The 57442-nt window shown below is 60.6% G+C and carries 49 protein-coding genes and 6 pseudogenes (2 of these 55 running past the window's edge); 36 read left to right on the forward strand and 19 right to left on the reverse strand.

Annotated features, from left to right (window positions below):
• The 6 genes from RI103_RS38895 to RI103_RS38920 all read left to right on the forward strand — a co-directional run.
• Nucleotides 1-316, forward strand: the 3' portion of a protein-coding gene (locus tag RI103_RS38895; RefSeq protein WP_097389471.1) for a plasmid mobilization protein. Its footprint begins 50 nt before the window's first position; the window shows 316 of its 366 coding nt (coding positions 51-366); the start codon falls outside the window, past its left edge; the stop codon is at nucleotides 314-316.
• An 11-nt stretch (nucleotides 317-327) separates the two neighbouring features.
• Complete coding sequence (locus tag RI103_RS38900; RefSeq protein WP_310819505.1) at nucleotides 328-555, forward strand: hypothetical protein; 228 nt, start codon at nucleotides 328-330, stop codon at nucleotides 553-555.
• A 4-nt stretch (nucleotides 556-559) separates the two neighbouring features.
• Nucleotides 560-3814, forward strand: a complete 3255-nt coding sequence (locus RI103_RS38905) for an LPD7 domain-containing protein (RefSeq protein WP_310819787.1) — start codon at nucleotides 560-562, stop codon at nucleotides 3812-3814.
• A gap of 22 nt (nucleotides 3815-3836) precedes the next feature.
• Complete coding sequence (locus RI103_RS38910) at nucleotides 3837-4373, forward strand: PH domain-containing protein (RefSeq protein WP_310819506.1); 537 nt, start codon at nucleotides 3837-3839, stop codon at nucleotides 4371-4373.
• Nucleotides 4374-4895: 522 nt separating this feature from the next.
• Nucleotides 4896-5957 carry a tyrosine-type recombinase/integrase gene (locus RI103_RS38915; RefSeq protein ID WP_310819507.1) on the forward strand — a complete coding sequence of 354 codons (1062 nt, stop codon included), beginning with the start codon at nucleotides 4896-4898 and terminating at the stop codon, nucleotides 5955-5957.
• A 189-nt stretch (nucleotides 5958-6146) separates the two neighbouring features.
• On the forward strand, nucleotides 6147-8252 hold the full coding sequence (locus RI103_RS38920; protein WP_310819508.1) for a tyrosine-type recombinase/integrase: 2106 nt from the start codon (nucleotides 6147-6149) through the stop codon (nucleotides 8250-8252).
• A 1046-nt stretch (nucleotides 8253-9298) separates the two neighbouring features.
• On the opposite strand, the gene scpA is transcribed toward RI103_RS38920, so the two are convergent.
• From scpA to RI103_RS38970, 10 genes are all read right to left on the reverse strand, one after another.
• Nucleotides 9299-11434, reverse strand: a complete 2136-nt coding sequence (gene scpA, locus RI103_RS38925; protein WP_310819509.1) for a methylmalonyl-CoA mutase — start codon at nucleotides 11432-11434, stop codon at nucleotides 9299-9301.
• A complete protein-coding gene (locus tag RI103_RS38930; protein ID WP_310819510.1) occupies nucleotides 11431-12264 on the reverse strand; it encodes a Pnap_2097 family protein in 834 nt (277 codons plus the stop codon). Before RI103_RS38930 ends, scpA begins: the two co-directional genes overlap by 4 nt.
• Before the next feature lie 5 nt (nucleotides 12265-12269).
• Entirely contained in the window at nucleotides 12270-13571 is a 1302-nt protein-coding gene (locus tag RI103_RS38935) for an MSMEG_0569 family flavin-dependent oxidoreductase (protein WP_310819511.1), read from the reverse strand.
• Nucleotides 13572-13653: 82 nt separating this feature from the next.
• Nucleotides 13654-13938 carry an MSMEG_0570 family nitrogen starvation response protein gene (locus RI103_RS38940; RefSeq protein WP_310819512.1) on the reverse strand — a complete coding sequence of 95 codons (285 nt, stop codon included), beginning with the start codon at nucleotides 13936-13938 and terminating at the stop codon, nucleotides 13654-13656.
• Nucleotides 13939-13961: 23 nt separating this feature from the next.
• On the reverse strand, nucleotides 13962-15140 hold the full coding sequence (locus RI103_RS38945) for an MSMEG_0565 family glycosyltransferase (RefSeq protein ID WP_310819513.1): 1179 nt from the start codon (nucleotides 15138-15140) through the stop codon (nucleotides 13962-13964).
• Nucleotides 15137-16123, reverse strand: coding sequence for a sll0787 family AIR synthase-like protein (locus RI103_RS38950; protein WP_310819514.1), 987 nt, complete (start codon nucleotides 16121-16123; stop codon nucleotides 15137-15139). Before RI103_RS38950 ends, RI103_RS38945 begins: the two co-directional genes overlap by 4 nt.
• The gene (locus RI103_RS38955; RefSeq protein WP_310819515.1) at nucleotides 16120-16704 is read right to left on the reverse strand and encodes an MSMEG_0567/Sll0786 family nitrogen starvation N-acetyltransferase; all 585 of its coding nucleotides are present in this window, start codon (nucleotides 16702-16704) and stop codon (nucleotides 16120-16122) included. Before RI103_RS38955 ends, RI103_RS38950 begins: the two co-directional genes overlap by 4 nt.
• A 2-nt stretch (nucleotides 16705-16706) precedes the next feature.
• The gene (locus RI103_RS38960) at nucleotides 16707-17777 is read right to left on the reverse strand and encodes an MSMEG_0568 family radical SAM protein (protein ID WP_409077101.1); all 1071 of its coding nucleotides are present in this window, start codon (nucleotides 17775-17777) and stop codon (nucleotides 16707-16709) included.
• The gene (locus RI103_RS38965; RefSeq protein ID WP_310819517.1) at nucleotides 17770-18816 is read right to left on the reverse strand and encodes a Nit6803 family nitrilase; all 1047 of its coding nucleotides are present in this window, start codon (nucleotides 18814-18816) and stop codon (nucleotides 17770-17772) included. Before RI103_RS38965 ends, RI103_RS38960 begins: the two co-directional genes overlap by 8 nt.
• Before the next feature lie 18 nt (nucleotides 18817-18834).
• Nucleotides 18835-19317, reverse strand: a complete 483-nt coding sequence (locus tag RI103_RS38970; protein ID WP_310819518.1) for an MSMEG_0572/Sll0783 family nitrogen starvation response protein — start codon at nucleotides 19315-19317, stop codon at nucleotides 18835-18837.
• 404 nt (nucleotides 19318-19721) lie between these two features.
• Between RI103_RS38970 and RI103_RS38975 the strand changes: the two genes are divergently transcribed.
• The 4 genes and pseudogenes from RI103_RS38975 (at nucleotide 19722) to RI103_RS38990 (ending at nucleotide 25025) form a co-directional block, all read left to right on the forward strand.
• Nucleotides 19722-21113, forward strand: a complete 1392-nt coding sequence (locus tag RI103_RS38975; protein WP_310819519.1) for a PLP-dependent aminotransferase family protein — start codon at nucleotides 19722-19724, stop codon at nucleotides 21111-21113.
• Between the two features lie 932 nt (nucleotides 21114-22045).
• Nucleotides 22046-23248 (forward strand): cytochrome P450, encoded by a 1203-nt coding sequence (locus RI103_RS38980; RefSeq protein ID WP_310819520.1) that lies wholly within the window; start codon nucleotides 22046-22048, stop codon nucleotides 23246-23248.
• Between the two features lie 505 nt (nucleotides 23249-23753).
• Nucleotides 23754-23913 (forward strand): annotated as a pseudogene (locus RI103_RS38985) (histidine kinase dimerization/phospho-acceptor domain-containing protein); the annotation flags it as partial.
• Nucleotides 23914-24254: 341 nt separating this feature from the next.
• A complete protein-coding gene (locus RI103_RS38990) occupies nucleotides 24255-25025 on the forward strand; it encodes an SDR family NAD(P)-dependent oxidoreductase (protein WP_310819521.1) in 771 nt (256 codons plus the stop codon).
• 89 nt (nucleotides 25026-25114) lie between these two features.
• Here RI103_RS38990 and RI103_RS39910 read toward each other — a convergent pair.
• A pseudogene (locus tag RI103_RS39910) lies at nucleotides 25115-25159 on the reverse strand (hypothetical protein); the annotation flags it as partial.
• Between the two features lie 829 nt (nucleotides 25160-25988).
• Between RI103_RS39910 and RI103_RS38995 the strand changes: the two are divergent.
• Entirely contained in the window at nucleotides 25989-26321 is a 333-nt protein-coding gene (locus tag RI103_RS38995) for a hypothetical protein (RefSeq protein ID WP_310819522.1), read from the forward strand.
• Nucleotides 26322-26554: 233 nt separating this feature from the next.
• On the opposite strand, the gene RI103_RS39000 is transcribed toward RI103_RS38995, so the two are convergent.
• Both RI103_RS39000 and RI103_RS39005 read right to left on the reverse strand, forming a co-directional pair.
• The gene (locus RI103_RS39000; protein WP_310819523.1) at nucleotides 26555-26689 is read right to left on the reverse strand and encodes a DUF3563 family protein; all 135 of its coding nucleotides are present in this window, start codon (nucleotides 26687-26689) and stop codon (nucleotides 26555-26557) included.
• An 84-nt stretch (nucleotides 26690-26773) separates the two neighbouring features.
• A complete protein-coding gene (locus RI103_RS39005) occupies nucleotides 26774-27547 on the reverse strand; it encodes a 3-oxoacyl-ACP reductase family protein (RefSeq protein WP_310819524.1) in 774 nt (257 codons plus the stop codon).
• 232 nt (nucleotides 27548-27779) lie between these two features.
• Here RI103_RS39005 and RI103_RS39010 point away from each other — a divergent pair, with 232 nt between their 5' ends.
• The 3 genes and pseudogenes from RI103_RS39010 to RI103_RS39020 all read left to right on the forward strand — a co-directional run.
• A complete protein-coding gene (locus RI103_RS39010; protein WP_310819525.1) occupies nucleotides 27780-28250 on the forward strand; it encodes an Lrp/AsnC family transcriptional regulator in 471 nt (156 codons plus the stop codon).
• Between the two features lie 871 nt (nucleotides 28251-29121).
• Complete coding sequence (locus RI103_RS39015; protein ID WP_310819526.1) at nucleotides 29122-29400, forward strand: HU family DNA-binding protein; 279 nt, start codon at nucleotides 29122-29124, stop codon at nucleotides 29398-29400.
• Nucleotides 29401-29796: 396 nt separating this feature from the next.
• A pseudogene (locus tag RI103_RS39020) lies at nucleotides 29797-29970 on the forward strand (transposase); the annotation flags it as partial.
• A 427-nt stretch (nucleotides 29971-30397) separates the two neighbouring features.
• On the opposite strand, the gene RI103_RS39025 reads toward RI103_RS39020, so the two are convergent.
• The 3 genes from RI103_RS39025 to RI103_RS39035 form a co-directional block, all read right to left on the reverse strand.
• On the reverse strand, nucleotides 30398-31549 hold the full coding sequence (locus tag RI103_RS39025) for an IS110 family transposase (RefSeq protein WP_310815546.1): 1152 nt from the start codon (nucleotides 31547-31549) through the stop codon (nucleotides 30398-30400).
• A gap of 233 nt (nucleotides 31550-31782) precedes the next feature.
• Nucleotides 31783-31923, reverse strand: a complete 141-nt coding sequence (locus RI103_RS39030; protein WP_310819527.1) for a hypothetical protein — start codon at nucleotides 31921-31923, stop codon at nucleotides 31783-31785.
• A gap of 37 nt (nucleotides 31924-31960) precedes the next feature.
• Nucleotides 31961-32878, reverse strand: a complete 918-nt coding sequence (locus RI103_RS39035) for a LysR family transcriptional regulator (protein ID WP_310819528.1) — start codon at nucleotides 32876-32878, stop codon at nucleotides 31961-31963.
• A gap of 207 nt (nucleotides 32879-33085) precedes the next feature.
• On the opposite strand from RI103_RS39035, the gene RI103_RS39040 reads away from it, so the two are divergent.
• The 13 genes and pseudogenes from RI103_RS39040 (at nucleotide 33086) to RI103_RS39100 (ending at nucleotide 45358) form a co-directional block, all read left to right on the forward strand.
• Entirely contained in the window at nucleotides 33086-33934 is an 849-nt protein-coding gene (locus RI103_RS39040) for a transporter substrate-binding domain-containing protein (RefSeq protein ID WP_310819529.1), read from the forward strand.
• Nucleotides 33935-33940: 6 nt separating this feature from the next.
• Complete coding sequence (locus RI103_RS39045; RefSeq protein WP_310819530.1) at nucleotides 33941-34588, forward strand: amino acid ABC transporter permease; 648 nt, start codon at nucleotides 33941-33943, stop codon at nucleotides 34586-34588.
• A complete protein-coding gene (locus RI103_RS39050) occupies nucleotides 34585-35241 on the forward strand; it encodes an amino acid ABC transporter permease (protein ID WP_310819531.1) in 657 nt (218 codons plus the stop codon). The genes RI103_RS39045 and RI103_RS39050 overlap by 4 nt, the downstream gene beginning before the upstream one ends.
• A complete protein-coding gene (locus RI103_RS39055) occupies nucleotides 35238-36056 on the forward strand; it encodes an amino acid ABC transporter ATP-binding protein (RefSeq protein WP_310819532.1) in 819 nt (272 codons plus the stop codon). The genes RI103_RS39050 and RI103_RS39055 overlap by 4 nt, the downstream gene beginning before the upstream one ends.
• A gap of 63 nt (nucleotides 36057-36119) precedes the next feature.
• On the forward strand, nucleotides 36120-36956 hold the full coding sequence (locus RI103_RS39060; RefSeq protein ID WP_310819533.1) for an urea amidolyase associated protein UAAP1: 837 nt from the start codon (nucleotides 36120-36122) through the stop codon (nucleotides 36954-36956).
• On the forward strand, nucleotides 36953-37594 hold the full coding sequence (locus RI103_RS39065; protein ID WP_409077079.1) for an urea amidolyase associated protein UAAP2: 642 nt from the start codon (nucleotides 36953-36955) through the stop codon (nucleotides 37592-37594). Before RI103_RS39060 ends, RI103_RS39065 begins: the two co-directional genes overlap by 4 nt.
• A gap of 208 nt (nucleotides 37595-37802) precedes the next feature.
• Nucleotides 37803-39092, forward strand: coding sequence for an amidase (locus tag RI103_RS39070; protein ID WP_310819534.1), 1290 nt, complete (start codon nucleotides 37803-37805; stop codon nucleotides 39090-39092).
• Between the two features lie 95 nt (nucleotides 39093-39187).
• Entirely contained in the window at nucleotides 39188-40189 is a 1002-nt protein-coding gene (locus tag RI103_RS39075) for a D-2-hydroxyacid dehydrogenase (RefSeq protein ID WP_310819535.1), read from the forward strand.
• Nucleotides 40190-40631: 442 nt separating this feature from the next.
• Nucleotides 40632-40970, forward strand: a pseudogene (locus RI103_RS39080) (IS110 family transposase); the annotation flags it as partial.
• 1 nt (nucleotide 40971) lies between these two features.
• A pseudogene (locus RI103_RS39085) lies at nucleotides 40972-41325 on the forward strand (alpha/beta fold hydrolase); the annotation flags it as partial.
• Between the two features lie 293 nt (nucleotides 41326-41618).
• The gene (locus RI103_RS39090) at nucleotides 41619-42332 is read left to right on the forward strand and encodes a FadR/GntR family transcriptional regulator (RefSeq protein WP_310819536.1); all 714 of its coding nucleotides are present in this window, start codon (nucleotides 41619-41621) and stop codon (nucleotides 42330-42332) included.
• A 77-nt stretch (nucleotides 42333-42409) separates the two neighbouring features.
• Nucleotides 42410-43693 carry a CynX/NimT family MFS transporter gene (locus RI103_RS39095; protein WP_409077102.1) on the forward strand — a complete coding sequence of 428 codons (1284 nt, stop codon included), beginning with the start codon at nucleotides 42410-42412 and terminating at the stop codon, nucleotides 43691-43693.
• Nucleotides 43694-43912: 219 nt separating this feature from the next.
• Nucleotides 43913-45358 (forward strand): IS1182 family transposase, encoded by a 1446-nt coding sequence (locus RI103_RS39100; RefSeq protein ID WP_310819789.1) that lies wholly within the window; start codon nucleotides 43913-43915, stop codon nucleotides 45356-45358.
• A 429-nt stretch (nucleotides 45359-45787) separates the two neighbouring features.
• Here RI103_RS39100 and RI103_RS39105 read toward each other — a convergent pair whose 3' ends face one another.
• Nucleotides 45788-46282 (reverse strand): nuclear transport factor 2 family protein, encoded by a 495-nt coding sequence (locus RI103_RS39105; protein WP_310819538.1) that lies wholly within the window; start codon nucleotides 46280-46282, stop codon nucleotides 45788-45790.
• A 622-nt stretch (nucleotides 46283-46904) separates the two neighbouring features.
• Between RI103_RS39105 and RI103_RS39110 the strand changes: the two genes are divergently transcribed.
• The 6 genes and pseudogenes from RI103_RS39110 to RI103_RS39135 all read left to right on the forward strand — a co-directional run bounded on the left by RI103_RS39110 (nucleotide 46905) and on the right by RI103_RS39135 (nucleotide 53243).
• Nucleotides 46905-48062 (forward strand): MFS transporter, encoded by a 1158-nt coding sequence (locus RI103_RS39110; protein ID WP_310819539.1) that lies wholly within the window; start codon nucleotides 46905-46907, stop codon nucleotides 48060-48062.
• Nucleotides 48063-48083: 21 nt separating this feature from the next.
• Nucleotides 48084-48836: pseudogene (locus RI103_RS39115) on the forward strand (chloride channel protein); the annotation flags it as partial.
• Nucleotides 48837-48951: 115 nt separating this feature from the next.
• Nucleotides 48952-49587: a hypothetical protein gene (locus RI103_RS39120; RefSeq protein ID WP_310819540.1), complete on the forward strand. Its 636-nt coding sequence runs from the start codon at nucleotides 48952-48954 to the stop codon at nucleotides 49585-49587.
• On the forward strand, nucleotides 49584-51569 hold the full coding sequence (locus RI103_RS39125) for an integrase (protein WP_310819541.1): 1986 nt from the start codon (nucleotides 49584-49586) through the stop codon (nucleotides 51567-51569). The genes RI103_RS39120 and RI103_RS39125 overlap by 4 nt, the downstream gene beginning before the upstream one ends.
• A gap of 38 nt (nucleotides 51570-51607) precedes the next feature.
• Nucleotides 51608-52585 carry an ATP-binding protein gene (locus RI103_RS39130; RefSeq protein ID WP_310819542.1) on the forward strand — a complete coding sequence of 326 codons (978 nt, stop codon included), beginning with the start codon at nucleotides 51608-51610 and terminating at the stop codon, nucleotides 52583-52585.
• Nucleotides 52554-53243, forward strand: coding sequence for a hypothetical protein (locus RI103_RS39135; RefSeq protein ID WP_310819543.1), 690 nt, complete (start codon nucleotides 52554-52556; stop codon nucleotides 53241-53243). The genes RI103_RS39130 and RI103_RS39135 overlap by 32 nt, the downstream gene beginning before the upstream one ends.
• Nucleotides 53244-53915: 672 nt before the next feature.
• Here the strand turns inward: RI103_RS39135 and RI103_RS39140 are convergent.
• Entirely contained in the window at nucleotides 53916-54365 is a 450-nt protein-coding gene (locus RI103_RS39140; RefSeq protein ID WP_310819544.1) for an ester cyclase, read from the reverse strand.
• 390 nt (nucleotides 54366-54755) lie between these two features.
• On the opposite strand from RI103_RS39140, the gene RI103_RS39145 reads away from it, so the two are divergent.
• Both RI103_RS39145 and RI103_RS39150 read left to right on the forward strand, forming a co-directional pair.
• Nucleotides 54756-54941, forward strand: coding sequence for a hypothetical protein (locus RI103_RS39145; protein WP_310819545.1), 186 nt, complete (start codon nucleotides 54756-54758; stop codon nucleotides 54939-54941).
• 70 nt (nucleotides 54942-55011) lie between these two features.
• Complete coding sequence (locus RI103_RS39150) at nucleotides 55012-55560, forward strand: alpha-ketoglutarate-dependent dioxygenase AlkB (protein ID WP_310819546.1); 549 nt, start codon at nucleotides 55012-55014, stop codon at nucleotides 55558-55560.
• Nucleotides 55561-55913: 353 nt separating this feature from the next.
• Here RI103_RS39150 and RI103_RS39155 read toward each other — a convergent pair whose 3' ends face one another.
• The gene (locus tag RI103_RS39155; protein ID WP_310819547.1) at nucleotides 55914-57056 is read right to left on the reverse strand and encodes an ISAs1 family transposase; all 1143 of its coding nucleotides are present in this window, start codon (nucleotides 57054-57056) and stop codon (nucleotides 55914-55916) included.
• Between the two features lie 223 nt (nucleotides 57057-57279).
• Here RI103_RS39155 and RI103_RS39160 point away from each other — a divergent pair, with 223 nt between their 5' ends.
• Nucleotides 57280-57442, forward strand: partial view of a LysR substrate-binding domain-containing protein gene (locus tag RI103_RS39160; RefSeq protein ID WP_310819790.1) — the start only. Its footprint extends 728 nt past the window's final position; the window shows 163 of its 891 coding nt (coding positions 1-163); the start codon lies at nucleotides 57280-57282; its stop codon lies beyond the right edge, outside the window.

The following is a 57442-nucleotide window of genomic DNA, read 5'->3' on the forward strand; positions in this document are numbered from 1 at the left end:
GTTCCGTCTGTCGGATGCGGATCGCGCAGCGTACCTTGCCAAGGTGGCGCAAAGCGGGATGACGCAATCAGAGTTTTTCCGGCAGGCGGTGCTGACCAACCGTACGCAGGTGATTGCGCGCCCGGTGGCGAGCGGAGACCGCAAGCGGTTGCTGTACATCTTCAACAAGACCAGCAACAACCTGAACCAGATTGCCCACCGCGCGAACTCGGAGCACGTTCGCGGGAAGCTTTCGGAGGCGACCTACGAGCAACTGCTCACGCAATTGCAGCTCATCGGGCAGTACCTCAAGGCAACCCTGAACAAGGTCGACTGATATCGATGGGAATGGATCAAAAGCAGGCCGCCATCATGGCGGTCATCGAGCTGGAGACGAAGCTGCACTTCGATCGCGACCATGACGGTGCGCATACGCTGACGCAGCCGGATTGCTACAGCGCCCGGGCGTCCGTCGATGCCGCTGGCCATCTGCTGCTGTCGATCGTACACAGCACGCTGCTTTTGCGCATCGAAGGGGCTGAGCGCTGGCTCACCGAGCGCGGAACGCTGGAGTAGGACGATGCTCATACGCGTACGCGGCTATCACGACGGGATCAAGGCATACCTGGAGAAGGGCCAGAAGCAGGGTCGCGAGATGGAGCGCGACGAGATGGACGAGCGCGTGATCCTCGCCGGGGATCTCGATCTGACGAACGACATCATCCAGTCGATCGACACGGACGCCGAACGCTACCTGAATGTCACGCTGTCTTTCAAGGAAGACGAGGTCGACCGCGAACTGCTGGGTGAGATCGTGCGCGAGTTCGAGGCGTTTGCGTTTGCCGCGTACCGTCGGGACGAATACAACTTCTACGCCGAAGCGCATGTGCCGCGTATAAAGAGCTATGCGGACCGCAAGACGGGCGAGGCTGTCGAGCGCAAGGTTCACGTGCATGTCGTGATCCCGGAAATGAATCTGATAACGGGCCGACGGCTTGATCCGTTCGGGAAGGTTGACCATAACGAGCGGTATCTGGAGGCCTTTCAGGAGCACATCAACGCGAAGTACGGACTCGCGAGCCCAAAGGACAACCGGCGTGTGCAGTTCACGGACGCGTCCGAAATGATCAGCCGGTACAAGGGCGATGTGTTCGAGGGCGCTAACAGCGCGCTGAAGGCCTCGATTCTTGAGGCAGTGATGACGCGTGATGTGACCCGGTATGACGACTTCAGGGCCTTGATCACGGAGTACGGCGAGACGCGCACACGCAATGCAGGCAGGGAGTCGGAGTACGAGAACGTCAAACCGGCCGGGGCCGCGAAGGGTGTGAACCTGAAGGAGTTCGTGTTTTCGCGCGAGTTCATCGAACTCGATGCTACGGCCAAGCGTGAGGCGCTCGAGTCGAATGTGCATGCGCAGTACGTCGAGCCAGGCGTATCGCGCGATACGCCGCGGATCTATCTCGATTCGCTCGAGACGTGGCACGACACGCGCGCGCGAGAGATCAAGTATCTGAACAGCGGCAGCAGCTTCTACAGGACGTATCTGGCCGCGTCGCCAGCGGAGCAGCGACGCATTCTCGAACACCGCGAACAGCGGTTCTACGATGCAACAGGAGGGCTCAATGAGCGCACACGAGAGCGAACACAACAGCGCCACGATCGATCCGGACACTGGCGAGATTGGAAGCGGATGGGAGCCGCCGGAGCAGGAGGGCGGGCGCGAGAGCGCGGCGCCGGGCGGGAACCGGAAGGGACAGGGCAGTCGCAGCAATGGTGGAACGAGCTCGAACGCGCGCATCGCGAAATCACGGGGCGATGGAGAGCCGGAGCGGATCACGACCTTGACGCTCGCTTCGATCGATCCGGCGCGCCGTCCCAATCCATCCACCGTGTGCATGGCCTGCCCGGCCGCGGTGTGGATGGCGACGCCGCGCGACGTCAAGTGCTTCTGCCGGCTGATGCATTACTGGAGCTGGGAAACCAGCAAGCCGAACGAATTGACACACTGCGATGGTCTGGCGATCGCGAGCGAGCGGGAAGAGAACAGCTAGACATTTCGGTGCCACGGCCGCGATGGCGCGAAGGCGCCGACGGCGGCTTCGACGTGGGCCGCAACTACGGCGAGCTCGCGGATCGGCGGCAATGGTCGGGCGAACCCGATGCCATTGACAGTTCCGACGGCGAGCCTGAATGGAAAGCGATCGTAGATCGCATGTTTGTCGCGTGGGACCAGGCGGACGAGGCAGGGCGGACGCGTCTCACGCGCACCGCCGCCGGGAAGTTCATGCGGGCCGGAGGACCGTTCGGCTCACGCGAGCCTTTTGGTCTGAGCGATGCGTCTGGCGGTGGCCGCCTTCCCGCAGGGTTCGGGCCACGTGAGGAGATCCGCAACCTCGCGGATGTGCAATCGTTCGATGCGATCGAATCGCTGCCCTTCGAGATCCGGCCAACCGATGCTCCGTTTCCGACGGACGGCGCGTCGGGCGATTTCAATGCCCGTGCGCGCGCGTCGACCGGGCGCGCGGCGGATACCGTTCGCGACCAGTTTGCACGTGACCTGTCCGAGACTCGCACGGCACGACGGGCCCGGGAGCGGGAGGAGTTCACCGAGATCCGCGCGACGCTCGACGCGGGCCGGCTGCTGGCCGCGCTCGCGCACTCGCACGGACTGATCGTCGAAAAGTATTCGATCGGTAAAGGCGCGGACGGCGGTGACAGAATCCAGGCCGGCTCGCGCAATCTGAATGTGTCTGACTTCCTCACCAAAGAGATGAACCTGTCATGGGAGGAGGCGGCGCAGCTGCTGCGCGAGACCTATCGCGCACAGACAGGACGTAATCCGGAGCATGCACCGAGGCGTACGCCTGAACGGGACCGATGGGGCGAGTTTCAGCAATGGCGATCGGCATACCGGAACGAGCTACGTCGCGCGTGGGATGCGCAGGTCGATCATGAGAGTAAGCGGCGAAAGGCGGTCAAATCTGCGTTCTACAGTGCCCGCAGCGCGCTCATTGAACGCCCGGGCATGGACCTGTCAAGCGTGCAGCGCCGCGAGCAGCTGTCCGCAGCACGTGTCGCGCGCCTTGAGGCAGAGGCCGCGCTGCGTGTGCAGATCGCGAAAGAGCGGGATGCGCTGAAGGGCGCCGCAAGCCGGCCGTTGACCGAGCAGTATCGTGACTTCCTGCAGGAGCGCGCTCAGGAAGGCGACGAACGGGCGCTGCGTGAGTTGCGCCGGATGCAGCAGATCCGCCTGCGGACGAAACGTGCAGACGACGAACGCGCGGTCATTTTCAGTGCGCCGTCTCATGCGGTGAAGCGACCGGCGGCCCACGATCGCAACGAGATCATCTACGCGGGCCCGGCGATCACGTACGAGGTGCGGGCCAGCGGCGAGGTCGACTACCGGAAGGACGGTGTGGCGTTCCTCGTCGACGAGGGCCGCACGTTGCGCCTGTGGGATAGCGAGCGCGAGGCGATCGAGATTGCGCTGCGTTTCGCGCAGCAGAAGTTCGGCAGCACGCTGTCGCTGTCCGGACCTGATGACTTCCGGGCAGCCGCGGCGCGTGTGGCGGCCGACACGCGCATGCGCATCGTGTTCGAGCAACCAGAGCTGGAGAGCATCCGGCAGGTCCGGCTTGCGCAGCTCGATTCCGAAGCGCTGGAACGTCGGGCAGCGCAGCGTGAGCGCGAGGCATGGGAGCGTGACGAGCTGCGCGATGCTGTGCGCAATCCGCCGCCACCCACCTCGGAAGATCCGTCCAATACCGACTTGGATGTAGCACCGCCCGCTGATCCGGATGCACCGGACAGCGGGCCGGATATTGACCGATGAACCATCAACCTGCGCGAAGAAAATGAACGAGCTTGCACACATCGATCGCGGCGGCCCGATTGCGGTCGCGCCCGGCCTGATCTTCAGCGGCACGCCGTCGCAAATCGTGAATCTGCCGATCTACATTAAGGGCGGCGTCGGCGCGATCGTTGTTTTTGCGGCCTACCTGTGTGCGCAGACGCGCTGGCCAGTGCCCTGGTTTGCACCGGTCGTTGCGCTGCTGGCGATCGTGGCGGGCGTCCTCGTCGTGTACCTGCGTACGGCGTACACCGAAATCGTCATCGACACGACCCGCATCACCCGCAGACAGGGCATTCTCAGCCGGCGGATGCGCAGCCTCGAACCCTTCCGCATCCAGGACGTGACGTCGTTGCACCCCTGGTGGCAACGACCTTTGGTTATTGGCACGGTGCTCGTGCTGACCAGCGACTCAAGCAATCCGCAGTGGCGTCTTCCCGGGATGCGGGGTGCCGAGCAGCTGAGAGGCGAACTGAACCTGGCCGCGATCACGTTGCGCGACGCGAAGGGCATACGCGAGGTCAACATGGGCCGAGTATAAGCGCTCGTCTCCTGACGCCGGCAGCCCGCGCCGGCGATACCGATAAAACAGGGTATGAGTCGTGCGTATTCGTACGATCATTAGCGGAGGATCGCGCAAACTGTTGTCCTCTCTCGGGTTCGGTATGGCCCTCCGAATAGCCGAATCTGAGCCAGCCAGCGACCAGCGAAGGTCGCTGCTTTTTTATTCGTAAAAGCAACTAACGGACCGCGCCTACATCCGCCGACATCAAACCTGTAAAAGCCGCTACGAACGTAGCCGGTTGCATGAGAAAACTGAAGGGGTAGATAGTTTAAGTTAATTGGAATTGATTCCGTGCTACGGTGGAGCGGCTTTTCCATCGGCGTCGCATTCCGTGCCTCTTGAAACAAGAAAGGGCAGGGTTATCCACGGGGCCGCCGCCCGCTTCTTCAATAGCGAGAGGCGAGCGGCCCGGTGCATAACCCGTGTCGAACGCGATGTCGTTTTGCCTGTTGGTTCGTTACCAGTTGACGAGGCAGCATTGCTCGCAGGGAGCAACTTATGGGTGCAAGCAACGCTTTCGTCGAACCGGTCTGGGAACGATTCCCGCTAATCGCTTCGAACTGTTACGCCCGCCGCTGGATACAAAGTTGTACATCGCTCGGCTTGGCGAGAAACACAGTCGCGGCTTACATGTACGCGATGGAAGGCTTCCTTGGCTTTGCGCAGGATCATTCCATTGATCTGCGCTGCACATCGCAAGAAGCTATAGCACGGTATGTCGGTGATCTGCGCACCCAGCCGAGTCGATCGGGTGCCAGTGTGACTCGCATCGACTCGGGCGGCTTCTTATCGAACGCAACACTGCAGCAGCGTCTCACTGCAGTCCGGTTGTTCTTTGAGTTTCTTGTCGATGAGGGGCTTGTCAGAAACAACCCTGTGAGCCGCGGCCGACATACGTTATCCAGCCGTTTCGGCGCGCGTGGTGAGCGAAGCCTCGTCCAGAAATTTCATAAGCTACCCTGGATTCCTACGGAGGCGCAGTGGATGTCACTGCTTGCTGTGGTCCGCGACGAACCGCAGCGAAACAGGTGCATGCTGGCATTTGCCTATGATGCAGCGCTTCGCCGAGAGGAACTGTGCGAGCTTCGAAGCAGTGATCTCGATCCAGCGCACCGGTTGCTGCGTATCCGCGCAGAGACAACCAAGGGCCGACGGGAGCGTGTCGTGCCGTATTCCGACACGTCGGGGCAACTGCTACGTGACTACCTTCTGCATCGGCGATATGTTGCCAGCGATCGGCAAGCCTTATTTCTGTCTGAGTCACCCCGCAACCGGGGAGCGCCGATCACGTTATGGACGTGGTCCAAGGTTGTCCGCTCCATCGCGCTCCGTGCCAACGTTCCGTCGTTCTCCACCCATACGCTGCGTCATCTTTGCCTGACAGATCTCGCACGGTCAGGCTGGCAACTCCACGAGATCGCCCGCTTTGCTGGCCATCAGAGTCTGGAGACGACGCGGCAATACATACATCTGTCCGGACAGGATCTGGCGGAGCGGTTGGCAAAGACAATGCGTCAAATCCATTCGTGGCGCGTTGACGCCCTGGCTGGTGCTGACTGACGAGTGGAGACGATGATGAAGGCATCTCATACCACGCGCACTCTGACCTCAGCCTCCGGCGCCCGTACCTGGCTCTGGCCAATACGAATAGCGGACTATGATCGCAGCAGCAGCCTGACAGCTGCAGAACACGAGCTACTTACATGCAAGCTCTCCGGGGACCTGTGGACCGAGCGCGGAGTGAGGACTATGCTCGGCCAGTTGGCTGGTCTGGAACGGCTGCTGACGCCGATCAATGATGCGCTTGCCGTGATCGATGGCAGACGCGACTGTGGCGACCGCGTCAGGCTGATACTTCTTCAAGGCTGTGCAGAGCGAAGGACAACTTTCTGGGCATGGGACGAGACCATTTGGCGCAATGTTCTAGGCACCAACCAACAGGTCTTCGTTTCGGCGCACGATGTGAAGCCGCGCGCCGCTGGTGAGCGCCTGGCATTAATCGCCGTTGCCTATTTGCTTCGCTGTTTTCGCGACATTTCCAGTCTGGGAGAGGTAAAGCGGGTTGCTCTGGCAGAGAAGATCTTCGGCAAGGATCAGGTCTCTACAACTTTGACGCGCGTAACGGACGTTGTGACGGCGTGGGGTTATCGCAGCCCGAACAAACCGCTGATCAGCATGGTCGCTGAGCTCCTGCTTATAAATCAGCGGCCGGAGCTTGAATCGCTGACAGCCGACTTCATCGGAGCGGTTCGTGCCCGATGGCGCGACTCCAACCATCGCAGCTCCCTGTACTTCCAGTTGGCGCGCGTCCTTGCGACATTGGGGATAGTTTCAGATGAACCCAAAGTGCGCGATACCGTGGACAGGGAATTCATAGCTGCGGGGAGAATCGCAGGCATCGCTGCCGACTGGGTCGCGATGGTGGAGCGATGGGAAGCGACCAGCACACTGACGGCAGTTAGCCGCCGCCAATTTCGAAACATGATTCTGAAGGCCGGTCGCTGGTTGAAAGACCGGCATCCCGAGGTTACCGGTGCCGATCAGTGGACCCGCGAACTGGCGGCAGAGTACGTTGGCGCGGTGGACAGGATGCGTATCGGAGATTATGTTTGGCACACCGCAGGTATATGCAATGGACTCGGTAAACCGATAACAGCGCGATCGAAGAACGCCTTGCTGGGTTCTATGCGGTGTTTTTTCACTGATGCACAGGAATGGGAATGGATCCCACGCCGATTTGATCCGACACGAGCGTTTGCGACGCCTCGCCCGATCAAGTCACTGATAGGCCCGGCGCCGCGCACCATTGCGGACGACCTTTGGGCGAAACTCCTCTGGGCCGGTCTGAATCTGGCGTCAAGTGATCTTCCCCTGCATGGCAGCGCAGCATCGGACAGCAACCTGACGGAGAATCGTCGCTGCACTGTTGGCTACTATCCACTTGAGATGTTGCAGGCGTTGAGCATCGTATGGCTCTTTGCCGGACTACGTAGCGACGAGATCATTCGACTACGAGTTGGCTGCGTGCGGAAGGGACCGCCAGTAGAAGAAGTGGCGGCGCAATGCTGGATGCTCGATGTTCCAGTTCACAAGACAGGAACGGCATTTACGAAGCCGATCGACACCATTGTTGGCGAAGCCGTATCAGCATGGGAGCGCGCGCGTCCCGTACAACCGCTTGCGCTCGACATCAAGACGGGCGAGCAGGTTGAGTTCCTGTTCTCGTATCGTGCGAGGGGGATTCCGCATCACTACCTGAACAGGCATCTGATTCCGCTGCTTTGTCGTAAGGCTGGCATTCCATCTGCAGATGCACGCGGCCGGATCAGCAGCCACCGGGCGCGGTCGACTATCGCGAGCCAACTCTTCAATGCCAGGGAACCGATGACGCTGTTCGAACTGCAGGCGTGGCTTGGCCATCGCTCGCCAGTCAGCACGCAGCACTATGTCGCGTTCACGCCTACGAAGCTGGCAAGAGCTTACTCCGAAGCGCAGTACTTTCAACGGAACCTGAGAATGATGGAGGTATTGATTGATCGGCAGGCTATCGACAGCCGGAATCCAGATGAACCATGGCGTTACTACGATCTGGGCCACGGGTTGTGCTCTTATGAGTTTTTTGACCAGTGTCCGCATCGCATGGCGTGTGCGCGGTGCGACTTCTACGTTCCGAAAGAATCGACGCGGGCTGAACTTATCACATCAAAGACCGGCATGATCCGTATGCTGCAGGAAATACCGCTCACCGAAGAAGAGCGCAACGCCATCGAGGGTGACCAGAAAGCTGTCGACCGTCTGCTTCGACGCCTCGAATCCATGCCGGCACCAGATGGCTCGCTCCGAAGGAAGCGGTGAGACAGATGTTGAAGGCATCAGGCAGGAGTCGGCCAGGAAGAGTCATTCGTCGCGGCCGTCGTTTGGACATTCGTGCGACTGCTTCGCTCCCGTCAACGGCCGTTCGACCACCGATGATGTGCGTCGCGTCGTCTGCCATCGCGGTCATTTGCGCAGGATCGCTTTTCTATGCTCTGCCAATGACCGCTTTGAAGTGACGTCGATGCCCGGAGTCGACCCAGTGCAGTGTCACGAGCCCGATTTGCGATGGTCCCGCTTACGGCTTAAGACAGTCATCGCGACCGAGCTTCGCCAAACAAGCCCGGCTTCTCATTCGGCCCACGACGCCTCAAGATTCGCGCACAGTAAGCGACCCCGCGCAATTGGTGGTGCCGCTTCAAGCGGTGTGAATGCCGGCAGCGCAAAACTGCCCAACTCAAATAGGAGAGCTTTTCCGTTAGAGAGAGTTGCAACACTGAAACGTCGCGTCTCATGCGAGCTGACCAAGCAATGAGAGGCTCGCATAGCGGCATCCTGGACGATCACCATGTCCATGCGCGGGGTTCGCGGGCTCAGGACGATCCTGACTTGTCGATGGTGTTCTGATGACGGGGCAAGCCGCCGAGCCGGCGCCAGGTTAAGGAGCTGATGACCATCTACCGGGCCTCGGGCGCAGCCGGCATGCGTTCCAGCAGACGCGACCGTCCAGGCAACCGGAAGCTGCACGAATGACTGGCCATACGCGCGCTGACGATCGCATTCAGTTCTTCCTGGGCGGCCACCCAGCTTCGCAGCATGTTGGCGTTCAGACGGCAGGCGCTACCGCCGCGATCGACACGTTCGGCTGCATCGCCGCGCGGATCACCTGTGTTGTCTTGAACTCCTTGCAATGCCGCCGACGTCGCGGCGGTTGCACAACCTCCTGCATCACCCCGGTCTCATATATCGCGTACATTTGTCCATTAAAAATTCAGACAGACACGATTCCCGCTCCCAGCCAACCTCCAATCAAGGTGACTTCATAGTGCGCTTGCGTCGCGAGACGCCATTCGGCCGTATCTCGGATATCACCTCGCAACGGCCGATGCCGATGCCACCTCGACGGCTTCGACAAAGTTCGCCACAATCGACTCCATCGCTGCCCCCGGTCCGAGCACTGCACAAATGCCATTGCGTTTGAGCAAACGTGCGTGCTCGTCCGGAATGATGCCACCAACCACCACCGCTGCCCTCGGTCGACGGACCCGCAGCGTGCGCACGACCTCGCCAACAAGGTCAAGATGCGCACCCGATAGGGACGAAATGCCGACGACATCGGCCTTCGCTGCGATCGCGTCGTCGACCACCTCTCCGGGCGAGCGGAACAGCGCGCCGAGCGACACGTAGAATCCGGCATCGGCCAACGCCGCCGCGACGGTCTTTGCACCCCGATCGTGGCCGTCCTGCCCCACCTTTGCGATGAGCACCCTGGGCAGGCGTCCGAGGCGCGCGGCAAGAGCACTGACGCGATCGCATGCGTCACGCCATGCCCCATCGATGACCCGCGCTTCGCCGTAGACTCCGCTGCTAAAACGACTGGGCATGCTGTAGCGTGGCCAGACGGCCTCCAGCGCGCGCGTGCATTCGCCGATTGTCGCGCGCGCGCGGACACACTCGATGGTGAGGGCCAGCAGGTTGCCGGTGCCGTCACGCGCACCGTCAGCGAGCGCCGCCAGCGCGTGCGAAACCAGGACATCGTCGCGCTGTGCCTTCAGTTCTGCCAGCTGCCGAACTTGCCTGGCACGAACCCGCCGACCGTCGATCTCCAGACAGTTAGACGGAGTATCCGCATCCGGTGATCGAAACCGGTTCACACCCACGACGACACGCTGCCCTGCATCGATCCGCGCCTGCGTGCGTGTTGCGGCTTCGTGAATGCGCTGCTGTACCCAACCCGAGCGGATCGCTTCGACGACGCCTCCCTGCGTAGCGATTTGCGTCATCAGATCACGCACGCGCCGGGCAATATCGTCGGTAATCGACTCCATCATGTACGAGCCCGCCCACGGGTCGATAACATCGCACAGGCCCATCTCATGCTGCATGATCAACTGCGTGTCACGCGCGAGCCTTGACGCATCCGCGCTGGGGAGTGCAAGCGCCTCATCGTACGCATTGGTATGCAGCGACTGGGTACCGCCGAACACGGCGGCCATCGCCTCGATCGTCGTCCGGACGATGTTGTTCTGTGGATGCTGCGCAGTGAGCGACCATCCCGACGTCTGGCAATGCATGCGCAAAGATTGCGCTCTAGCCCCACGTGCACCCAGTTCGCTCATTATCCCGGCCCAGACGACCCGAGCGGCGCGGAGTTTGGCGACTTCCACAAAGAATTCGGTGCCAACGCCAAAGAAGAAACTCAGCCGTTCGCCGATGCGCTCGACATTCATGCCCCGCTTCACCAGGGCATCGACGTAGGTGCGCGCATTGGACAGCGTCAGCGCGAGTTCGAGTACCGCGTCTGCGCCGGCTTCCTGAAAGTGGTAGCCTGAGATGGAAATTGCATTGAAACGCGGCGCGCGTTCGGCCAGATACTCGACGACGTCCGCGACGATCCGTAAGGACGGCTCCGGCGCGAATATCCAGGTATTGCGCACCATGTATTCCTTCAGGATGTCATTCTGGATCGTACCTGTAAGGGCCTCCAGATGCACACCACTTTCTTGCGCAGCGACGATGAATGCAGCGAGTACGGGTAGCACGGCGCCGTTCATTGTCATCGAGACCGACACCCGATCGAGCGGAATCTGCCGAAACAGGCGCTTCATGTCCTCGACGCTGTCGATTGCGACTCCAGCCATGCCGACATCGGCCACGGCGGCAGGATCGTCCGAATCGTAGCCCCGATGCGTCGGCAGATCGAAGGCAACCGATAAACCCTGTGCCCCTTCGGCTAGCGCCGTCCGGAATGCAAGATTCGAATCGGCCGCGTCCGCATAGCCTGCGTATTGACGGATCGTCCACGGTTTTTGCGTATACATCGACGCATGGGGCCCTCGCACGAAGGGCGCCTCACCGGGCCGACTGCCGAGATGCGACACCCCTTCAAGATCGCTCTCCGTGTATAGCGCTTTAAGCGGTACCGCATTGGGCGGGTGCCGTACCGCGTCGCGACTTTCATCGGCGAAGCCCCGGTCGCCGCGCAGATCGCCCTCGCGGTTCATCGCTGCCTCCAATGCTTGCTTGTTACTACGTCGGCAATCTTCTGCTGATCGCTGCCGCGACGAAGCTCGCACCAATGGACGAGGCCGCGTTCATCCTTATGCTCCGCGACCACGCGCAGTCCAAGGGTGTCACCAACATCAATGTTGCCGTAGAAGAACAACTCGCGGCCTGCGATAACCGGTGGCTCGTGGAACCGGTGGCGCTGCCATTCGGCACGGTCAACAAATGACTGAAAGCTTGCAAAGTAGAGAAAATCCGCACCGTTGAAATCGTTATTCGGACATGGCAGAAATTCGATCCAGTCGTTCCCGACGCGATCGGCGCTTGTGAAGGGCAACCGCTCGTCCCACTGCCCGGCGCGAAACTGCTTGCCACGCCGCGCCATGTCCACTGCATCCGCCGGCGGAGTCGGTGTCGGGCCTCCCATTGCAGCGAACGTCGCGCGCGTCACTGAACGGTTGTTGCGCACCTCGTGCCGCCGCACGAACGTCGACGACATCGACACGATGGCGCACTCGCCATTGCCCGAAAGCAGGCGGTGCCGGCTAAAGTGGCGAGCCGGACCGGTTCGGCAAAGCCCAGTACCGAGTTCGAAATCGTCGTTCTCTCCGATTGCGTGGAGCGTTGCCCCCGTCAATCTGATTGCGGTGAAGGCCGCGTACGATTTGCTTCCATCGTCATCGACGAAATCCGGTGCACGCCGGCCAGCATCTCCGGCCAGCGCCTCCCAGTGGCGATGCCCGCATTCCTTGATCAGCCAGTTTTCGGACAGCCCCGTATAGGCCAGTTGTGGCATCCCGGCACGATAGCTCTGTGTCGTTTGCTGCATGCGCTTCAGGCCGCTACAGTGTCGCAAGAGGACGTTCGCTCGCGGACGCTCGCGAGAATTGCCTGCACCACGTAGGCGGCATCGCGCGCGATCCCCGAGAAACGCCCGGAGCCCCACGTATGAAGCCACGGCAAGCCGATGAAGTAGAGCCCCTCAACCGGCGTGATGCCACGCGTGTGCGCCGGATAACCGCGGCCGTTGAACACCGGGGCGTCGATCCAGCTGAAGTCCGGGGTAAAGCCGATGCACCAGATAATCGATGTAATGCCGCTGCCTGCGAGTTCGAGCGTCGTACGCTCGTGACGTGGCTGCCATAAAGGCTCATAGACACCGCCGGGCGGTGCATCGATGCCGTTCTTTTCGATGAATGCATCGATACTCGCATTGATCCGGTTATACGTATCGTCCGCATCGTCGAGATTAACCGTGAGGTTAGGCGCGAACTGCAAGTGTCCATTCTGCAGGTCGTCGAGTCGTCCGTACAACTCCATGCCTTCGGCCGCGAACTTGCGCAGATCGATGTCGCGTCCGCCGTCGCGGCCGGTCACATAGTGATTGGTGTTGTCACGCACCCCTTCACGCAAGGGATGCATTTCCACCGGCATGTCGTAGTACTTCATGTCGGCCAGCCAGTCCACCACATCGCGCCCGCGGTAAAAGCGCGCACAGCGTGGCGCCTCGCCCACGGCGAGCACCACCTTGCGGCCGGCCAGATGCAGGTCCTCGGCAATCTGCGCGCCGGACTGCCCCGATCCCACCACCATCACCGCGCCCTCGGGCAGCGCCTGCGGGTTGCGATATTCCGACGACTGCAACTGCACGATCTGCGCGGGCAGGCGTTCAGCCATGCGCGGCACGATCGGCGTGTGATAACCGCCCGAGGCTACTACGACCTGATCGGCGGTGAAATCGCCCTGGCTCGTCGCTACCGCAAAGGTGCCGTCGTCCAGCCGCTTCACGCGTTTGACCTGGGTGTGCTCGATTACCGGCGCATCGACCATCGCGATGAAGCCATCGAGATACGCGATGATTTCATCCTTGTTCATAAAGCCATGCGGATCGTCGCCCGGGTACGGATATCCCGGCAACGCGCATTGCCAATTCGGCGTGACGAGGCAGAACGCGTCCCAGCGCTGGTTGCGCCAGGTATGCGTGACGGTGTTCTTCTCGACGACGAGGTGGTCGACGCCGGCCCGTTTCAGATAGTAGCTGATCGACAGACCGGCCTGCCCGCCACCGACGACGAGCACGCTGTAGTGCCTGTTCTCGCGCGTCCCGGCGCTTAAGGAGTGCGCTGTGTTCGACATGATGCGTCCTTGCAAGTAAAAAATCGGCTCACCGTCGCGGCGTTGCCGCCCGGCGCACCAGGTTCAACGGTTCATCCCGGGTTTAGAGCAGTTCGATGACCTTGACGGTCGCGTCGGGTCGATTGCGAAAGCGGTCTGCCTGCTGTTCGATCTGCGCGAGCTGATCCATCGCCGCCGAACAGGCAAAGCCGTACTTCTGCCGCACGCGCTCCGAGGCAATGTTGAGCGCCTCGCGCGAGCGTCTGACAAAATCGTCGAGCGGATAAGCATGGCCCGGCGTAAAAAACTCGCTGACCACCTGCGACGGCGAATAACAATTTGCTTCGTCCCCGTCGGGCCATTGAATCCGGAAGTGCATGACAGGCATAGAAATCCTCTTTTACTGATGGCTTAGTGAATGGCAAGCGGCTGGTGTGCCAGCCACGCGCGATAGGCGTCGACATGACGGCGGGCGCTAGCGTCCCAGCTAAAGCGGGCAAGCAGCGCTGGCACAGCATGAGCAAAATCGATTGCGCTATCGCCGCGAATCACGCGCAGCAGCGCTGCGGCAATCGAGTCTGCGTCGGTGGGGGTGGCCCAGAAACAGGTGGCGTCATCGAGGTATTCGGTGAACGGTGCGATCGCCGACGCCACCACCGGCGTGCCGCACGCGAGCGCTTCGAGGACGACCAGGCCGAAGCCCTCGCGCACCGACACCATCGCCAGCACATCCGCGCTCCGGAATAAAGCCGGCATCGCGGCATCTTCGAGCGGCCCTGTGACCACAATGCTTTCGTGCGTTCCGATTGACAAACCGTGCTGCGCCGCGCACTGGATAAAACGCTGCGTGTACCCGTCGTGGTCGAGAAGACTGGCACCGCCCGCGATGACAAGCTGGGCGAGCGGCAAGGCGCGGCGCATCAAGGCAAATCCATCCAGCAGCGCGAGCGTGTTCTTGCGCGCTTCGACGCCACCCACCGCGAGGATAAGCGGCCCCGCTCCGAGTCCTAGCCGTTGCCTGAGCGCCTCGTCTGCGGGTAGCGCCTGTGCGGTGTAACGTGCAGTGTCGACGCCGTTAGACACCGTGACCGCAGCGATTCCGTAACGACCTGACATCTCGCGTGTCCACGTGTCGCTCACACAGAAAACCTGGTCGGCGTCGCGGTACGCGCGTGCTTGCCATGCGGCAAGACGCGGATCGTCGAAGTGATCGAGGTGGTGCACGGTGCGCACGAAACCGCGTATCACACCTTCCTCCTTGAGTTCGGCGAGTGCATTGCCGCTGATGCTGTCCTCGGCGTGCAAGACGTCGAAGGCCGTGGGGCCGTGCGCCCGCACACTCCTCTTCAATGCGCGGATGCGCGCATCGACCAGCGCAACGGTGCCTGCCTGCGAGTCCGTGACCGGCGCGTACACCACGCGGCATGGCGGCGTGCGAAATAGCGTCTCGCCATTCGTAGCCGGTGCGAACACCGTGACGTCATGTCCTTGCGCACTGAGTGCGCTCGCCAGCTCGAGCGTATGCACAACGCCGCCGCGCGGATTGACCGAGTGCGTCAGCAGCGCAATCCGCAATGCGTCCATGCTCATCGCGGCACCTGATCGGCCGGGACGATAAACGACTCGCCGCTGAAGTCCCACAACACTGCCACATCGTCACCGCGATGGACGACCGCCTGGCGCGTTGCGTCTACCGTCCCAATCTCCGCACAGGCCAGCGAGCGCGCCTCAAATCGCGCCTGCACGCGTTCGACGTCCGATTCACGCACCGAGAGCAGGTAGCCGAAACTCGGAAACGCGGTGACCCAACGCGCGAGCGGCACGTCAGCCGGCTTCGGTATCGCATCGAGATCGATGCGAGCGCCGACCTGCGAACATTCGAGCAACATCAAAGCCGTGCCCAGCGTACCCGCCATGCTGATGTCTTTCGCTGCATCACACAGCCCGTTCTCGGCTAACTGCGGCAACAACTCAAGGTCGTCGCGCAGACGCGCAGCCGGCGCTCCGACTGAAGCATTCCAGAACGGATACGGTTCCTCGAAGCGGCCGCGCAGATCGACCGCCATCAGGAGGCGGTCGCCCGGTCTCGCGTTGAAACTCGACAGCAGCGCGTTAGCGCGGCCCAGAATCGACACGGCCAGCTGCGCCTGATCGCTTCGCGCATTGGTGTGTCCGCCGACAATCGGCACCCCGTACGCGACGGAGGCCGCCACCATTCCCGCGAGCACCTCGTGCGCCGCGTCGATGCCATCGCTCCACAGCGCATCCACGACCGCGAGCGGCCGCCCGCCCATGGCATAGATATCGCTGACGTTGACCATCACGCTGCTGTAGCCGGCGAACCAGGGCATCGCCTGGACGAAGTCGCTGACCATGCCTTCGATGGCGAACAACAGGTAAGCGTCGCCATCCGGCAAGGCTGCGCAATCGTCGCCGACCGCCACTGCCTGGCCGAGATCGCCGGCACCGCCCGGCAGATGTCGCGCCAGCGACGACACGACGCCGGCAATATCGGTCTTGTGCCGAAAGCCGCGGCTTTCGCGCAAACTAGTGACCAGATCCGCCAGACTCATGAGCCGCTCCGCGATTGCGTGACAAAGCCGCTGCGCGGTGTCGTGCACGGCGGGTAGTGCTGAAGCTGCGCCTGCATCAGATGATGCGGACGGCCGAGCATCCTTTCCTCTGCAAGTACATCCCAACGCAGACGGCGAAACAGCGGCACATTCTGGCTCTGCACATGTGCGAGGAATGTCTGACAGCCGAGCGCATGCGCGCTCGTCACGGCGAGACGGATCAGCGTTGCACCGATCTTGCCGTGCCGGCGAAACGCAGCGTGCACGGCGAGCCGCGAACCGAACCAGACGCCAGGCTCTTCCTGATGGATCCGCACCGTGCCCACCACCTGCTCCGGCATCCCGGCAATACAGCTCACCGCCACCAGTTGCTGGGCACGCTCGTCGATTTCGTCGCGGTCGTCGCCGACGAAGATGCCCTGCTCGATGCAGAACACCGCGCGCCGCAGCTTGTAGGCTTCATCGGCTTCCCACTGCAGCGTGGTCCACTTGATCCGGTATTCGGTCGGCGTGTAAAACGCCGGCGCAACATCCAGGTCGTTCAGTTCACCCGGTGCACCCGCAATCGCTTCGCCAAACATGATCACCCCTCGTATGAAGACAGGGACGAGCACGCGCCGCACTTGCCGCAGCCGGCCTTGATGTCCGCTGAGCGCATTTCAGCCGCAGCGAGCATTGAGCCGAGCGGCTGCAGCACCGACTTCATGAACTCCGGCGACGGCGCCGGATGATCTTCAAGCGGCGTGCCGCTGATCGGCACGAATGGCACGACAAACGGATACACGCCGAGATCGATCAGCTCGCGCGAAATCGCGAGAATCGCTTCGGCGGTGTCACCGAGTCCCGCGAGGATATAGGTGCTCACCTGTCCCCGTCCGAACACGGCGACCGCCGCCTTGAACGCTTCCATATAGCGCGACAGCGGCACGCCCGACTTACCCGGCATGATGCGTTCGCGCAACGACGGCGTCACCACTTCGAGATGCATGCCGAGCGTGTCGATGCCGCTCGCCTTCATGCGCGCGAACCATTGATCGTCGTCCGGTGGTTCGCATTGCGCCTGGATCGGGAGATCGACCGCGGCCCTGATCGCGAACGCACTCTCGCAGAGAATCTGCGCGCCACGGTCGCTGGTGGGCGGCGTGCCGGTCGTCAGCACCATATGCTTGACACCGTCCAGCAGCACAGCCGCACGCGCGACTTCTGCGAGCTGCTCCGGTGTCTTGCGCGCAATCGTGCGACCCGCAGCAAGCGATTGACCGATCGCGCAAAACTTGCACGTCTTGCGGCGGCTCTCATAGCGAATGCAGGTTTGCAGCACGGTGGTCGCCAGCACATCGGCGCTGTGCAGCGTTGCGATGTGCGAGTACGGCACGCCGTCGAGCGTCTGCATGGCGTAAAAGCGCGGCACCTTCGGAAAGCTGATATTGGCAATCGGAATCGTGCCGCGCAGCAATGCGCTGGTGCCGTTTGCATCGGCAGGCGCGGCGACGAACGGCGAATGCCACGCCGTGTTCGTATGCACCGGCACCATGATGGTCACGCCGTCCACCGTGACGGCTTTGTGATCGGACGGTCCCGCGCCACCGCGCCGGCTGGCGACGCCGGTACCAGGATCGGCCAGCCGCAAGCCGACCGACTGCAATTCAGTCATCAATTGCCGGCTTGCGGCCGGCAGGGTCTCGCTGGAATTCATCGCGGCATCCCGTGGTTGAGTTGAAATCGGTGCTGGACGAGGCGTTCCACGCATTGCCCGGCGACGGCATCGGCGACACTGTCGTAGCCGGCCGCTCGTTGATCGCGAGGCTCAGCAATTCGGGCCGCGCATAGTGGCCGACCGAATCCATCATGCGTTTGCGCTTGGTGATCAGCGCCATGTCGAGATCGGCGATCACCATGCCTTCGCCTTCACGCAGCGGCGCAGCCAGATGCTGCCCCTCGGGTGACACGATTGCCGTATTGCAGCCGCCACGCAGCGCCTTTTGCAGACTCGTATCGCTCGTGACAGATGCAATCTGCGCTTCGGTCAGCCACCCCGTTGCGTTCACGACGAAGCAGCCCGACTCGAGCGCGTGATGGCGGATCGTCACTTCAATCTGCTCGGCGAAAATCGGCCCCACCAGCGAGCCCGGAAACTGGCTGCAGTGAATTTCTTCGTGCTGCGTCATCAACGCGTAGCGGGCGAGCGGGTTGTAGTGCTCCCAGCAGGCCAGCGCACCCACGCGTGCCACGCCGGTTTGCACGACCTTCAGTCCCGCCGCATCGCCTTGCCCCCAGATCATCCGTTCATGGAACGTCGGCGTGATCTTGCGGCGCTTGAGCAACAGTTGCCCATCCACATCGAAGATCAGCTGCGTGTTGTACAGGCTGCCGTGATCGCGCTCGTTCACCCCGAGCACGACGACCATGCGATGCAGGCGGGCACGCTCGGCCACCGCCTGCGTCACGGGGCCGGGCACCACCACCGCTTCTTCGTAAAGCCGCATGTGGTCGGCGCCGGAGGCAACCGGTGGCCGCACGAACGAAAAGTACGGGTAATACGGTACGAAGGTTTCGGGAAACACAATCAGTTGCACGCCTTCGCGCGCCGCCTGATCGATCGCCTCACAAACCTTGTTCAGCGTGCCGTCGCTGCGCTCGAAGTCCGGTGAAATCTGGACTGCGGCGGCACGAACGATGCGTTTTTCAGACATGGTGGTGGCCGCCTGTGCTCAGACCGTCCAGGTGTGGATGATCAGCGCGTTGTCCTTGCGATGCAGAAGCTGGATGTCGAGCACGTCGAGCGGACTGATCGGACGAATGCCTTCGATCAGCGACGCTTCGCCATGCCCATACAGCGCCTGCAAGGCGAAGCGGCATGCATACACCTTGCCGCCTTCCTCCATGAACTTCATCAGTTGCTTGTTGAAGTTCAGATGACCCGGAAACGCTTCGTCGCCGAGCGTCGGGAAACCGCGCTGCAGGCCAAGCGTCACGCCCGGGCCATAGAGCAGCACCGAGGTTTCGAAGCCCTTGCGTTGAAGACGCGTGGCTTGCAAAAGATTGACGAAGCCGATCGAGCCTTCGAACGCCACCGTATGAAACGTGACGAGCGCTTTTTCACCCGGCTCGGCCTTCACGTCCTCGAAGACTTTCTCTTCGTAGTCGACGAAGTAATCGCCCTTCTGATGCAGCGGTTTGTTGACAACTGGCATGGCACTCTCCGATGTGATTTGCGTGAACGGCGCCGCTTTACGTTTGCGCCGAGCCCACTAATGCAACGGCCGTGCCAATGATGGTCGCCACAAATGCGATCACTTGCCGATCAAATAGGCAATCATTCGGGAGGTGTGCCGAAAAATTTTTGGCCCGAAGGTTGCATACAGCGAGCCCCAGCCAATAATAGCGGCCGAGCAGGCGTCGATCGCACCAGAAAGATGCAATCAAGATGGTGTAAATGAACCGTTAAGGTGCGGTGATTCACCACAATGGACTCATCCGCCCCGTCCAATCAATCTGATCAATCCGATCAATCCGACTACGTTATGCGATCGCTTTCCAATGGCGATTCGGACATACGTGACGTCTCTTCCAATAGTCTTCTCTTTCCATGAACACCATGAGCAGCCCGACTCACCACTGGATCAAACGTCTTGCCGAAATCCGCAAACCGGCTTATCTCGCGATCCCGGATCTGATAGAAGAAGATCTCGCCGCCGGCCGCCTGCGCCCGCGCGACCGACTTCCGGGCCTGCGCGATCTGGCCGACGAACTGGCACTGAACTACACCACCGTGGCGCGCGCCTATGCCGAGGCGAAAAAGCGCGGCCTGCTCGATTCGCGCGCCGGCAGCGGCACCTTCGTGCGCGGCCGCACCGCGACGCTGCCGCTAAGCGGTGGCGGCAGCATCGAAATGACGATGAACACGCCCCCCGAGCCTGCTGACTACGCCGCACACCTGCGCGAATCCGCCGCCCGTCTGATGGCGAATAGCGACCCGTACCAACTGTTGCGTTATCACGATTTCGGCGGCACGCCGGCCGACAAGGCGGCGGGCACGGAGTGGTTAAAGCGCCGCCTCGCTCATTGCTCGCCGGACAACGTACTGGTGTGTCCGGGCATTCATAGCGCGCTCGTCGCACTCGTCTCGCAGCTGGCACGCCAGAGTGCAACAATCTGTCTCGATACGCTCGCCTATCCGGGCATCAAGGCCATCGCCGCGCAACTCGGCGTGCGTTTGCAAGCACTCGCGCGCGACGACGAGGGACCGCTCGCGCATGCGTTCGAAGCGCTCTGCAAGACCGACAAGCCTAGCGCGTTCTACTGCAATCCGACGCTGCAAAATCCGAGCACGCTGACGCTCACGAATAAAAGGCGCGAAGCGCTCGCCGACGTCGCGTTGCGCTACAGCGTGCCGATCATCGAGGATGACGCCTATGCGATGTTGCCGCAGCTAGCGCCGGACACGCTGGCGAGTTTCGCGCCTGAGCTGACTTACTACATAACGGGAATGTCGAAAAATCTGGGTGCCGGGTTGCGCGTCGCGTATCTGCACGCGCCGACTCCGCGTCAGGCGCAGCGCCTGGCAGGCGCACTGCGCGCGACCACCGTGATGGCGAGTCCATTTACGGTGTCGCTCGCCACGCAGTGGGTTGCCGACGGCACGGCGCAAGAGATGCTCAGCGCGATTCGCAGCGAGTCGAAAGCGCGCCAGGCGATTGCCGCTCGCGTGCTCGGCGCGTCGTCCTATGACGCGCATCCAGACGGCTTTCATCTGTGGCTGCCGATTCCCCGCGAAGGCGGCTGGAGTGCTTCGGAACTGGCGCTGCAGTTGCGTAGTCAAGGCATTGCCGCTGTCGCCGCCGCAGCGTTCTCGACCGACGGCAATCCGCCTAACGCGCTGCGCGTATGCCTGGGAGGCTCGAAGAATCGGATCGAATGCGAGCGGGCGCTGCGCGGAATCGCCGACACGCTCGAGCAACCGCATCTGCTGCATTCGCCAGTGATGTGAAGTAATCTGGTTGGCGCTGATACGATCAGATGGCGCGAATTGAAACACCCAGGACCGGACTCGTCTGGGTCGATGCGCTGTCGGTCGACCCGCGGTAACGTATGGCGTAAGATGACTCCCCCAATCCGTTTACCGACGCGCCTTTGTCATTGTCCGGATGTGGACAAGCCCAGTTTCTCAGAGCGCATTCGCCGAAGATTGGCGTTCGAACGTCCGTTACAGCAAACTATCACGCGCTCGCGGGCGTTCAGTAAAGGACGGCCACGGCTCGAAAAGTTGCCCGTTCGTGAATTCCGAAAGCGGCCGCTCGCGACGACCGTAGTTGATCGAACGCGAACGGCGGGTATGGCCGATGGTCTGCCGGACGAACCGGAAAATGGAACGGCCGTTGTACCTTGCGGATTCAACCGGTCGATGCAACACAATAGAAGCTGTATGAACAGCCAGAGGTGCCGTTCGATCACATATGCAATTGCATCCGGCGGCACGCGGCCACAACCTGTCGTTCAGCGAGCGGGCGAACCTGCCGTTGGAACGGCTGCATTACTCCGTTACCTGACCGACGAGCTACGCGCACAATTCGGCCACACCGGACATTCTGGTCGACGCGCAACCCGCCACTCGTGGAAGTCCGCTTTCCTATTTAGACTCCAGTCGGCTAGCTTCACGCACGATGCGCCGTTTCCCGCGACGGTATACAAACCACAAATAGCGTGAATTTCAGAAGGGTAATGAACCGGTCAGTGTCCGGTCAACTCTCTCGCCTATCATCGCACTGTGTGCCGAGGCTATCAGCTCAGTTGCCTTTCCCCGTGGCCAAAAGGATGCAGCCCGGTTTGCCAAGCTTTCAATTGGTGACGAACTCGGACCTATCGAAGCGCACACGCCCGTTGCGGCATCGAGTGAACCCGTCATCCATCCAGGCTTATCGCATGAAATTCACTGATCTGTCATCCGCCGACTTCTATAGAGACCCGTATCCCCTGTATCAGCGCCTCAGGGACGAAGGCCGTCTCGTTCCGATCGCGCCCAATACGTTCATCACGGGGCACTACGACATCATTCACGCACTGCTGGTCGACCGCAAAATGGGAAAGGGCTATCTGGACACCGTCCGGGTCCGGTATGGGGAAGAAGCTGTCCATCAACCGGCATTTCAGGCCATGTCGCGGATGTTCCTGATGATGAATCCTCCCGCACATACGCGGCTGCGCGCCCTGCTGATGAAGGCGTTCAATGGGAGGCAGATCGACTTGCTGCGCGAGGTTACGCAGGCGGTCGCCGATGAGCTAATTGACGCGCTGCCCGTGGACCGGCCGTTCGACCTGGTGTCTAACTTCTCGGTTCCGATGCCGATCAGGATGATCTGCCGGCTGATGGATGTGCGCATCGATGATGCGTCGTTGCTCAGTGCCCACGTCGGTGAACTGGTGCAGTCGCTCGAGATCGCGCCGCTGAATGCGGAGCGGCTCGCCAGCGCAAACGCGGCGGCCCGCGAACTGGAAGCCTATTTCAAGGACGTCATCGAGAAGCGTCGGAGAAAGCCCGGAACCGATCTCATTTCGACGTTGCTGTCGGTGAACGACGACGGCGACGCCTTCAGTGAGGACGAAATCATTTCGAACGTGATCCTGCTGTTCTTTGCCGGTCACGAGACGACGTCGAACATGATCGGCAATGCGCTGATCAGCCTGCATCGGCACCCCGACCAGCTCGACAAGCTGAGAACTCATCAGGAACTGCTGCCGCAAGCGGTCAGCGAATGCATGCGCCATGACACCTCGGTGCAATTCGTGGGGCGGGTGGCGCTCGAGGAGACGCAAGTCGATGGCGTCACGTTGCCCAAGGGCACGATCGTTTTAATTTTGCTCGGCGCCGCGAACCGCGACCCGGCGTACTTCGATAAGCCAGACGAATTGATCATCGAGCGGCCGGAAAACACGAATCGGTCGATCAGTTTCAGCGGTGGCATTCACTATTGCCTCGGCGCCCGTCTTGCAACGCTCCAGCTTGAAATCGCGTTGGAAACGTTGTTGAAGCGGATGCCGAACCTGTGCCTGACGAACCTCCATGATCTGCAATGGCATTCGCGCAATACGCTGCGGGGCGTGACGTCGCTGATCGCGACGCATTGACCTAGACGGACAGCGCTGCGTACGCTTGCTACGCGGCGCAGCCGTCAACGCGCTGGCGCCAGCGGCGGGGTGTATCTCGAAACCCGGAAATCTGGCAGTGACGGATACGTCGCTCGGGCTCGACAACGGGTAGGGAGTCCAAGCAACTGATGCACGTTCAGCGACAGCTGGCCATCGAAACCCAAGGTACGTCTTAAACGCGCAGATACTCGCAAAACGATTTCGAGCACCTGGAACTTGCGTCCACGAGCGACGAGTACATTCGTCGCAAGTTGTTCGCGGCGTCTGCAGCATGCAGGATTGAGCGATGCAATGACACTGAAGCACGCCGGTGCGCAACGGGGGCTGCCGTTGGCGATTCCCGCGTTGTGGGGAGCTCGCCTTTGGTTTGTGGCTCGAATACGCGGAGTCGATCATGGTACCCATCGTGCTCGATGGCCCTGCGCAGCAACGTATTATTGATCAGCTTCTCCGGTTCGATCTAGATGCGGACAATGTTGGCGTCGCCAAGAACGCCTTTCTCGCCAACATGAGCCACGAGTTGCGGCACGCCGCTCAACGGTATCCTGGGCTACGCGCAGATTCTGCGGCACGACGCGACGCTGGGCCCACGCCAACGCGAGGGTCTGGCTGTAATCCAGCATAGCGGCGAGCAGTTGATCTCGAAACACTGCATCACCTGACTCGATTGGGCACGTCATTAGCCGACGGTAAGCAGCCGTGCCAGCGAACATGTGGCCCGCACAGCGCTGCGAGCGCGCCGATGCGTCCCACGAAGGTTCGCACTGCTGGACGCGACAGGCAGCCAGGGGTCTGCAATGCGTGAACCATAAATAGCTTGAATTTCAGAATGGTAATAAACCGGTCAGGGCCCGGTCACCCCGCCCACCTATCATCGGAGTATGACGTTGATCTAATTCCAAACGAAGCGACCAATGCCCAATAGTAGGAAACCTGCGGCGGCCTCTTTTCTGTCAGACCACTGACGCACTACAAGGATACGACTATGAAACTCGCCGGCAACACGATCTTTATCACGGGAGGCGGTTCGGGCATCGGCCGCGGGCTTGCCGAGGCGCTGCACAGGCTCGGCAACAAGGTTATCATTGCCGGCCGCAGGCGCGGCCATCTCGACGAGGTGATTGCGGCGAACCCCGGGATGGCTGCGATCGAGCTCGACATTACCGACGCGGCCAGCATCGACCAGGTAGCGGCGCAGTTGATCGTGGACTACCCCGAACTCAACGTCCTGATCAATAACGCGGGCATCATGCAGCCGGACCAGGTGGGCGGCCGGATTGACGACGCGCTGATGGTGTCCACCATCACGACCAACCTCATGGGGCCAATCCGCATGACGTCAGCGCTAATCGATCACCTCAAGACGCAGAATGACGCTGTCGTCGCCTATACGAGCTCGGTGCTTGCTTTCGTGCCGTTGGCCGCGACCGCGGTGTACTCGTCGACCAAGGCGGCAATCCATTCGTACGTCCTCTCGCAGCGCTTGATGTTGCGGGACACGAAGGTTCGCGTCCTCGAGATTGCACCGCCTTGGGTGCGCACGGACCTCATCAACAGCCGCGAAGCCGAACTGGCGATGCCGCTTGACGCGTTCATCGCCGAAACGATCGCCGTCCTCGGTACCGATGCGGATGAGATTCTGGTTGAAGGTGCCAAGCCGCTGCGCGCGAACCCCGGCCCCGGCGAACACAGTCTCGTCAATGGCTTTAATGCGCTCATGACGGAAGCCCATGGCGAGATCCTCGACTCCATGTAATGGGAGAGGCGCCTGCCCAGTACTGACAAGACGTCAAACACGCTGTAGACGGGCCCACACGCGAACCGGTGGGCCACGCCGATCGCCATGACGCGGTTCAGCCATTCGTACTTTCCGGCGGGCGCTTCGAACATCGGGTTGATCCGGAAGTAGGAGCTTGCCGTGTCGCTTCCTCGCCCCTGTTCTAGCTAGTCGCTGTACGGGATCAGCGCGCCGCGACGCCCTCGCTGGGCCGCGGGCCGTTGTCAGATATTCATTCGTTAGCGGACATAGCAGCGCTCGTGTAGATCGACTCTTACGGGGGTCGTTCACTGCCATTACTTGACGGTTAAAGCTGCCGTTCGCCCAAACTGCTCATCCGTCGTCAGATGAACGACCTATAGCGGCCGTTGCCTTGAGCGAATGGCCGTTGGAATTTCGACAACGGCCATTGATGTCGACGCGCTCCGAATGACGGCAAGGGGTCGACTTCTGCCGGACGAAGCCCGTCCAGGGCAGATAAGCTTCTCGACCCAGCGTCGGGCCGGGTTCGGCCACGAGCGGTCCTTCGCAGTCAGCTGGCGAACGTCTGCCGATGAGCGATGAGTTGCCATTTGACGAAGCGACGGCGACCGACGATTTGTCGGACGAGCCAGCTTCATTTTCAAGCGCTGTTTCGGCAGTGGGAGGCTTGGAGAATTCCCGGCGCGATTCATCGATCAGTTAAATCGAGTAACACCTGTAATCCAGCATGAAACCTTCTTCTCCATGACTCGGACTAGACTGGTCTGGTCTGACCTTTTCCCCAGTAGCGCTTTGTATTTCTCCCCGCTTGCCCGGCGCCCCCCAACGTTGGTTCAATTTTTTGAGCCAGCGTACCCAGCGGTAAAACGGCTGCCCGCTGCAAGCGGTTGCGAACCGCACGTATATTGAAGGAGACGCAAGTTGAAAGCACGTCCGACAGCCCGTAGTGCCGGTGCGCTCATGCACACTATTGCCGTGAGTGCGGCGGTGGGCGCAGCCATGATGTCGATCGGACCGACGGCTTTTGCGCAAGCCAGTTCACCCGTTAGTAGCAGTGTGTTCGTCCACCGGTCGTTCGACACGGGCAATAGCGCGGTCAATGAAAACTTTCAGTACATCGCGCATCCGCCAATGCACCCGGTGGCGGCGAGCGAGCCCACCGTGGCACGCGGTGCGCACCGAGGCCGTCGCGGGCAAACGGGAACAACGGGCAGTGGCACGAACGACGCAGGGGCAGCTCCGCTACCGCAGATGCCGACGGACGCATCATCCAACGCGTCGGTGTCGCAATAGCGCCTTTTCATCAGATCAGGCCGGGCACCGTGCCTGGCGATCGATCGTGGGCTATTCTCGAGTGAGATACCCGATGATGAAGAGGTGGCTGAGGGGCGACTGCGAATGTTTGCCGTCCATCGGGGTTGTGGGCTCGACGACGCATTGTCCTCAGAAGAGTCGCCCTCGCGGCGGGCAGAGAGCGGGGCATTGGCGCTGTTATCGTGAATCGCTCGCGCCGGCGTCGGCCCGAGCTAACCGTCCCACTCTTTCATCCGACGCTCAAGCTCGGCAATATCCTTCGAAGCTGCGAGGTATTCATCACAGCGGGTCCGCTGGGTATTCCGCAGCCAGCGGTCGAGGCGTTCTAATAGGAGAGTGAAAAGCATACGTATACCCGGTTCGATTGAAGGTTATCTACGACGTTGCGATGGCGCGAGTCCGAACGGCCGTTCACGTTCGACCTGAGCCGCTCAAGCACTGGTGCCCCCGTCGACCTTCAGACTGGTGCCCGTTATGAATGCCGCATCGGGGCTTGCCAGCCAGGCGACAAGTCCTGCAATATCGTCGCCTGATCCATACCGGCCCAGTGCAATGGAGCCCCGGATCTGGTCGGCCATCGGACCGTTGGCCGGGTTCATCTCCGTATCGATCCGTCCGGGCTGGACGTTATTGATCGTAATTTCCCGACTGCCAAGATCCCTTGCCAGCGCACGCGTCATGCTGGTTACCGCACCTTTCGTCGCGGCATAGACGGACACGCCCGGAATCGGCATGTAGTCGCTGCTGATGCTGCCGATATTGATGATCCTCCCGCCTCTTGCCATGAAGCGGAGCGATTCCTGAATGGCAACAAGCAGGCTCCTGACGTTGATGGCCAGCATCCGGTCGATATCTTCCAGTGGGAAGTCGTCGATCAGGCCGCGGCGGAACATTGCGGCGTTGTTCACGAGAATATCCAGTCCCCCGAAGCGTTTCGAGGTCGATCCGACCGCGGCTTTTACCGCTTCCGCGTCGGCGCAATCCGCGCGAATTGCCACGCCACGCCCCCCGGCGCGTTCGATGTCCTCGATGACGCGATCCGCGTCGGCACTCGAGTTCGAATAGGTTATCGACACGGCCGCGCCATCGCTTGCGAGCCGTCTTGCGATGGCCGCGCCTATCCCGCGAGAGCCCCCGGTCACGAGCGCCACTTTGCTAGCCAGTTGTCCATTAGAAAAAGTCACGTTTGCTCCTTTCAATTGCATTCTCTGCTCGTTTCAGATTGGCCGCGCTTGCCTCGTATATAAGCAGGCGGGAAGCATGTGCGAGCGCCGCGATACCGAACCCGGCAACGCTGCGCTGCTGCGACAGGACACGACTGTCGTGTGAGAAATTTTAGGTAGTCTGCGCCGATCGTACGTGCCAAAATGAGCCAATGAATCAACCGTATGTGGCAACATTAGGCACATTTTCGCGTTTATTTGAGACGATGAGCCAATGAAACTGGACCGGATCGACATTGACATCTTGCAGGCGCTACAGCGGGACGCTCATGTCAAGGCTGCGGACCTCGCTGAATCGCTGGGCATTTCGCTTTCGCCGCTCTACCGGCGCATTCGTCTGCTCGAAGAGGCGGGCGTCATTACAAAATATGTGTCACTTCTGGACCAGGAGAAGGTGGGATTTCCAGTCACCGCCTACGTATCGGTCGCAATTGAAAAATCCGCGGCAAAGCTGGCTGCTTTCGAGCGCGCCCTGCTGGGTTGCGAGGAGGTGATGGAGTGCTATCTGATGACGGGCGCGTTCGATTACATCGTGCGGCTGGTGGCCAGCGACATGGCGGGAATCGAGCGTTTCGTGATGACACGGCTCGCGACCATCGAGGGTGTTCGCGACGTCAGCACGTCGATCACCTTGCGGCGCGTCCAGTACAAGACCGTGCTACCGGTTCGCGAGGGCGGAGAGTAAATATCCGATTGCACCGGAACTACCCGGGAGCAGACTGCTCAGGGTACCAGGCCGCATTGCGTACATCGATTGGCTGCGCTGAGTGACCTTCAGGTTGCAGATCGCCCTTTCGTCAATTGACACGCTGCTCCAATTCGATTCGACAGATGCTGCCGACCGGAGCGCCCCAGCGTCCGCTTCGCCCGACGGAGCGGACCGTGGCGACGTTCCGCTGAGGGGCGGGAGTGGGTCGAAATTTGCCTGTCGACTTGGCTTTCTTGGCGATATCAGGAACTCCAAACCTATCGTCGCAGGGCAGGCCGAAGGTCGCAAGTTTTGGTTCCCAACGAAAAAATCGTCCAATTCCACATAATTGTGGCTATCTACCCCTTCATTTGCGGACACTGGCGTGCAGGAGGGGGTTTTGGTCGGTTTCAGCCGGGAGGAGGGCGACCGGCGTCTCTCCCCCTGATGACTGACAGGCGATGGCGCACAACCGGACCCGGCCTTAGGCGAAGGAGCCTGAAGGCGCGCGACCGGACTGCCGTGATGTGACCGGAGGTCACGCGGCACGGCGGGGCCGCGCAGCAGCAGACGCGGAAGGCCCACCACGTGTGTCGGAATGTCGATGGCCTGCTTCGGTCCGAGACGGCGGAGGGTCGCCGGGGCTTCGGTACAGAACCATGGATCTCTTTGCAGGTGCTTCAGTCTTTGCACATCCAAGGTCGCCCAGCCGGTATCAACGGCCGGACGGTGGACGCGACACCGATGATCGGCCAGCATCGGGTGACTCATCTGGAGCGAATGAACCCGTGCTCCGGGGTGCCGATTGCCCAAAGCGGCACCGATCGGGTAGGGTGGCAACATCAATCAACCACAACGAGGAATCACAATGAACAAGCAGGAGCTGGTGGATGCGGTCGCCGCGAAGACCGGCGACAGCAAGGTCGCCACGGGCGAGATGATCGACGCGGTGATCGCCGCCATCACGGGTGAACTGACGAAGGGCAAAACGGTACAGCTGATCGGTTTCGGCTCGTTTTCGACGGGCGCGCGCGCCGCGCGGGTCGGCCGCAATCCGGCGACCGGCGCCGAGATCCAGATCCCTGCTGCGAAGACGGTGAAGTTCACGGCGGGCAAGGCGTTCAAGGACGCCGTGAACGGCGCCTGAGACCAGATGCAGCCGTCGGCCGGATTTCTGCCGATGGCACGGCAGTTGGCAGGGTAGCCGCTACTACAGGTGCTGGCGGCAGCAACGGCACGGACTGATCGGGCAAGGCCTGGACCCCGGCCAGTCGGCCTGGTAGCGTCAGTGCGAGATGCCGCGACGTACTGCGGCCCCTGCGATTCACTGCATGTCTCTATAGATAGCCGTATGGGTGCGACGTGGAAGTCGCACAAGAGATTGTTTCAGCTGACCTCGACCAGCGAGGAAACCGGCTGTTCCGTCAGCCGTACACTACTGGCGCATGCGATCTCGGTAACGAGTTGGTATGAAGCCGCCGGGACAATGTAACCTGCACGAATGTGCGGCATCAACCCCGTGAGGGCGAGGTGCTTTCTATGCTTCGTGCTGCTGCCTCGGCGGTGGGTGGTCGAGCGCAGCTTTGGCTGGCTCAACCGTTTCCGCCGTCTCGCACGTGATTGTGAACGGCTGCCCGAAACCCTTGCAGGACTTCATTTCGTGGTCTTCGCAATGCTCATGCTCGTTCACGCAGTGCCAGTACTTCAAAGTGCCTAACACGCTCTTCTATGGGGAGCTGAAAGTCAAGCCCGGTTCTAAACATTCTGTTATGCGAAGTAAACCTCCTTGTCCGGTCTCTACGGCCGGCCTGCGCGGTCACCTACCATGACCAGGCGCAGGCCGGCCGTAGAGACCGTTGCGTAAAGGACGGTACCGAAGCTCATCGCGTACACCTTGTTGCAGCCTTGGCATGTCAATGTCATTCAGGTCAGGGTGTCTGTTGACCGGTCAGTGCCGGGTCGACCTTCTATCCGTGCCGGCCTGACAGGCCGGTCACCTCATGCCGCATGCGCGAAGCGCTGGCGCTACCCTGTTACCGACGCGCCCCATCTAGGGAAACGGCCACCCGCAATGGGTAGCCCGAGCGTGTTCCGGGCGCGTTGACCTTTACATGCTGTTGCTGCATCCGATGTCATTCAGTGATTCAGGCCCTCACGGTGTTGACGTCGCGCGGTTTGAGTAGCGCACCGGCGGGGATCTCGCCGTGCTCGAGATAACGCCACAGGGCGATCGCCAGACGGCGTGCGAGCGCGACGATACCGATGCGCCGCATCCGCTTGCCGGTACCGGCAAAGCGCTCGTTGAACCAGTGGCTGAGCTGGCTGCCGGGCTGCAGGCGCAGCCAGCTCCAGGCGAGCTCGACCATCAGCCAGCGACATCGCCGGTTGCCCGCCTTGCTGATACCGAGTTCAACCTCGCTGGTGCCGCTGGCGTACGGCGTGGGCGTCAGGCCCAGACAGCCGGCCACTTCGCGGCGGTTGCGAAACTGCCGCCAGCCGAACAGTTCCCTGACGAGCGTCCACGCGCTGCCGGCACCGATGCCGGCAAGCTGTGCGAGCAGCGCCATGCCGGGATGTGCGCCGCTGCGCACCTGCCGCTCCTGCTGCACTTCGAGCAGACGGATCTGCTTGTGCACCAGCACGAGCCGCTCACATTCGCGGTCAATCTCGGCGCGCAGACCGGGCGCCAGCAACTCGCGCTGACGGGTCCACCAGTGCGTCCAGATGCGGCCGCCGACAGACCGGACCCGAAGGTTGTGCAGTACCAGCAGGGAGCGGATCCGGTTGGTGTGTGCGGTCTGCTCTTTGCGCAGGCGTTCGAGCTCGCGGTGCAGGCGCCGGTCGTCCTCCTGCTCGGGCGTGGGAATGCGTGCCACCGCCCACACGCGCCGCTCGCCCGCGTAATAGCGCATGAGCATCGACAGCAGCTTGTCGCTGTCAAGCCGGTCTGTCTTGGCGCGACGCGCACGGCGGTTCACCTCGATGCTGGCCGAATCCACCACGAGATTGACGATGCCCTGTTCAGCCAGCCAGCGGTGCAGCCAGAAACCGTCGCGGCCTGCTTCATAACAGCTGTAGACGGGTGCGTCGGCGCCGAGATGGCAACGCGCCCTGGCGTTGGCGATGGCGGTGAGAACCGCGGCGGTATCGCCGGCGGCGACCGTACAGCGGCTGGGCGCGCGCTGGCCATCACCGAGTGAGAGCTTCCAGTTCTTCTCGCCCAGTTCAAAAGCCATGTACAGGCGGCCACCTGCCGTCGTATTCTGCCCACGGAGGGCTGTGTCAGGCGTATCCATTTGCGTGCTCCTTCGGAGAAAACGAGTGTGCAAGTCCCGTTTTACTCCAGTCGGGCTTTCTGTCGCTGCCCTCCCACATAGCATCTAAGAGTGCCGCGAATGACTGCATGCGAGAAATTTTAATGCCCGGACCCGACCGGTTGGGAACGCGCAATGTGCATTCACGCCGCGTTCATATAAGCCGGCGCCCGATTGCCGAAACGTTCCATACGGCAAATACCGAGCCACTGGTTTCACCAGGTCGTTCCCAAAGCGGAGGTGAACTCGGCTATGCGCCTTTCAAATGTGCCGTCGATACCACCGTTGGCTTTCGCAAGCGACGCCGGATCAAACGCGCTTTGGAATAAGTAGCGGTGGTGTACGTTCGTCGACATCCCCGATCCTTCAGGCAATCCGGGAATCATCGTTCAACTATACGATCGGATCGAAGACAGGTGGCCAGAAATTAGGAGAACTTTTAATATGGTTTACAAATCGGTCGACGATTGGACTCTCGCAGCTATTCCAGATCAGACTCGTTTCGATCGAAACCGGCATATCTTTTACCTGCCGGTACGCCACGCCGGGGCGGGCGAAACGCGCGAAGACCTGGGGCACCCATGCAATGCCCATCCCCGCTGCGACGAGGCTCACGATAGTCTGCATCTCGATAGCCTCCTGCGCGATATGAGGGGTGATCCCCTTCAAGTGGTAGTACGACAGCAGTGCATCGAAGAGCGACGGCATGATTTGGCGGGGAAAGAGAACAATCGGGTCTGACGCAATGTCTGCGAACGACACCGGCTGGCGGTTCGCAAGCCGGTGATTGACTGGAAGCGCAACGAGAAACGGCTCGACCAGCAAAGTTAGCGCCGAAAGTCCGACTGGCGCAGCGCCCATAGCGTGCAGGACAAAGCCGGCATCCACCTGGTCTGCACCAAGCGCCTCAAGCTGCACATCGAGCGTTGCCTCGCGAAGCTCCAGCAGAACGTCCGGGTTCGCGTGCCGGAAACCACTGACCCAGCCGGGCATCCTGCCATAGGCCACCGTTGACGCGAAGGCAACGCGCAGACGGCCGGTCTGTCCTTCCGCAGCCGCCTTGACGATCCTTGGCAATTCGTCTGAAGCGCGAATCAGTTGCCGTGCATAGGCAAGTAGTGCTTCGCCGCCTGGCGTCAACGTCACGCTTTTCCGGGTGCGGTCAAACAACGCCACCTCGAGAGACGCCTCAAGGCTGTGCATAGCCTGCGTAAGAGGAGGTTGAGTCATGTGGAGCCGCTCGGCTGCACGTCGAAAATGCAATTCCTCCGCAACGGCGACGAACTGGCGTAGCTGTCGTATGTCGGTCACTGATATGTCCCGCGTATCAAATATGCGTGTGCAATATATTGGACCCTCCAATTTTGATTCTCAATACTTTTCTTATAGGCGAGCGGGATTTCAGTGCGCACCGATGTGCTGCCTGCGTGCCGTCTTTGCTTCAGGTGATTTCAACTAGCTGTCTATTCGTGCGCTAAACCGTCGCCTCGACTTTTGCCAACCTTTCAGGATCTGAAGATGACCAAGCTTTCAAAGGCCTTAGCTGCCCGACGCCGCGCTCTCGCCGCCATGTTGCTTCCCCTGGTTGCATGGGCAACCATCGGCACTGCGCACGCGGCGTCCCTCGAGGAAATCAAAAAGCGCGGCTACATTGTCGTGGCCACCGAAGACGACTACCGGCCCTTTGAATTCGTCAAGGACGGCAAGCCCACGGGCTTCGACAATGAAATGGTCGATGCGATGCGGAAGTACGCGCCCTTCGAGATCCGTCATGAAATTTTGCCCTTCACCGGCATCCTCGCCGGCGTCGCGACGGGTAAATACGACATCGCGATCACCGGGGCAACAATGACGAAGGACCGGATGCAATCGCTCGACTTCGCGAGCCCGATTGCGGACGCGACCGACTACTACGTCAAGCGAAAGAACGACGACTCGATCAAGTCGATCATGGACCTGAGCGGCAAAACAGTCGGCGTTCAGGCCGGCAGCGCGCAACTCGCTCACCTGTCTCAACTGCAGGCACAGATCGAGAAGAGCGGCGGCAAGATGGGCAAGATCGTGCAGTACACCTCGTATCCGGAGGCATACCAGGACCTGGCATTGGGCCGCACTGATTACGTCGTGAATACGATCATCAACCTCACGACGCTCGTCAATCAGAAACCCGGCGTCTTCGCGCTGGGACAACCTGTAGCCGCTCAGTCGATGGCGGCGTGGTCTGTGCAAAAGGGCAATGCCGACCTGCTCGCGTACGTCAACCAGTTCATCGCCAAGGAAAAGGCAAACGGCACGGTGGCGACCCTGCAGAAGAAATGGTTCGGTCAATCATTCAACCTACCGGTGACGTTCACCCCTGAATACTGAGCGCGAATGAGTTACTCCGACGTACTGTCGATTTTTAGCGGGGCGTTTACCACGCTCCTGCTGTCGGTTGCTGGCATTGCCCTGGGCCTGCCTATTGGACTCGGTATGGCCTTGCTGCGCTGGGGCCGCGTACCGGCCGTTGCCCGCTTTGTCGCCGTTTACGTGAGTCTGCTGCGGGCGTCACCGTTAGTCACCCTCCTGCTGCTGCTGTTCTACGGATTGCCCAATATGGGCATTGAAATCGGTCCGATTGCCGCCGGAGTGCTTGCGCTCACGATGAATACCTCAGCTTTCTACTGCGAGATCTGGCGCTCGGCACTCCTTGCCTTTCCGCGGGAACAACTGGAGGCTGCGCGGGCAGTGGGAATGCGGCGGAGCATGTGTCTTCGCCGCATTGTGCTCCCGCAGATCGCACGGACAAGCCTCCCCGCGCTGGTCAACGAGATGTCGCAATTGATCAAGGTCACGCCGGTGCTTGCCATTGTGGGTGTGGTCGATATCACACGGGCTGCGGTTCGCATCGGCGCGGACACCTATCAGCCCTTGCCGCCGTTCTACGTCGCACTGGCGATTTACATACCGATCATCTTCGCGCTCGTCAGCGTTCAGCGCTGGATTGAGCGCAGGCGGGCTCGCCTGGAGGCATCAGCGTGATCCACGATTTCGGCATTGTCTGGTTACACCGCGATATGCTTTTGTCAGGCCTTGTGAACACCGTCATTTTGTCGGTGTCGGCGGCACTGAGTGCGCTCTTGATCGGTGCGCTGGTTTCAACGGTCCTCGTTCGCCGCGCGCGCGTCGCTGGCCATATTGTCCGCTTCTTGATAGACGTCGCACGCTGCACCCCGTTCCTTCTATTTGCCTACATTGTCTACTACGGCCTGCCTTCGCTCGGACTGCGTTTCGACAACTGGGGCGCAGGGGTGCTGGCATTGATTGTCTACCACTCCTCCTACATGGCCGAAATTATAGGGTCGGCCTGGCTCTCTCTGCCGCGCGACCCAATCGAAGCGGGCCATGCGTTCGGATATAGCGGCCTGCGCCTCTTTCACCGCATCGTGATGCCGCCGCTCGCTATGAACGCGGCGCCGGTAGTTGGCAATCAGATCATTCAAATCGTCAAGGACAGCGCATTTCTGACGATCATTGCGCTACCGGAACTCACCAATGCGGCGAGCGCCATTCAGTCGCAGTATTTCGTCCCATTTGCGGCCTTTATCACGGCCATGTTGCTGTATTGGGCGCTCTGCCTGGTAGTCGAAGCCTTTGTATCAGTCTTGGGCCGAATGGCGGAGGCGCGCCGATGAATATGATGCACTACCCCACGAAAATGGACGATTCCCAGGCGGTTCTGAACATTATTGGACTCTCGAAGAGCTTTGGATCCTTGCAGGTGCTCGACAACGTCAGCTTTAGCGTTGCCGCGGGAGAGACGGTCTGCCTCTTAGGACCATCCGGTTCAGGAAAATCGACGCTGCTGCGCTGCGCTAACTGGCTTGAGCGTCCGGACCAGGGGCGCATTCTGCTGAAGGGGGAACAGGTCGGCGTCTCAAATGCCGGCGTCGTCATGAGCGACCGCGATCTCGCGAGGATGCGCATGCGCATCGGCATGGTGTTTCAGCATTTCGCGCTGTGGCCTCACCTAACCGTTTTGCAAAATGTGATGGAGGCGCCGGTGCACGTGCAGCGCCGCCCTAAAGACGTGGTGCACGAGGAAGCAGAAGCACTCTTGCGCCGCGTTGGAATGTATGAGAAGAGAGACGCGTTTCCAGCGCGTCTTTCGGGCGGTCAAAAGCAACGGATTGGAATCGCAAGAGCGTTGGCCATGAAACCGGAACTGCTGCTCTTCGATGAACCGACCAGTGCGCTCGATCCCGAACTTGTTGGTGAAGTGCTTGCCGTCATGCGGGATCTCGCAAGCGAGGGTATGACCATGGTCGTCGTTACCCACGAAATGGCTTTTGCAAGGGATGCCGCAAGCCGCATTGCCTTTATGGATCGAGGCGGGATTGTCGAAAGCGCGGCGCCTGACGTTTTCTTCTCCGCTCCGGCCACGGAGCGCGCACGCCAATTTCTGCAGCGCTATTCCGCTGCATCCGACCGTTCGTTGGCATCCAGTTGACCACGAGCACTGCTAAACCACTACGCTAGGATTCCGAGCGATGACATATACAGAACTGCTGGCATGACTATCCATTCGAATACCCCAATCGCCGAGCGCGAAGCGCATCGAGCCCGCTACGAGGCACTTCGTGCCGAAGGGCAAGGCGCGTCGACGCAAGCGCTACCGCCGCTTACCGTGCGCGATCAACCAGTGCATGACGATGCCGTCCTGCACCGCGAACACGTGCCGGGCGGCTGGTACTGGACCACACGTCTGGCGCGTGGCGAAGCGCTGCGCATTGTGAACACGGCGGGCACCTCTGCTGTTTCGATGGTGGCGTGGTGCGAAACGGATCCCTCTGAACGCCTGAATACCGCGGACACGATGAAAGTCCAGTGGAGCACCGGGCTGCGCAAGGGTCGCGTGATTTATACGGAAATGGGACGGGTAGCGTTCTCCATTGTGGAAGACACCTCCGGCGCCCACGACCCGCTCGTCGGGCCAACCACGAAAGAATCGATGGAGAAGGCACTCGGGCACTCGGCGGCGAGGAACTCCCGTGATAACTTCTTCCTGGCCGCGGCTAAGCTTGGCTTGGCGCGTCGCGACGTGCCGGCCTGCATCAACTTTTTCGCACCAGTGGCGATTGCCGCCGACGGCCGGTTCGTCTGGCACCCCGAGCGGCGGGCACCGAGAGATTTTGTCGACGTTCGCGCGGAAATGGATCTCCTCGTCGTGTTGTCCAACGCCGGCCATCCGCTTGATCCGGCTGTGCAAGCAGTGCCTGCGCCTGTTGATGTGATCCAGTTTGTCACACCTCAACTAGGGTCCGGCGACTCCTGTCGCCATGCCTGCAGCGAAGTCGAGCGTGCATTCGAACAAACTGAGCGGCACATCCGCCGCGGGAGCAGGTCATGATGGGAACGTCCGCTTTTACAGACCTCGTGCTCGACGTGGTCATACCCGCCCGCTCGCCGTGGTCCCACGTGTTGCGTCGCGGACAGAAACTGCGCCTTATCGACGTTGAGGGACAGCAAGCAGTCGATGCCCTGTTTTACAGCGCCGCGGACACCGCGCAACGCTACAGCGCACAGGACACGGTGCGCGAACAGGGATCGGCTTACATAGGACTCGGCACACGGCTCGTTTCCAACCAGGGTGCCGTGATGGCGCAGGTGGCCGAAGACAGTTCGGGCCGGCATGACACGCTGGCAGGTTGTTGTTCATGCGAGAGCAACGTGGTCCGGTTTGGCGAAGCAACCCGCTATCAGCACGCATGCAGGGAGAACTTTGTGCTGGAGCTCGGGCGGTATGGGATGGGCAAGCGGGACATCGCGCCCAACGTGAACTTCTTCATGAACGTGCCGATCGACGACGCCGGCAATTTCGCCGTGCTCGACGGCATATCGCCACCGGGAAGCTACATTGATCTGGTTGCAGAGATGGATCTGCTTTGTGTGTTCTCCAATTGTCCGCAGATCAACAACCCTAGCAATGACTTCAACCCGACGCCTGTACGCGTGATGATATGGGACGCCGCTCCGCAGCCGGCATAGACGGGTGACATAATCTCACGGCCGTGCGGACGAGTTCGGGCAATCAGGCCGGCGGCCGGTCCGGACTCGTTTATCACTCGAATGACAAAAGCGTAAGCTAAAAAATGATCGATCTGTACTCCTTATCACAAAATAATCGGGGACAAGCCGCGGATTTCTTCGCCATGTCTTACCGACGATCGCAACCAAGCGTGTGGGAACTTGAGGCATGAACTCTTCGAAACTCAATGAACTGCACGCATGGCAAGCTGCACGCCTGATAGCGAAACGCGAACTTCGCGTGGTCGATTTGCTGCATGCATGCCTTGACCGGATCACGGAACGCGACGACGAAGTACACGCCTTTGCGCATCTCGATCGCGCTCACGCGCTAGTGCAGGCAAACGCCCTCGATAAGGGCCCCGTGCGTGGGCTGCTGCACGGGCTGCCGATCGGTGTGAAGGACCTGTTCGACACCATCGATTTCCCTACCAGCTACGGCTCGCCGGTCTACGGCGCGCACCGCCCAAGGGCAGACGCAGCTTCCGTCGCTCTGTGCCGCGAGGCTGGCGCTTTGGTGATGGGAAAGACAGTCACGACCGAATTCGCCTATTTTTATCCCGGGGCCACCCGTAACCCACATGACTTGACGCGCACGCCAGGCGGATCGTCGAGCGGCTCCGCAGCGGCGGTCGCTGACAGCATGCTTCCCCTGGCGCTGGGTACTCAGACGGCCGGCTCGGTCATCCGGCCGGCCGCGTATTGCGGCGTAGTCGGCTATAAGCCGAGTTCTGGGCGCGTTCCCCGTGCTGGCATCAAGAGCATCTCGGAGGCGCTCGATACGCCGGGAGGATTTGGACGTTGCGTGCGCGACGTGGCGCTGCTCGGTGCTGTGCTCACCGGCGACGCGCGGCTCAGTACCAGTCCGGACGAATCAGCCGCGCCACGCATTGGCCTGTGCCGGACGCCTGAGTGGGCCTATGCGGAAGCGGACACGCAACGTGCGTGGGACACGGCGACTGCCGCACTAACGCATGTTGCGCCAGCGCTTGCAGACGTCGCGCTACCGGACGATGTGCCCGATCTGGTAGCGTTGCAAAAGGAAGTCATGGCATTCGAAATGTTCCGTGCACTAAGCGTTGAGCGGCTGCATCACCGGGATCAGCTTAGCCTTCAATTGCAGGCTCAACTGGACAGCGGCAGCGTGATTTCCGGTGGCGCACACGCGGCGAACCTCGTGCGTACCGAACGCGCAAGGCATCGCATTGACACCCTGTTCGACCGGTTTGACGTGCTGCTCGCGCCCAGTGCTGCAGGTGAAGCGCCAGTTGGCGTCGACGCAACCGGCGATCCGCTGTTTTGCCGCGGCTGGACTTTGCTAGGACTGCCCTGCGTGCATTTGCCGTTCACGCGTGGCAGCAACGGGCTCCCAGTGGGACTGCAGCTAGTCGGCCGCTGGGGCGACGACCACCGCCTGCTTTCGAGCGCGCAGTGGATTTACGACAGACTGACGCAATGAGCACGGCTCGTCTCGCGATTGCCTGTTCTCGCGGCCGCGCGCCGTCAACCAGGAAGGTTTATGGTGCGGACCGCTCAATAGAAGGAACACGATAGATGCACGTCCACCTAGAAAATACGACCTCCAAGCCCCGTCCGTTCTGGCTTACGCCTAAACTCGTCGACGCCGCGCGCTCGAGCAATGCCGCGTTGCCGGGCGAAGTGCGGTTCACCGTCGGTAGCGATCTGGAAGACTTTGCGGGCAGCTTATCGACTGCGACAGTGCTCGTTACGTCGTCGGGCGTCATTTGCGCTCCGCGGTTTCCGCGCGGTGATCTGGCCGCGGCTGCGCCCAATCTACGATTCATTCACCTGATCGATGCAGGCGTGGAAGACGTCATGCCGTTGAACTGGCTGCCGGCGAACGTCCAGCTAGTCAACAACAGCGGGGTACACGTAGAGAAGGCACGCGAATTCACGATCATGTCGTTGCTCGCACTCAACGCGCGCCTCCCGGAAATAGTGTGGCACCAGCAGCGGGCGCAATGGGAGCAGGTTTTCACACCGCTCATTCGAGGAAAATCGCTCCTGGTCATTGGGCTTGGTGACATGGGACAGGCAGCAGTGGCGGCTGGTCACACACTCGGCATGAAAGTCTTTGGCGTACGGCGTTCGGGCATGAGTGTACCTGGTGTCGAGCGAGTCTATTTGCCGGGTCAACTACACGAGGCGGTCGAATTAGCTGACTTCATCGTGATCGCTACGCCCTTGACTTCCGGTACGCGGAACCTCGTTAGTCGGTCAGTTTTGGAAGCGACGAAACAATCGGCAGCATTGTTGAATATTGGGCGAGCGGACGTTCTGGATCACGGCGCGCTCGTCGACTTGCTAAGGAATGGCAGGCTAAGCGGCGCGATATTGGACGTGTTGCCGCAAGAGCCGTTGCCCTCGTCGTCGGAGCTTTGGGCCTGCCCGAACCTGATTATCAATCCACATGTAGGCGCGGACGACCCAACCACTTACATGACGGAAACGATGCGATTGCTTTTCGCCAATTTGCAGCAACACCTTACCGGCCGGCCGCTTCAAAACATCGTAGATCGGATGACCGAATACTAAGAGGCTGCCCCGCTGCGAGGGTTGGGCAGCAGGTCATCCGGGATGTGGTGTGCCGCATGGTCTACCCAGAGAAATCAGAGTTCTTAGCCTCCTCGCCGGTGCCACGCAGATGGTCGGTTCGATACTGCGGTCGACCGCGTCGGGGTCGAGAGTACCATTCGGAATGAGCAAAAGCGGCCATGCGCGTATGGGCTTCTTCACACTCGTGCGGGGGCCGCTTCGGCCGACAACGTGCCCGCTACCGCAAACTCGCGGATGGCCGTTGGGCCTTGGAAGCGGCCATTGACCTAGTGTCGGTTCCAATGGCGGCTCCGGGTCCAGATGGAATGGACACCGCCCTCCCTCCGGGGATGTGAGCCTCATTGAGGGCCCCCAGAACCGAACGGCATCAATGTGCCAAAGTGGAGTTGCGACACAACCACTTGAGGAGCGGAGGCCCCAAATGAATGTTACGACCTATGGACTGGATGTTGCAAAGCGGGTGTTCCAGATGTACTGGGTGGATGCACAAACCAGTGAGGTTGCCAATCGCCGGTTCGGACGTGACGACCTGATCACGTTTCTGGCACAGCGCCCTGCTGGTCGAGTGGCGCTCGAGGCCTGCGGAAGCGCTCATTGGTGGACACGCAAGATTCAGGCGCTCGGGCACGAGGTGGTGCTCCTGCATGCCCAGTTCATCCGGCCATTCGTGCAAACGAACAAGACCGACGCAGCGGACGCCAAAGCAATATGGACTGCCGTGCAGCAACCTGGAATGCGTACGGTTGCAGCCAAGACGGAGGATCTCGCATATGTATCGCGGACCGCAAAGAGATCTGGTGGCGTGGAACTCGGCGCTGCTGTACGACATGATCCTGACGCAACCGGTCTATTACGAACTGCCGCAAATCAAGCCGCCGACGCTGTTGATGATTGGAGACAAGGACACGACTGCGATCGGTAAAGAGTTTGCACCGACCGGGATTCGTCCCTCTCTCGGCAATTATCCGCAACTTGCAAATCAGGCCGCCGCTGTGATTCCACACGTCAAGCTCGTCGAGTTTCCGAGCGCAGGACATGCGCCACAGATGCAGGATCCGGACGCGTTTCATGCGGCTTTGCTTTGCGGAATGACCGATCCGGGCGCGACAAATTAATTCACATACCGCGCCGATTAAAGTTTGAACCTGGGCAGAGATCGGACTGAGCAGGAGCGGTTGTGGATCTATGTATGGGTTTTCGGGATGGTTGTCTTCCGTCGTATGAAGATGGATTTCTCGTGCGCGGCGAACGACGCCAGGCGGACCCGGAAGCGCTAGCAGTGTCGTGTACCAGCGCTGGACGACGTCATTGGGCGGTTCGCCGGCCGAAGCGAACGTTCATGGCTCGCCTTGACACTGACTCGAATCTCATTTAAATTCATTGAATGAATCAATCAAACAATCAATAAATGAAAGTTCATGTCTCCAGCCAGCGATTTGAGCAGCCTGCCGCACGCGTATCACTCGTCGATTCGGCCGCCGATATCCTGCGTGAACGTATTCGTAGCGGTGGGTGGAGAGTAGGCGACAAACTGCCAATTGAACCTGAGCTGGCAATCCTCCTCGAGGTCAGTCGTGGAACAGTGCGTGCGGCTGTGCGCAGCCTTGTCGTCGAGGGATTGCTGGACGTGCGTCAGGGGGCGGGTACCTTTGTGGCATCAGCCATGGAGCGTTCAGCTGAAGTTAAGCGGCTACGGCGTATGGGCCTGCGGAGTCAGTTCGAGGTACGCCGCGCACTTGAAGTGGAGGCCATGCGCCTTGCGGCTGTGCGGGCGACAGCGCGCGACCTCAAGCAATTGCGCTCGTTGCTTGAGAAGCGCGGTCACTGGCTTGGCGTCGAAAGTGACAAGGTGCGATTTGTTGCCGATGACTACCTGTTCCACCTGGCGATCTTAAAGGCGGCGCACAATCCCGCACTTCTTGAAACTTACGAATTCCTCTCGATGGCAGTGAATGAAACCATCGCATCGACTCTTGAAGTCGACATTCCTGAACCCGATTACGAGGCGCATCGCTCGTTGATCGACGCCATCGAGTCGCGCTCTCCCGATATAGCGGAAAAGGCAGTCCGCGATTTCATGGATTTCATCCTTGTCGCGTTGCCGGAGGTGTCCCGCTCATGAGCCGGGAGATTTCCGATTCATCCTTGCTCGCCGCTCAGAAGTACGCCGGCTCAAGAGAATTGCAGCCTGCCGTCGACATGACGCTTGCAGACGAGCAGCTGATCGATGCGCAGGTTGATTCCGTGCCGCCGCCCAAGGCTGAAGCACTCACTAGTGTTCGCGGGAAGGTATTGCTTGGAGCCAGCCTTGTGCTGGTCGCGCTCAATCTCCGTCCGCTGTTTTCGAGCCTCGGTTCGTTGCTGCCTGAAGTGGCCCGTGCGAATGGCCTTGCGCCCGCGATGGCGAGCGCGCTCACGACCTTGCCGGTCCTGTGCCTTGGCATCTTTGCGCCGGCCAGTCCTGCGCTCGCACGCCGGTTTGGCGCCGAACGGATCATTTTCTGGCTGATGTTGCTGCTTGCGGTTGGTACCGCGTTGAGGGTGACCGGTCCGATCGTCGCGCTGTTCGCGGGCACGATCCTCGCTGGCGCCTCGATCGCGGTCATTAACGTGCTCCTGCCCGGCCTGATCAAACGGGACTTTGCCGAACGTACTGGTCTGATGGCGGGACTGTACACGATGGCGTTGTGCGCGGGTGCCGCCATGGCGGCCGGATTGACCGTGCCACTCGAGCGGCGGTTCCACGGTGCATGGGCACCCGCGCTCGCCTTCTGGGCATTGCCGGCTCTCGTCGCAGCACTCTGCTGGCGTCCTCATTTGCGCTCGCCGCAAGTGGTCAGTCATCAAGGGCGGATCGTGTCGCGTGGCCTGTGGCAGTGCCCACTTGCATGGCAGGTCACGATCTTCATGGTGCTTCAGTCAATGCTGTCATTCACCGTATTTGGATGGCTGGCTCCGATCCTGCGTGATCGCGGTGTGCCGGCCGACCACGCAGGTCTGGTGGTGTCGGTCTCGGTGATCCTGCAGACATTGGCGTGCCTGGTAGCGCCTGCTACGGCAGCGAAGCTTCCAAACCAGCGTGTACTCAATGCCGTCGTGGTCGTGCTGGCTGTCAGTGGCTTCCTTGGCTGTCTGTTTGCTCCACTTTCAACGCTGTGGTTCTGGGCAGTTGTACAAGGGCTCGGTCAGGGCGCGCTCACCTCGGTAGCGTTGACGCTGATTGTGCTGCGCTCGAAAAACGCGCACATTGCCGCCGAACTTTCCGGGATGGTGCAGGGAGTTGGCTATGGCGTCGGAGCCACGGGCCCGCTGCTGGTTGGTGTGTTGCATGGATGGACGGGAAATTTCGAGAGCGTGGGATTGATGTTCGCCGCGGTTGGTGTCGCTGCTATCGTTTTTGGTTTCCTTGCTGGGCGCGCACGCCACGTGAAGGGTGTGTTGTACGAAATCCGCACGATCGAGCGGATAGTCACTGAAGTGTGACCCAGGTACAACGATGCGCTCGCGCCTCTGATGGATCGTCGGTGGTTATATACCGTCCGAGCGGATACCTGACCGATATCGCTGAATGCGCGGACGTCCGTTCCACATCTAAACCCGCCATAGTCGGGCTGACGCGTTGAAGGGCCGGTACGGGTCGAGCTTGTGTGAAAACATGCTGATCACCTAAACTGGATTAACTCATTCAGCATGGGTGACCGGATGAAGCGATTCATAGAAGGTGAAGATCGCAAGCAGGTGACGCTGCTTCCAGAATGCCTCGATGACTTCGTTGCCGAGGACAATCCGGTCAGGATCATCGAGGCGTTCGTTGAAGAGCTTGACCTTGCATCATTGGGCTTCGATGGAGCAATGCCGTCGACCACAGGTCGACCGTCCTATCATCCAGCAGTGCTGCTGAAGATCTATATCTACGGCTACCTGAACCGGGTGCAATCGAGTCGGCGTCTTGAGCGCGAATGCCAGCGCAATGTTGAGTTGATGTGGCTGACGGGCCGCCTGGCGCCGGACTTCAAGACCATAGCCGACTTCCGTCGTGACAACGGCGTCGGCATTCGCAACGTGTGTCGCCGCTTCGTGATGCTGTGCCGTGAACTGAAGCTGTTCTCGCAAGCACTGGTTGCCATTGACGGCAGCAAGTTCAAGGCAGTCAATACGCGCGATCGCAACTTCACGGAGGGTAAGGGCGACAAGCGCCAGAAGCAGATCGAGGAGAGCATCCAGCGGTATCTGAACGCGCTGGAGACTGCCGATCGTACGCAACCCGCTGAGCTGGAAGCAAAGACGACTCGGCTGCAGGACAAGATCGCGCGTTTGCGCGAGCAGATGCGAAACCTCGAGCAGATCAAGGAGCAACTCAAGACTGAGCCTGACGGTCAGCTCTCGATGACCGATCCTGATGCACGCTCCATGGCGACGAGCGGCAAAGGCTCAGGCATGGTGGGCTACAACGTACAGGTGGCGGTAGACGCCAAACACCACCTCATCGTTGCTCACGTGGTCACAAACTCTGGCAGCGACCGGGCGCAGCTTAGCCCCATGGCAAAAGCTGCGCGCGATGCGATGGGTAAGGCCAGACTGCGGGCCGTCGCCGATCGTGGCTACTATAGTGGGCCTCAGATCAAGGAGTGCGCGGATGCCGGGATCGCGGTAATGCTGCCGAAACCCACGACATCAAGCGCGAAATGCCATGGTCGATTTGATAGGGCTGACTTCATCTACATTGCGCGGGACGACGAATACCAGTGTCCAGCCGGTGAACGGGCAATCTACCGTTTCACCCGGGAGGAACATGGTATGCAATTACGCCGATACTGGAGCAGCGCCTGTCCTCAGTGCCCAATAAAATCGCAATGCACGCCAAGTCCGTATCGGCGAATCACCCGATGGGAACACGAGTCAGTGTTGGAAGGTGTTCAACGTCAACTCGACCAAACGCCTGAGGCAATGACGATACGCCGACGCACCGTCGAACATGTCTTCGGGACGTTCAAGCACTGGATGGGTTACACGCACTTCCTGACACGCCGGCTACCCAACGTGGGCACCGAAATGAGTCTTAACGTACTTGCCTACAATCTCACCCGAGTGCTGCGAATCCTGGGGTTCAAGAAGACAATGAAGGCGATGCGGCTGGTGGGTGCGTGAGCACCCCGTAGGTCCTAAAACAAAGCCCTTAAACTCGTCTGGAACGCATCAGAGACGTTCACCTTCTCGTCGTCGCCGTGATGACCGCAAAGGCAGTCGAACGCGCCGCCGGGGTCAGAGTCACGCGTCGAATCGCAATTCCATCGGGTTTCCACACGACCTAGACCGAACTGCGACCTTCGAACCGGCAACGCGCGAGGACGGTCTGCGCGCATTCATCGCTTGGCGCGCTGCGTCCGCTTGCGCGGAGACATTCCGGGGAGCTGGGCGGTCGGACGTTCCGCCGCTGCGGCCGTCGCCTTCGACTTCGGTTTGTTCATCGGCTCGACTTCCTGTGAATGATGTGCCGGTCCTAGCAATCGGCCGCAAGGCATCGCTCGGGCGCATGGTGTTTACACCAGGATGGAGAACCGGGGGGCACCCCGAGGTCTAACTTGGTGCTTTGCCACTCTCCAGGAAACACACCATGAACACTAGAGAATTCCCGAAAGAGATCGTTGGCCAGGGACTGCGGGTCGCTGACACCGCTCTTTTGACTGCGATCTTCGAACGCGTCGCCGAAAATAACCCGGAGATCGCGCGATCGATCATCGAGGCAGCAATCAGACATGTCCCGCCCCACTCTGCACGCGCGGGCGAGGCATCGGTTGAAATGATCGCGCGCGACGAACTGAATAACCGTCTGCAGTCTTTACTGGGCGAGATCGCTCCGCCCAGCCAACGCGTCGACGGCGTCCAGCGCAGAGTGATGAGGTAGCTTCGGCTGCACCACGTCGAATCCAGGTCTTGCGCCTTGTCGGAGCGGTTCCCCGCGTGATCCGTGAAAATCAGGTCGTCCGCGATCAGGTCGTCCAGCTCGACCACATCCCCGGCGAGCATTGCTGCCTGCAGGCGCGTCGCAAGCATTTCAACGATGGCTTTCATGATTTTCCCTCGGGCTGCAATGTTATCTGTGTGACGCACATTAGCGCGGAGCGCATCCGCGTACCAGCACTTCCGAGAGAGCCTTATCAAACAATCGGCTCGCGTTGGTCACGAGACAGCGGGCCGCAGCCGCCGATGGCGATCAGTCAGCGACCCGCCATACGCCGACGGGTGTAACCGGCCGTTCCAAGGGCGCCTTTAGTGCCGATAGCGGACCGCTACGCGCATCGCTTCCAAGATGCGAACCACCCCGATACGGCTAGCCATGTACCCATCGCCGCAGTGGCGACATGCTCACTATGGGTGAGCGGGAGTGCTCAGCGGAGGGGGATATCTGCCGACGATCAGGCTGACTGTACAGATACGGTGAATTTAAGTTACCTTTAAGAATCCCGGTATAGCTTCTTGGAAATGTCATGTCGTGATCTTTATTGCAATGTGCTTTCAGCGGGCGCAGAGCGAGATCGGGTGATTCCTCAGTGTCCTCAGCTTGCCGGACTGAACGTCCAGTTGCGACCGTTGGTCCCGGCGGCAGCTTCCTCTGACCCAGCGTGAGCGCTGGGTTTTTTTTTGATTGCACTCCATGCACGCGACCTCAAACACCTCAACAGCCCCTTCACGCATGAGCGCGCTCGAATTGCGCGCGACTGTGTCGCTCGCCGCAATCTTTGCGCTGCGCATGCTAGGCCTCTTCATGATCATGCCGGTGTTTTCGGTCTATGCGAAAACCACCCCCGGCGGCGACAACCTGCTGCTGGTCGGCATCGCGCTCGGCGCCTACGGCGTGACGCAGTCGCTCCTCTACATCTTCTACGGCTGGGTCTCCGACCAGGTCGGCCGCAAGCCCGTCATCGCGACCGGCCTCGTGATCTTCGCGATCGGCAGCTTCGTCGCCGCAGGCGCGCACGACATGGTATGGATCATCGTGGGCCGCGTCATACAGGGCATGGGCGCGGTGTCGTCGGCCGTGCTCGCGCTCATCGCCGACCTGACCGCCGAGGAGCACCGTACCAGGGCGATGGCGATGGTGGGCGGCTCGATCGGCATGTCCTTCGCCGTGGCCATCGTGGGCGCACCGATCGTGTTCCACTTGGTCGGCATGAGCGGCCTCTTTACGCTGGTCGGCGTATTCTCGATCCTCGCGGTGGGCGTGGTGATATGGGTGGTGCCCGACGCACCGCGGCCTGTGCACGTGCGCGCGCCGTTCGCCGAGGTGCTCCACAACGTCGAACTGCTGCGCCTGAACTTCGGTGTGCTCGTGCTCCACGCCACGCAAACGGCGCTCTTTCTCGTCGTGCCGCGACTGCTCGTCGATGCCGGTCTGCCGGTCGCGTCGCACTGGAAGATTTACCTGCCGGTCATGGGTCTCGCATTCGTCATGATGGTTCCCGCCATCATCGCGGCGGAGAAACGGGGCAAGATGAAAGCCGTGATTGTTTCTGCGATCGGTCTTATCCTGATCGGCCAGCTGTTGCTCGGCTCGCTCGCGCATACACTCGTGATCGTGTCAGCTGTCCTCTTCGTGTACTTCCTCAGCTTCAACATTCTGGAAGCGTCGCAGCCCTCGCTCGTCTCGAAGCTCGCGCCGGGCAACCGCAAGGGCGCGGCCACGGGCGTCTACAACACCACGCAGTCGATCGGACTCGCGCTCGGCGGCGTGGTGGGCGGCTGGCTCCTCAAGCACGACGGCCCAGGCACCGTGTTTTACGCCTGCTCAGGCCTCGTCTTGTGCTGGCTTATAATCGCGGCCGGTATGAAGGCGCCACCGCGCAAGGCCTAGCTTTCCGGTGCCCGGCGTAAAATGGCCCCAGCGGCACGAATCGCAAATTTGGTCTCAAGTCTGAACAACGCGACAAAGAAGAGGATACAGATCGTGCGCATCGTCCCGCTGATCGACCGACGAACGCTGCAGCGCGCCCATCGGCTGTGGCTCCATTACGGTGTGTTCTGGCTCGGCGCGATCGCGGTCGGCCTTGTCGCGGTGCTCTACGCGAAGCTGATCGATTTCGGCTATGCGCTGTTTCTGCGCGTTGCGGCTGAGCACTTCTGGTTACCGCTCGTTGCAGCACCCGTCTTAGGCGCCGTGACGGTGTGGCTCACGCGGCGTTTCTTCGACGGCGCGGAAGGCAGTGGCATTCCGCAGGTGATCGCCATGCTGCATGGACCTGACACACTGGGTCCGCGGTTGCTCACGCTGCGCATCCTCGTCGGCAAGATCTTCGTTTCGTTTCTTGCCATTCTCGGCGGCTTTACGATCGGACGTGAAGGGCCGACCATTCACGTCGGCGCGGCCCTGATGTTCAGCCTGAGGCGTTTCTACCCGCAACGCTTTCGCACAATCCGGCCCGGCGTGCTCGAACGAAGGCTCGCGCTTGCGGGCGCAGCCGCAGGACTGTCCGCTGCATTCAATGCGCCGCTCGCGGGGGTGGTGTTCGCGATCGAGGAGCTCACGCGCAGCTTCGAGCAGCGCGCGAGCGGTGTCCTGATCACCCGTAAAACGAAGGAAAGTTGTCACTGGACTGTGCTCGCGGGGGCAACAGTTTATCCATTGAATTGACAACATTGCTTCGCTAACTGGCGAAGTAAAGTCGTCACTTCGCGTTAGCGCGAATTAAAATTGTCAACTCACGTTCATCCTAGACCATGAAATCCTCAGGCAGGTGGTACACATGGTCGACGTTTTGCGAAGCTTCGAGCCACTCACACTGCCGCGTCCTCGCGGCGCGCACCGTTATGACGTCTTCAGTCCGAAACTGGGGCGACGTCTGACCCTATACAGGCGGAGCGCTTTCGAAGCATGGCTGATGCTCGAAGCGGATCCTGCTGCCAAGACATTCTGTGAATGGCCTGGCTTCATGGCTGTCGACGGGCAACGCTGCGTCGTCGATTTCTGGGCAAGGTCTGACGACCATGAATACCTGGTACTACTATCGGAGACAAGACCCGCGACGGATTGCCCAGGAGGTCGTCTTGACTTCGACCCGGAAGCCTACGCCGTGCGGCACATTGATGCAGCCGAAAGGGCCGCTGCGCGTGTCTGGACCGGTAACTGGCAGCGCATGCTGCCCGTACTTGTAGCCGCACGCGGCCTCGTCAAACCTTCGATGCTGGGGGCGATCGAGCGGTTCGTCGCATCGCCCCAATCGCTGATGATGATAGAGCGTGAATTCTCTACCGGCGATCCCTCACTCGTCCGGGCGGCCGTTTTCGAGCTGCTGCATCGCGGTCGCATCCGGGCGCTAGAGTTACACACTGAAAGCCTGTCGTTTCTGACGCGCTTTGTTGCGGCACAGGCCACATCATGAGCCGGCGCAGACCCGAATTTCAGACGCTGGATCTCGCCTCATGGCCCACGATCGCATGGACAGAACTCGACGCCACCGCGGGCAGTCGCGTCCAAAGGCATATCGACGCAATTGAGCGTTATGCCAAAAATGAGCCTGTCGGAAGTATTGAGGCCGCAACTGGAGTCAACCGCAGACAGCTCTACCGGCTTCTCGACAGGGCGCTCTCGCTGCATGCCGACGGTCGGCTATACGGCTTCCGTGCGCTCGTTGCTCATGCCCGCGTGACGGAATACACACGCATGCTGCCCGTTACCTTGCGCGGCGAACGGGGCGGTGCCGTCGGCGCGCTTTCACTGCTGTTTGAGCGGTATCCGAGACTCGCTGCGTGGCTGGTTCTGCAGATCAGACAGCGCCGCGTGACAGTCAAGCAGATACCTTCCGACGACGGCATCCGGATCCGGCTGCACGGTTTGCGGGCCTTGCACGATAGATTTCTGCAGGAGTGTCGGCAGCTGGGCCTGACGGCCGCCGATTATCCGTTCAACACCGCCGGGCGCGCGATCCGGTCGCTGTCTTCACGGGTGAAGGCGGAGCTTTTGCGCGGTTTTGGAACGGTAGCGGCGGCTGCCGGCGCTTCGCATCTGAAGGGACTGCCACGTTCCGACGATGTACCTGCTCCCGCAGCGACACGGCCGTATCAGGTTGTCGAATTCGATGGTCACCGGCTCGATGTGCGGCTGAAGGTTGTCGTTCGCGATCCGCTCGGCTTCGAGCATGAGTTTGAAATCGAGCGCGTGTGGCTGCTGGCGATCATCGACGTATGCACGCGGGTCGTGCTTGGCTATCACCTGGCGCTGACCCGCGAATACAGTCGTTACGATGTGATCAAAACGATCGAGAACGCGCTCGAACCGCGGCCGGTGCGCGCCTTCACCATACCCGGACTAGCCTGCCAGATGCAGGAGGGTTTCGCGTCACAGCGCATGCCCGAGCTTGCCTACGTCACTTGGGAGTGCATCCGACTCGACAATGCGAAGGCGAATCTCGCCGGAGAAACGCTGTCTGCACTCTGCGAGTTCGTTGGCTGCATCGTCAGTGCAGGACCGAAGCACAGTCCGGACGAGCGCCCGTATATCGAGCGCTTCTTTGGCACAATCGCCAGCCGACTGTCCTCACGCCTGCCCGGCTATACGGGCTCCCATCCTCGTGACCTGCGCCGTGCGCTGGCCGACCCGGAAGGTAATCTCCGCCTGTATGTGTCGATCGATGAGCTGGACGAGTTGATTACTTATTCGATTGCAAACTATCACGGCACGCCTCACGGCGGGCTGAATGGCGCAACGCCGCTCGAAGCGATGGAGTTCTTTGTTCGTGGAAGGGGGCAACTGCTGACCTGGTTGCCCGAAGTGCGCCGACGTACGTTATGCCTGATGCAATCCGCGCGGCACTGCCGTGTGCGCGGCTATCTTGCGCTTGGCGTCCGTCCTCACATTAACCTGTTCGGCGTGCGCTATACCAACATGGTCCTTGCCAGCAGCGCCCAGTTGATTGGCCAGTCGCTTCGCATCTACATCAACGCTGACGATCTGCGCTGCGTGCGAGCTTTCCTCGCCGATGGCCGTGAGCTCGGCGTCCTTGACGCGCAGGGTGCCTGGCGTGTGATGCCGCACAACCTGACGTTGCGCAGGGAAATCCTGAAGGCGAGGAGCAGCGGGAGCTCAGGACATATGTCGGTAGAAAATCCGATTGACGCCTACGTACAGACCAAGGTCGCAGCAGCAGGCAGGTCACGTAGGGCGGCCTCAGATGCAGCGCGGACGCTGCGCCTTCTCGCAAACGCACCAACGGCCAGAACACCAACAGGCCCGCTAGCACCAGATGCATTTCCAGAAACGCCGCCAGCGGAAGCAGCGGAGGGGACCGTAGTGGTCGCCGACACAGCACCCGTCGAACCGGTTCGTCCGCGCACGCTTGGTATCGGGACGGGGCAGGTCTTCTAATAGGTGGTTCTGATAGGTTGTACTCACAGGAGGGAGGCATGTCACTCCAGGTCTCGCGTCCAGTCGATCCGTCGCTGCACCCGCTCGTCACCGGCAACTACCGGATTGCCACACCGGCTATCGAATCATTCTACGAACTCGTCGTGAGCTGTCTTCGCTACCGTGTGACGGGCGCGCTCATTTACGGTGCTCCGAGGATCGGCAAGACGCGTTCGATAGAATACGTGCGCCTGCTGCTTGCCAAGGAATATCCCAAAGTGACGAGCTATCATGCCCGGTGCGAGCACAAGCCGCGGCACGCAGAAGGGCCATTCTTTTCAAACCTGCTGGAAGCTGTTGCCGATCATGATCCGAACGCGGGCACCAACCCCGCGAAACGAATGCGACTGTCGTTGCGCATCCGGGAAGCGGCTGCGCGCGCTGGCAGCGGGACGGTTCTGCTCTTTTGCGATGAGGCGCAACGCTACAACGAAAACGAATATGAGTGGCTGAGGGATGTACACGATGCACTCGACCGCCAGCAGATCAAGCTGTTCACGTTCCTCGTTGGTCAGCAGGAGTTGCTCGCCCAGAAGAGCGCGCTGCAGATCGCCGGCAAGACGCAGATCGTCGCGCGCCTGATGGTCGAAGAACTTGCCTTCCATGGCATCCGCAATGCCGAAGATGTCGCCACGTGTCTGAACGGTTACGACCAGACCGCCTATCCCGAGGGCACGCAGTGGAGCTTCACGAGGTTTTACCTGCCACAGGCGTTCGATGCAGGTTATCGACTTGTCAACGATGCGGCCCTACTCTGGAATGCCTTCGAGGCCGCGCACCACAAGGCGACCCTGGCTGGCCGTCTCGAAATACCTATGGAATCGTTTGCGCGGGCCGTCGAGATCGCGCTCAAGGATAGCGAACTCAGGGATGCTCCGGGGTATAGTCCGGACGCCTCGTTATGGGCCCACGCTGTGCGGCACTCCGGCTATGTTCAGTCGCGCCATGCAACTGGTCGCGTGCTTGTCCACGCGTAAAGAGGCGCCCGCGCTGATTGCCCCGCGCTTCCCGATACTCAGCCTCGATGAGCGACGGCTGACCCCGGCACTGGGCTTCATATTCGATGCGCGGTGGCTGTTGCCGGGCGAGTCGATCGTATCGATCCTGTGGAAGTTCGCGCGTGCGAACGGACTTCCTGGGCACGCGCTGGTGCGGCTGATGGGCGCTGACATCGACCCGTACGAAGGCGTTGAGCCAATGCGTGATGCCGTCGATGTGAAGCATCTGAGGCGCACGCTGCTATTGCCCGGCAAGGTATTGCACGCTTCACTCCTTGATGCAGGCCAGAGGGGAAGGCATCACCCGGTTTTCCGGTATTGCAGGCAATGCGTATCACTCGGTCATCACAGCGTGACGTACCAGATGTTCAGCGAAAACCGTTGTCCCGCTCACCAACGAAAGCTCGAGACGCAATGCCATCGTTGCGAGCGGGAAACACCCTACATCCTCAACGCGAGTCTTGTGGGCTCGCCGTATCGCTGTGCGCAATGCGGCGAGCTTTACGCGACTCAATCTCCTCCAGCCTTTGCAGCGAAACCAGCGATGCGCAAGGAGCATCGTATTGCCATCGCGCGACATTTCCACAATCGCATGGCAGGTAGCTTTTGCCTTGGCAAGGTTGAACGCTACCTGTAGCCCGCGGCCTCGTGGCAGGGCGGCCGCGTCATAGATCAGGAGCTTTCCATTGATCTTCGTCCCGAAACTGTCGTGCGAAATACGCAAAAATGGGTGTTGACGACTTTACTTCGTTTTTGGTGACGAATTTACTTCGCTCTACGCCCGTCGGCCTGCACCTTGCGAATGGTCGCATGCACGCAACCGTGAGCGTCGTTTCATCGTGCGCACCGTGTCGTCTCGAAACACTAGAAACAAGGTTAGGCAATCCTGTCCTGCGCGTTGCGGCCGTAGTGAACGATGGCCAAGCGATCGTCGAGATTGGCGGATTCAGTCGGTTCCGAGATGGGAGCGAGCAGCGTTGCGCTGACAGATGAAGGACTCAACAGTAGTCAGACTGCATTGATTGCAGCCAATCCGGTCAGCGCCGCCGAGTACCCTCGATTCTCGACGGGCAATGTTGTGGAGACGCTCGTCGACCCACTCCGGTCAGACAACTTTCTTCAAACCGGTCAGTCAGCCAAATTCAGGTCGCCCATTAAGCGGCCACTGGCGACCTCACCCAATCGGCCAGTTTCGGTCGCCTATCGACAGCGGCCGAGCGGCCGCTGTCGAACTGGTTTGAGCCGGTCGCCCAGTGGCGTTAGACATGCTCAGCATTGCTGAAAAACTGCGGAGGCGCTGTGCCTTCGATCACGCTGCCTTGAGGAGTCCAAGTTGTTGCAGCGCTGTCACGCCGTCGTCCAGCCCGATTTCTTCGACGATCTTGCCACCATTGAGCCGTAGCACGGTCGTGCCGGTGAAGCGCATTTTCCGTCCGGTCGCGGCCGGCAACGATCCAATGAGGAAATCGCTGAATGCCGGACCGGTATGTGTGCCTCCCCCCTCCCAACGACCGACCACATAGTCCCCCTCGGCGATGAGATCAGCGGCACCCCAGAAGTTGAGGTCCGGGAATGCTTCGCGGAAATCGGTCATGAATGCCTTGATGTCATCGCGACCACGACGCGGCTCGTGCAGCGAGTAGTGCAGAAGCATGTCAGGCGCAGCAAGTTCGTCGACAATGTCGAGGTTGCCGGTCTTGCCCCAGAAATCGGTGAACCAGCGGCCTACGATGGCCTTGTTGTCATCTTCTTTGGACATGGCGAATTCCTCATTGACTGTGGTTGAAACAGAGAAGCAAGATCGCCTCTCTCTGCCTGAACAATATCGAGGCAAACAGTCAACGGCCCCCCGTTTCTTGCCGTGTTACTCGAAAACCCGCCGCGTAACTGCGGAGCGTCAAGCGGGAGTGGTCAAGGGCGACAAAACCGCCATGCGTTGAGCGTGATTTCCGTTCACAGAAATTAAATAGCAAGAAACGGAGTGTTTGTATCCAGCGGCTGCCATAGATTGATCATTCAATCCCGCAGTAGCCGAGGTCGGCGCACGACGCAGGACGCGATCGAACCTCGCTTATCGCGCACGCGCCCAATACGTCAATCCTCTCATCGGCATCGCGTTCGCCTGTCTTTCATTGAATGGAGTTTAACCATGCTGCCATTTCTCTCGCTTCACGCTCTCGCTGCCCAACGCGGTGACGGACTGCGCCCTGAACTTCTAGCTCTATTTGAACGCCATGCCGGATTAGAGACCGGTCTCGCTGCCATCATCGAACCAGACGAAACAGAGCCCCTTAACCAGGTGGTGGACGTCGTGCCCAAAGAGCCAGTGAAGTAGTGCGGGGCTGCTGCCAACTACCCGAAAGGTTTCCTGGAGCCCTTCTACTCTTCTGACGATGCAAATCCCTATGACTGACAAGGCTTACTTGATGATCGACTACCCTGACTATCTCGCTCTCGAGCATGGCGCTTTTATATTGCGTGGGTTTGCGCTGCGCTACGGGGAAGAACTGCAGCGCGGCCTAGCCAAGCTACAAAAATCGCCATTTAATCGCCCCTCTGTAACGCCGAGTGGACTGAGCATGTCCGGCGACTCCACAACATGTTTTCATCTGGGCTGGACGACAATCGAGCGAAGTAAAGATCATTCTCTGATCGACATGCCGCGTGCGGCAATGCCAGAAGTATTGAGGAGTTTAGGGCGGGACGCCGCCGCTGCTGTGGGCTTCAATAACTTCGCGCCTGACGTCAGTCTGGACAGTCACTCTTCGCCAGGCGCGCGCGTCTCTTTGCATCAGGAGATGAGCTGGCCAGAAGGTGGCGCGCCTATCGTTGCATTTGTATTGGGAATGGCTAGCGCATTTTTCTTCAAGGAGCACGAGTCTTCGGTGGATGCTCGCAGGATCAACCTTTGGCACGGCGATGTCATCGTGTGGGGACCGGCAGGCACCGCTTGAGTCATTTGCACTTTCGACGTCAGCCTCCGGCCGCGTTTGATAGCGGCGCGGACGAGGGCAAACGGGGGCTGCGATGACATCGCAAGTGCGGTGTGAATGACCGCTTGCCACCTAGAACCGACCACCCGGGCCACGTAGGACGGTCGTCCGTTGTGGGTCGGCTTCTGCCGACCGCGTCAGACAGCAGTCGGCCACAAGCCGCCATACGGTCAGAGGATCCGAACGTCGGCTGTCGGCCAGAGACCCGCCACTTCCGGACTACACGATGCGTTCGGTCGGAGGGCTCGCCCTCATACTCGCACAACGTCTCGTGCCCTGTGAGCCGATTGCCTATCAGCCGCAGGGCCGGAGCATCAAATTTTCTGTAGATTCAAGACCTGTGCAAGATAGTCGGGATTCCAGGCGGCGACCTTACGCTTCTTTGGCAGGCTGAGTGCGCGGCTGGAATCGGTGCGGAACAGATTGATAGCGAGTCGGCGCAGGAAGGAGAAATTCAGCGCGGCGTTGCGTAGCCGGATCTGGCTGGCGTCCTCACTGAAGGTGACATCCAGGCACCAGTGCAGGCCATTTTCGATAGCCCAGTGGGTGCGAGCGACATACAGAATGCGCTGGGCGTGGGCTGGCAGCGAACTGATCACGTAGCGCGTCTCAGTCTGGACCTGGCCGTGCGTCTCGCGCTGCGACTCGATGCACGCCACCGAGCGCAGGTTCGGCCAGCGTGCACGCAACTCGATGGCGTCGAGCCATGCGAGATCATCCACCGCCGTGCAGCGGCGCGTCTCGAATCGGCCATGGCCCTTGTCGACGGTTTCGTGGGTATCGCATGGCCGCGGCGGATAACCGGGTTGATTCAGGCAGGCGGAGAACTCGCGCAGCGCCGTGGCCAGCGTCGGCTGGTTGTCTTTGACGGCGAGCACGTAATCGCCGCCGCCTTCCACAATCTGGCGGGCGATTGCGGTTTGGCAGCCCATCGCATCGATCGTGACCACTGCGCCTTCGAGCGCCAGAACCGGCAGCAATTCCTTGATCGCCTCAATCTCGTTGGATTTGGCCTCGCACGGCTGCTGCCCCAGCGTCAGACCCATCTCGGCCGCGTATGCCGACACCAGATGCAGCGCACCGGTACCACGCGCCACCGAACGTGAGCCGCGTAGCGCCTTGCCATCAATGGCAATCACCCGTCCATCAACCGCACCACACACGCCCTGGACCCATTCGACAAACCGGCTTTCGAACGCCGCAGGCGACAGCGCCTCAAAGACCCGCCGGATCGTGTCGTGACCTGGAATACCGTTGCGCAACTTCAGATACTGGCGCAGCCACGCCTGGCGCTCCACACCCCAGTCTTCAATGTCGTCCCAGCCTTCGGCGCCTGACATCACCGCGCACAGTGCCAGCACCACGATATCCAGCAGATCGTGGTCGCACCGTCCCGTTACCCGCGGGTCCGGCAGGTCCGCGAACGCCTCCACCAGCGCAGCCACTTCCTTGCGCATCTGTCGTCTCCGAAAAATCGACAGTAAACCCCGCGCGCCTATTGTTTACAACCCCCTCATCCTGTCCATTGAAAGTAAACGACTTTTGACGCTCCGGCCCTGCTATCAGCCGATCCGGGGCTTGCCTTTACCTCTCAGATGCGCCAAATTTCTGGAATCGTCAGTAGCGAAGCAGAAGAACACCCTGAAGCAAGACGGTTCGCGACCCCTGTACCCAGGAACAATGCGCATCCCTCCACTAAAAGCCATCGTCGCGTTCGAGAGTGTCGCCCGCACAAAGAGCGTCAACCGGGCGGCTGACGAATTAGGATTAACGCCATCGGCGGTCAGCCATCAAATTGCCAATCTCGAATCAATGGTCGGAAGACCCTTGTTCACGAGACTGG

The organism is Paraburkholderia sp. FT54 (assembly GCF_031585635.1).
Lineage (GTDB): Bacteria > Pseudomonadota > Gammaproteobacteria > Burkholderiales > Burkholderiaceae > Paraburkholderia.

What these genes read in the sequence shown, in the direction of transcription:
- scpA (WP_310819509.1), bottom strand. Translation starts at nt 11,434, where the DNA reads ATGAACCGCGAGGGCGATCTGCGCGGCGACCGGGGCTTCGCCGATGAA.
- RI103_RS39095 (WP_409077102.1), top strand. Translation starts at nt 42,410, where the DNA reads ATGACGCTTGCAGACGAGCAGCTGATCGATGCGCAGGTTGATTCCGTG.
- RI103_RS39120 (WP_310819540.1), top strand. Translation starts at nt 48,952, where the DNA reads ATGGTCGACGTTTTGCGAAGCTTCGAGCCACTCACACTGCCGCGTCCT.
- RI103_RS39090 (WP_310819536.1), top strand. Translation starts at nt 41,619, where the DNA reads ATGAAAGTTCATGTCTCCAGCCAGCGATTTGAGCAGCCTGCCGCACGC.
- RI103_RS39110 (WP_310819539.1), top strand. Translation starts at nt 46,905, where the DNA reads ATGAGCGCGCTCGAATTGCGCGCGACTGTGTCGCTCGCCGCAATCTTT.
- RI103_RS39055 (WP_310819532.1), top strand. Translation starts at nt 35,238, where the DNA reads ATGAATATGATGCACTACCCCACGAAAATGGACGATTCCCAGGCGGTT.
- RI103_RS39075 (WP_310819535.1), top strand. Translation starts at nt 39,188, where the DNA reads ATGCACGTCCACCTAGAAAATACGACCTCCAAGCCCCGTCCGTTCTGG.
- RI103_RS39010 (WP_310819525.1), top strand. Translation starts at nt 27,780, where the DNA reads ATGAAACTGGACCGGATCGACATTGACATCTTGCAGGCGCTACAGCGG.
- RI103_RS38900 (WP_310819505.1), top strand. Translation starts at nt 328, where the DNA reads ATGGATCAAAAGCAGGCCGCCATCATGGCGGTCATCGAGCTGGAGACG.
- RI103_RS39105 (WP_310819538.1), bottom strand. Translation starts at nt 46,282, where the DNA reads ATGAAAGCCATCGTTGAAATGCTTGCGACGCGCCTGCAGGCAGCAATG.
- RI103_RS39140 (WP_310819544.1), bottom strand. Translation starts at nt 54,365, where the DNA reads ATGTCCAAAGAAGATGACAACAAGGCCATCGTAGGCCGCTGGTTCACC.
- RI103_RS39125 (WP_310819541.1), top strand. Translation starts at nt 49,584, where the DNA reads ATGAGCCGGCGCAGACCCGAATTTCAGACGCTGGATCTCGCCTCATGG.
- RI103_RS38975 (WP_310819519.1), top strand. Translation starts at nt 19,722, where the DNA reads ATGAGCAGCCCGACTCACCACTGGATCAAACGTCTTGCCGAAATCCGC.
- RI103_RS38970 (WP_310819518.1), bottom strand. Translation starts at nt 19,317, where the DNA reads ATGCCAGTTGTCAACAAACCGCTGCATCAGAAGGGCGATTACTTCGTC.
- RI103_RS38945 (WP_310819513.1), bottom strand. Translation starts at nt 15,140, where the DNA reads ATGAGCATGGACGCATTGCGGATTGCGCTGCTGACGCACTCGGTCAAT.
- RI103_RS39100 (WP_310819789.1), top strand. Translation starts at nt 43,913, where the DNA reads ATGAAGCGATTCATAGAAGGTGAAGATCGCAAGCAGGTGACGCTGCTT.
- RI103_RS38980 (WP_310819520.1), top strand. Translation starts at nt 22,046, where the DNA reads ATGAAATTCACTGATCTGTCATCCGCCGACTTCTATAGAGACCCGTAT.
- RI103_RS39145 (WP_310819545.1), top strand. Translation starts at nt 54,756, where the DNA reads ATGCTGCCATTTCTCTCGCTTCACGCTCTCGCTGCCCAACGCGGTGAC.
- RI103_RS38930 (WP_310819510.1), bottom strand. Translation starts at nt 12,264, where the DNA reads ATGCAGCAAACGACACAGAGCTATCGTGCCGGGATGCCACAACTGGCC.
- RI103_RS39065 (WP_409077079.1), top strand. Translation starts at nt 36,953, where the DNA reads ATGATGGGAACGTCCGCTTTTACAGACCTCGTGCTCGACGTGGTCATA.
- RI103_RS39015 (WP_310819526.1), top strand. Translation starts at nt 29,122, where the DNA reads ATGAACAAGCAGGAGCTGGTGGATGCGGTCGCCGCGAAGACCGGCGAC.
- RI103_RS39045 (WP_310819530.1), top strand. Translation starts at nt 33,941, where the DNA reads ATGAGTTACTCCGACGTACTGTCGATTTTTAGCGGGGCGTTTACCACG.
- RI103_RS39130 (WP_310819542.1), top strand. Translation starts at nt 51,608, where the DNA reads ATGTCACTCCAGGTCTCGCGTCCAGTCGATCCGTCGCTGCACCCGCTC.
- RI103_RS39060 (WP_310819533.1), top strand. Translation starts at nt 36,120, where the DNA reads ATGACTATCCATTCGAATACCCCAATCGCCGAGCGCGAAGCGCATCGA.
- RI103_RS38905 (WP_310819787.1), top strand. Translation starts at nt 560, where the DNA reads ATGCTCATACGCGTACGCGGCTATCACGACGGGATCAAGGCATACCTG.
- RI103_RS38955 (WP_310819515.1), bottom strand. Translation starts at nt 16,704, where the DNA reads ATGTTTGGCGAAGCGATTGCGGGTGCACCGGGTGAACTGAACGACCTG.
- RI103_RS39000 (WP_310819523.1), bottom strand. Translation starts at nt 26,689, where the DNA reads ATGCTTTTCACTCTCCTATTAGAACGCCTCGACCGCTGGCTGCGGAAT.
- RI103_RS39150 (WP_310819546.1), top strand. Translation starts at nt 55,012, where the DNA reads ATGACTGACAAGGCTTACTTGATGATCGACTACCCTGACTATCTCGCT.
- RI103_RS39135 (WP_310819543.1), top strand. Translation starts at nt 52,554, where the DNA reads ATGCAACTGGTCGCGTGCTTGTCCACGCGTAAAGAGGCGCCCGCGCTG.
- RI103_RS38965 (WP_310819517.1), bottom strand. Translation starts at nt 18,816, where the DNA reads ATGTCTGAAAAACGCATCGTTCGTGCCGCCGCAGTCCAGATTTCACCG.
- RI103_RS38940 (WP_310819512.1), bottom strand. Translation starts at nt 13,938, where the DNA reads ATGCCTGTCATGCACTTCCGGATTCAATGGCCCGACGGGGACGAAGCA.
- RI103_RS39030 (WP_310819527.1), bottom strand. Translation starts at nt 31,923, where the DNA reads ATGTCGACGAACGTACACCACCGCTACTTATTCCAAAGCGCGTTTGAT.
- RI103_RS38960 (WP_409077101.1), bottom strand. Translation starts at nt 17,777, where the DNA reads ATGACTGAATTGCAGTCGGTCGGCTTGCGGCTGGCCGATCCTGGTACC.
- RI103_RS38915 (WP_310819507.1), top strand. Translation starts at nt 4,896, where the DNA reads ATGGGTGCAAGCAACGCTTTCGTCGAACCGGTCTGGGAACGATTCCCG.
- RI103_RS38910 (WP_310819506.1), top strand. Translation starts at nt 3,837, where the DNA reads ATGAACGAGCTTGCACACATCGATCGCGGCGGCCCGATTGCGGTCGCG.
- RI103_RS39040 (WP_310819529.1), top strand. Translation starts at nt 33,086, where the DNA reads ATGACCAAGCTTTCAAAGGCCTTAGCTGCCCGACGCCGCGCTCTCGCC.
- RI103_RS39005 (WP_310819524.1), bottom strand. Translation starts at nt 27,547, where the DNA reads ATGCAATTGAAAGGAGCAAACGTGACTTTTTCTAATGGACAACTGGCT.
- RI103_RS39155 (WP_310819547.1), bottom strand. Translation starts at nt 57,056, where the DNA reads ATGCGCAAGGAAGTGGCTGCGCTGGTGGAGGCGTTCGCGGACCTGCCG.
- RI103_RS38990 (WP_310819521.1), top strand. Translation starts at nt 24,255, where the DNA reads ATGAAACTCGCCGGCAACACGATCTTTATCACGGGAGGCGGTTCGGGC.
- RI103_RS38935 (WP_310819511.1), bottom strand. Translation starts at nt 13,571, where the DNA reads ATGTCGAACACAGCGCACTCCTTAAGCGCCGGGACGCGCGAGAACAGG.
- RI103_RS38995 (WP_310819522.1), top strand. Translation starts at nt 25,989, where the DNA reads ATGCACACTATTGCCGTGAGTGCGGCGGTGGGCGCAGCCATGATGTCG.
- RI103_RS38920 (WP_310819508.1), top strand. Translation starts at nt 6,147, where the DNA reads ATGCTCGGCCAGTTGGCTGGTCTGGAACGGCTGCTGACGCCGATCAAT.
- RI103_RS39025 (WP_310815546.1), bottom strand. Translation starts at nt 31,549, where the DNA reads ATGGATACGCCTGACACAGCCCTCCGTGGGCAGAATACGACGGCAGGT.
- RI103_RS38950 (WP_310819514.1), bottom strand. Translation starts at nt 16,123, where the DNA reads ATGAGTCTGGCGGATCTGGTCACTAGTTTGCGCGAAAGCCGCGGCTTT.
- RI103_RS39070 (WP_310819534.1), top strand. Translation starts at nt 37,803, where the DNA reads ATGAACTCTTCGAAACTCAATGAACTGCACGCATGGCAAGCTGCACGC.